General features: G+C 60.9%; 40 protein-coding genes and 1 tRNA gene (1 of these 41 running past the window's edge). 30 read left to right on the top strand and 11 right to left on the bottom strand.

Annotated elements, in window-relative coordinates; all coding sequences use genetic code 11:
- Together polA and rpsA are read left to right on the top strand one after the other, a co-directional pair.
- On the top strand, positions 1 to 2482 hold the 3' portion of the coding sequence (gene polA / locus JFX23_RS00205) for a DNA polymerase I (RefSeq protein WP_198774897.1). The gene continues 233 nt to the left of window position 1, outside the view; the window shows 2482 of its 2715 coding nt (coding positions 234–2715); its start codon lies off the left edge, out of view; it ends in the stop codon at positions 2480 to 2482.
- 324 nt (positions 2483 to 2806) lie between these two features.
- A complete protein-coding gene (gene rpsA / locus JFX23_RS00200) occupies positions 2807 to 4246 on the top strand; it encodes a 30S ribosomal protein S1 (protein WP_198774896.1) in 1440 nt (479 codons plus the stop codon).
- A 1046-nt stretch (positions 4247 to 5292) separates the two neighbouring features.
- Here the strand turns inward: rpsA and brnQ are convergent.
- Complete coding sequence (gene brnQ, locus JFX23_RS00195; RefSeq protein WP_198774895.1) at positions 5293 to 6636, bottom strand: branched-chain amino acid transport system II carrier protein; 1344 nt, start codon at positions 6634 to 6636, stop codon at positions 5293 to 5295.
- Between the two features lie 118 nt (positions 6637 to 6754).
- Between brnQ and coaE the strand changes: the two genes are divergently transcribed.
- The 6 genes from coaE (at position 6755) to JFX23_RS00165 (ending at position 17955) form a co-directional block, all read left to right on the top strand.
- Positions 6755 to 7417, top strand: a complete 663-nt coding sequence (gene coaE / locus JFX23_RS00190) for a dephospho-CoA kinase (protein WP_198774894.1) — start codon at positions 6755 to 6757, stop codon at positions 7415 to 7417.
- Positions 7418 to 7433: 16 nt separating this feature from the next.
- Positions 7434 to 10775, top strand: coding sequence for a tetratricopeptide repeat protein (locus tag JFX23_RS00185; RefSeq protein ID WP_198774893.1), 3342 nt, complete (start codon positions 7434 to 7436; stop codon positions 10773 to 10775).
- Positions 10776 to 10829: 54 nt separating this feature from the next.
- Positions 10830 to 12932, top strand: coding sequence for an excinuclease ABC subunit UvrB (gene uvrB, locus JFX23_RS00180; protein WP_233050408.1), 2103 nt, complete (start codon positions 10830 to 10832; stop codon positions 12930 to 12932).
- Between the two features lie 317 nt (positions 12933 to 13249).
- Entirely contained in the window at positions 13250 to 14350 is a 1101-nt protein-coding gene (locus JFX23_RS00175) for a TerC family protein (RefSeq protein WP_198774891.1), read from the top strand.
- Positions 14350 to 15348, top strand: a complete 999-nt coding sequence (locus JFX23_RS00170) for a TerC/Alx family metal homeostasis membrane protein (RefSeq protein ID WP_198774890.1) — start codon at positions 14350 to 14352, stop codon at positions 15346 to 15348. The genes JFX23_RS00175 and JFX23_RS00170 overlap by 1 nt, the downstream gene beginning before the upstream one ends.
- 9 nt (positions 15349 to 15357) lie before the next feature.
- Entirely contained in the window at positions 15358 to 17955 is a 2598-nt protein-coding gene (locus tag JFX23_RS00165) for an HAD-IC family P-type ATPase (RefSeq protein WP_198774889.1), read from the top strand.
- Between the two features lie 305 nt (positions 17956 to 18260).
- On the opposite strand, the gene JFX23_RS00160 is transcribed toward JFX23_RS00165, so the two are convergent.
- Entirely contained in the window at positions 18261 to 18542 is a 282-nt protein-coding gene (locus tag JFX23_RS00160; RefSeq protein ID WP_198774888.1) for a YciI family protein, read from the bottom strand.
- A gap of 784 nt (positions 18543 to 19326) precedes the next feature.
- On the opposite strand from JFX23_RS00160, the gene uvrA reads away from it, so the two are divergent.
- Positions 19327 to 22242: an excinuclease ABC subunit UvrA gene (uvrA, locus tag JFX23_RS00155; RefSeq protein WP_198774887.1), complete on the top strand. Its 2916-nt coding sequence runs from the start codon at positions 19327 to 19329 to the stop codon at positions 22240 to 22242.
- A gap of 97 nt (positions 22243 to 22339) precedes the next feature.
- Positions 22340 to 22549 carry a hypothetical protein gene (locus JFX23_RS00150; RefSeq protein ID WP_198774886.1) on the top strand — a complete coding sequence of 70 codons (210 nt, stop codon included), beginning with the start codon at positions 22340 to 22342 and terminating at the stop codon, positions 22547 to 22549.
- Between the two features lie 32 nt (positions 22550 to 22581).
- Here JFX23_RS00150 and JFX23_RS00145 read toward each other — a convergent pair whose 3' ends face one another.
- The 4 genes from JFX23_RS00145 to glnA form a co-directional block, all read right to left on the bottom strand.
- On the bottom strand, positions 22582 to 23286 hold the full coding sequence (locus JFX23_RS00145; RefSeq protein WP_198774885.1) for an SDR family oxidoreductase: 705 nt from the start codon (positions 23284 to 23286) through the stop codon (positions 22582 to 22584).
- A 2-nt stretch (positions 23287 to 23288) separates the two neighbouring features.
- A complete protein-coding gene (locus JFX23_RS00140) occupies positions 23289 to 25202 on the bottom strand; it encodes an AMP-dependent synthetase/ligase (protein ID WP_198774884.1) in 1914 nt (637 codons plus the stop codon).
- Positions 25199 to 27031 (bottom strand): AMP-dependent synthetase/ligase, encoded by a 1833-nt coding sequence (locus tag JFX23_RS00135; RefSeq protein WP_198774883.1) that lies wholly within the window; start codon positions 27029 to 27031, stop codon positions 25199 to 25201. The genes JFX23_RS00140 and JFX23_RS00135 overlap by 4 nt, the downstream gene beginning before the upstream one ends.
- Positions 27032 to 27270: 239 nt before the next feature.
- Positions 27271 to 28695 carry a type I glutamate--ammonia ligase gene (gene glnA, locus JFX23_RS00130; RefSeq protein ID WP_198774882.1) on the bottom strand — a complete coding sequence of 475 codons (1425 nt, stop codon included), beginning with the start codon at positions 28693 to 28695 and terminating at the stop codon, positions 27271 to 27273.
- 203 nt (positions 28696 to 28898) lie between these two features.
- Between glnA and uvrC the strand changes: the two genes are divergently transcribed.
- The 9 genes from uvrC (at position 28899) to secG (ending at position 38892) form a co-directional block, all read left to right on the top strand.
- Complete coding sequence (uvrC, locus tag JFX23_RS00125; RefSeq protein ID WP_198774881.1) at positions 28899 to 30911, top strand: excinuclease ABC subunit UvrC; 2013 nt, start codon at positions 28899 to 28901, stop codon at positions 30909 to 30911.
- Positions 30912 to 30983: 72 nt separating this feature from the next.
- Positions 30984 to 32207, top strand: a complete 1224-nt coding sequence (gene purT, locus JFX23_RS00120; protein WP_198774880.1) for a formate-dependent phosphoribosylglycinamide formyltransferase — start codon at positions 30984 to 30986, stop codon at positions 32205 to 32207.
- Positions 32204 to 33154: an RNase adapter RapZ gene (gene rapZ, locus JFX23_RS00115; RefSeq protein WP_198774879.1), complete on the top strand. Its 951-nt coding sequence runs from the start codon at positions 32204 to 32206 to the stop codon at positions 33152 to 33154. The genes purT and rapZ overlap by 4 nt, the downstream gene beginning before the upstream one ends.
- Positions 33154 to 34158, top strand: a complete 1005-nt coding sequence (locus JFX23_RS00110) for a gluconeogenesis factor YvcK family protein (RefSeq protein WP_198774878.1) — start codon at positions 33154 to 33156, stop codon at positions 34156 to 34158. The genes rapZ and JFX23_RS00110 overlap by 1 nt, the downstream gene beginning before the upstream one ends.
- A gap of 45 nt (positions 34159 to 34203) precedes the next feature.
- Positions 34204 to 35187 (top strand): DNA-binding protein WhiA, encoded by a 984-nt coding sequence (gene whiA / locus JFX23_RS00105; protein ID WP_198774877.1) that lies wholly within the window; start codon positions 34204 to 34206, stop codon positions 35185 to 35187.
- Positions 35188 to 35384: 197 nt separating this feature from the next.
- Positions 35385 to 36392: a type I glyceraldehyde-3-phosphate dehydrogenase gene (gene gap / locus JFX23_RS00100; protein WP_198774876.1), complete on the top strand. Its 1008-nt coding sequence runs from the start codon at positions 35385 to 35387 to the stop codon at positions 36390 to 36392.
- A gap of 117 nt (positions 36393 to 36509) precedes the next feature.
- Positions 36510 to 37700, top strand: a complete 1191-nt coding sequence (locus JFX23_RS00095) for a phosphoglycerate kinase (RefSeq protein ID WP_198774875.1) — start codon at positions 36510 to 36512, stop codon at positions 37698 to 37700.
- Between the two features lie 3 nt (positions 37701 to 37703).
- Entirely contained in the window at positions 37704 to 38480 is a 777-nt protein-coding gene (gene tpiA / locus JFX23_RS00090; RefSeq protein ID WP_005963762.1) for a triose-phosphate isomerase, read from the top strand.
- A gap of 166 nt (positions 38481 to 38646) precedes the next feature.
- Complete coding sequence (secG, locus tag JFX23_RS00085; RefSeq protein WP_005963759.1) at positions 38647 to 38892, top strand: preprotein translocase subunit SecG; 246 nt, start codon at positions 38647 to 38649, stop codon at positions 38890 to 38892.
- Positions 38893 to 39516: 624 nt separating this feature from the next.
- Here the strand turns inward: secG and pgl are convergent.
- The 4 genes from pgl to tkt all read right to left on the bottom strand — a co-directional run bounded on the left by pgl (position 39517) and on the right by tkt (position 45349).
- On the bottom strand, positions 39517 to 40407 hold the full coding sequence (pgl, locus tag JFX23_RS00080; RefSeq protein WP_198774874.1) for a 6-phosphogluconolactonase: 891 nt from the start codon (positions 40405 to 40407) through the stop codon (positions 39517 to 39519).
- Positions 40404 to 41351 (bottom strand): glucose-6-phosphate dehydrogenase assembly protein OpcA, encoded by a 948-nt coding sequence (locus JFX23_RS00075; RefSeq protein ID WP_198774873.1) that lies wholly within the window; start codon positions 41349 to 41351, stop codon positions 40404 to 40406. Before JFX23_RS00075 ends, pgl begins: the two co-directional genes overlap by 4 nt.
- On the bottom strand, positions 41348 to 42874 hold the full coding sequence (zwf, locus tag JFX23_RS00070; protein WP_198774872.1) for a glucose-6-phosphate dehydrogenase: 1527 nt from the start codon (positions 42872 to 42874) through the stop codon (positions 41348 to 41350). The genes JFX23_RS00075 and zwf overlap by 4 nt, the downstream gene beginning before the upstream one ends.
- Positions 42875 to 43240: 366 nt before the next feature.
- On the bottom strand, positions 43241 to 45349 hold the full coding sequence (gene tkt, locus JFX23_RS00065; RefSeq protein WP_233050405.1) for a transketolase: 2109 nt from the start codon (positions 45347 to 45349) through the stop codon (positions 43241 to 43243).
- Positions 45350 to 45484: 135 nt separating this feature from the next.
- On the opposite strand from tkt, the gene xerD reads away from it, so the two are divergent.
- From xerD to cmk, 7 genes are read left to right on the top strand one after another with little or no spacing between them, the layout of a single operon-like run.
- Positions 45485 to 46435 carry a site-specific tyrosine recombinase XerD gene (gene xerD / locus JFX23_RS00060; protein WP_198774870.1) on the top strand — a complete coding sequence of 317 codons (951 nt, stop codon included), beginning with the start codon at positions 45485 to 45487 and terminating at the stop codon, positions 46433 to 46435.
- A gap of 36 nt (positions 46436 to 46471) precedes the next feature.
- On the top strand, positions 46472 to 47335 hold the full coding sequence (locus tag JFX23_RS00055) for a ParA family protein (protein ID WP_005963739.1): 864 nt from the start codon (positions 46472 to 46474) through the stop codon (positions 47333 to 47335).
- Entirely contained in the window at positions 47319 to 48158 is an 840-nt protein-coding gene (locus tag JFX23_RS00050; protein ID WP_198774869.1) for a segregation and condensation protein A, read from the top strand. The genes JFX23_RS00055 and JFX23_RS00050 overlap by 17 nt, the downstream gene beginning before the upstream one ends.
- Positions 48148 to 48723 (top strand): SMC-Scp complex subunit ScpB, encoded by a 576-nt coding sequence (gene scpB, locus JFX23_RS00045; RefSeq protein WP_198774868.1) that lies wholly within the window; start codon positions 48148 to 48150, stop codon positions 48721 to 48723. The genes JFX23_RS00050 and scpB overlap by 11 nt, the downstream gene beginning before the upstream one ends.
- Positions 48720 to 49469 carry a pseudouridine synthase gene (locus tag JFX23_RS00040; protein WP_198774867.1) on the top strand — a complete coding sequence of 250 codons (750 nt, stop codon included), beginning with the start codon at positions 48720 to 48722 and terminating at the stop codon, positions 49467 to 49469. Before scpB ends, JFX23_RS00040 begins: the two co-directional genes overlap by 4 nt.
- A gap of 1 nt (position 49470) precedes the next feature.
- Entirely contained in the window at positions 49471 to 50610 is a 1140-nt protein-coding gene (locus JFX23_RS00035; protein ID WP_198774866.1) for a prephenate dehydrogenase, read from the top strand.
- A gap of 34 nt (positions 50611 to 50644) precedes the next feature.
- Entirely contained in the window at positions 50645 to 51376 is a 732-nt protein-coding gene (gene cmk / locus JFX23_RS00030) for a (d)CMP kinase (protein WP_198774865.1), read from the top strand.
- 144 nt (positions 51377 to 51520) lie between these two features.
- Here the strand turns inward: cmk and JFX23_RS00025 are convergent, their stop codons facing one another.
- Positions 51521 to 52693 carry an aminotransferase class I/II-fold pyridoxal phosphate-dependent enzyme gene (locus JFX23_RS00025; protein ID WP_198774864.1) on the bottom strand — a complete coding sequence of 391 codons (1173 nt, stop codon included), beginning with the start codon at positions 52691 to 52693 and terminating at the stop codon, positions 51521 to 51523.
- A 448-nt stretch (positions 52694 to 53141) separates the two neighbouring features.
- Between JFX23_RS00025 and JFX23_RS00020 the strand changes: the two genes are divergently transcribed.
- The 4 genes from JFX23_RS00020 (at position 53142) to JFX23_RS00005 (ending at position 57471) form a co-directional block, all read left to right on the top strand.
- Positions 53142 to 55817, top strand: coding sequence for a sialidase family protein (locus JFX23_RS00020; RefSeq protein ID WP_198774863.1), 2676 nt, complete (start codon positions 53142 to 53144; stop codon positions 55815 to 55817).
- A gap of 162 nt (positions 55818 to 55979) precedes the next feature.
- On the top strand, positions 55980 to 56618 hold the full coding sequence (locus JFX23_RS00015) for an alternate-type signal peptide domain-containing protein (protein WP_005963713.1): 639 nt from the start codon (positions 55980 to 55982) through the stop codon (positions 56616 to 56618).
- Between the two features lie 111 nt (positions 56619 to 56729).
- Positions 56730 to 57305 (top strand): signal peptidase I, encoded by a 576-nt coding sequence (locus tag JFX23_RS00010; RefSeq protein WP_198774862.1) that lies wholly within the window; start codon positions 56730 to 56732, stop codon positions 57303 to 57305.
- A gap of 92 nt (positions 57306 to 57397) precedes the next feature.
- Positions 57398 to 57471 (top strand) — tRNA-Pro (locus JFX23_RS00005).
- Positions 57472 to 57671 lie beyond the last annotated feature (200 nt).

Genomic DNA, 57671 nt, shown 5'->3' with positions numbered 1-57671 from the left:
TCGTGACGCGACCCCCGAGGAGTTCAAAGGCCAGGTCGAACTCATTTCCCAGGTGCTCGACACGATGGGGATCGTTTCGTTGCGCAAAGACGGCTACGAGGCCGACGATATTCTCGCAACCCTCGCCAAGCAGGGGTCTGAGAAGGGGATGCGTGTCCTCGTCGTGTCCGGGGATCGGGATTCCTTCCAGACAGTGACCGATTCGGTGACGGTCCTCTACCCGGGTATGTCCCCCGGTGATCTTCGGCGTATGACCCCCGAAGCGGTTGAAGCGAAGTACGGTGTGCCACCTGAGCGTTACCCGGAGATCGCAGCCCTCGTCGGCGAAACCAGCGACAACCTGCCGGGAGTTCCCGGGGTCGGCCCGAAGACTGCGGCTCAGTGGATCAATTCCTTCGACGGCCTCGACAATCTCCTGATTCGCGCCACCGAGGTCAAAGGCAAACGCGGTGAAGCGCTGCGCGAACACATGGAGGACGTGAAGAGGAACCGTCGCCTCAACCACCTGCTCACCGACCTCGAACTCGATGTACAGGTGGGGGATCTGAACCGGGGGGCGACGCGCAAGGCGGAGCTTTTCTCCCTTTTCGATTCCCTCGAGTTCGGGAACCTGCGGTCCCGGGTGATGGCCGTGTCGGGGATTGGCGCGGAGCCGGGTGAGGAGAACGAGGACGCGGGGCCGGGCGGATTCTCGTGGGATGCGGACATGGATGTGACCCTCGCAGGCGCGTCAAGCGACCTTGCTCGGTGGTTTCGCAGTGCGGGGCCCTTGCAGGCGGTTTTCATCCTCGGCTCGGGCGTTCCTGCCAGGGGACACATCGAGCGCTTCGCGATATGGGCCGAAGACAAGGCCCTCATCCTCGATCCTGCGATTCTCGATCCGAAGCAGGAGGCGGAACTTCTTAAACGCCTGGCAGGCGCGCAGCTGATCGTCCATGATGCGAAAGCCCTGAGTCACGCGCTTCGCGCGCAAGGATGGGACATGCCCTGGCCGAGTAAAGACGTGCAGCTCGCCGCCTACCTCGTCCGACCGGACTCGCGTTCGGTCTCAATTGACGATCTGCTCAACCGCTACCTCGACGTTCCCAAAGAGGAAGAAACCGCCTCGGATGCCCTCTTCGAAATGGGAGCAAGCGCGGAAGAGCTTTTGAGCCCCTCGGAGTTGCGGGCAGCCAGAACAGTGCGCGCTCTGCCGGTCTTGTGGGAGATCTTGGCGAAGAGCCTGGAAGAGTCGAAAGAGCTGTCACTTCTGGAGGATGTGGAGCTTCCTGTTTCCAAGGTCCTTGCGGACATGGAGGACACGGGCATCCGCGTGGACCTTGGGGTTCTCGAAGCCCAGTCGCGCGACTTCGGTGTCGAAGTTGAGGCGGCGCGCGCTGAAGCGATCGAGGTGATCGGCGAGGACGTGAACCTGTCGAGCCCGAAGCAGCTTCAACGCATCCTTTTCGAGGTCCTTGATCTGCCGAAGACGAAGAAGACGAAAACCGGATATACGACGAACGCTGAGGCTCTTCTTGACTTGCGGGAGCGGGCGCGTTTCCAAGGGGGCCCGGGTTTTGTGTTCCTCGACCGGCTCCTTGTGCATCGCGACCGGATCAAACTCAAACAGATGGTCGATACTCTCATTTCGACGGTCCTGCCTGATGGGCGTATTCACTCATCCTTCTCCCAGGTTGTCGCCGCGACTGGGCGTCTTGCCTCGGCGGATCCGAATTTGCAGAACATTCCTGCGCGCACTCCTGATGGGGTGAGGATCCGTTCTGCGTTTATCGCGGGTCAAGGCTACGAGTCTTTGATGAGCGCCGACTATTCGCAGATCGAAATGCGGATCATGGCGCACCTGTCGAAGGATGCGGGGTTGATTGAGGCTTTCGCCTCCGGGGAGGACTTGCATAAGACCATGGCCTCGATGGTGTTTGGAACCCCGGTGGAGCAGGTTACTCCTGAGCAGCGTTCACGCATTAAGGCGACTTCCTACGGCCTCGCTTATGGCCTGTCTTCTTATGGGCTTGCCCGTCAGCTCAAGATTCCCGTGCCCGAGGCCGCAGCGCTTCGCGACCGCTATTTCGAGCGTTTCGCGGGAGTGCGCGACTATCTTGAATCCCTTGTGGAACAGGCGAGGATCGACGGGTACACGGCAACGATGTTCGGGCGGCGACGGTATTTGCCGGACTTGGCGAGTTCGAACCGTCAGCGCCGTGAAATGGCGGAGCGTGCCGCTTTGAACGCGCCGATTCAGGGCAGTGCCGCGGACATTATCAAGATCGCGATGGTGAATGTGGCTGAGGCTTTGACGAAAGCGGAATTGAAGTCCAGGCTCCTGGTTCAGATCCACGATGAGCTTCTTGTGGAGATCGCTGAGGGTGAAGCGCAGCGGGTTGAGGAGATTGTGCGTCGGGAGATGGCAAGTCCGGTGGAGATGTCGGTTGCCTTGGATGTTGCGGTCGGGATCGGCCCGAATTGGATGGCGGCCGCGCACTAGGAGAGGTCCTCGGGCGGTGCGCGGGGCCTTGGGGTTCAAGGTTCTGCTTCGGTCCTGCGAAACTCCCGGATGCACTTGAGGCATGCGAGGTGCGACCCGGGGAGAAGACCTCCGCAGCGGAGACAAGCGGCTTGGAAGCGGGGAGAGTGCCCCGGATTTGAGGCGCGAGCCACGTTTTCGTGCCCGAAGCGGAGGTCACAGCAGCGGATCGTCCTGCTAGACTGACTCGCGGTGATCCGCGGGATCAGCGCGTCCGCACTCGAACCCGGAGGGGAAACCGCTTCTGTCCATCTACTATTCAGTCCGTTTCGGAGACACAACTACATGACCACCAACACGCCGCAGGTCGCGGTCAACGACATCGGCTCCACCGAGGACCTGCTCGCCGCCATCGACGAGACCATCAAATACTTCAACGATGGCGACATCGTCGAGGGCACTGTCGTCAAGGTCGACCACGATGAGGTCCTCCTCGACATCGGCTACAAGACTGAGGGCGTGATCCTCTCTCGCGAGCTCTCCATCAAGCACGACGTCAACCCCGACGATGTTGTCGCCGTGGGTGACAAGATCGAGGCCCTCGTCCTCCAGAAGGAAGACAAGGAAGGCCGCCTCCTCCTCTCCAAGAAGCGTGCGCAGTACGAGCGGGCTTGGGGCCAGATCGAGAAGGTCAAGGAAGAGGACGGCGTCGTCAACGGCACCGTCATCGAGGTCGTCAAGGGTGGTCTCATCCTCGACATCGGTCTGCGCGGCTTCCTGCCCGCCTCTCTCGTCGAAATGCGTCGCGTCCGCGACCTCGCCCCCTACATCGGCCGCGAGATCGAGGCGAAGATCATCGAGCTCGACAAGAACCGCAACAACGTGGTCCTTTCTCGCCGCGCCTGGCTCGAGCAGACCCAGTCCGAGGTCCGTTCGAACTTCCTCCACACCCTCGGTAAGGGCCAGGTCCGCACCGGTAACGTCTCCTCCATCGTCAACTTCGGCGCCTTCGTCGATCTTGGTGGCGTTGACGGCCTCGTGCACGTCTCCGAACTGTCCTGGAAGCACATCGATCACCCCTCCGAGGTCGTCGAGGTCGGTCAGGAAGTCACCGTCGAGGTTCTCGACGTCGACATGGATCGCGAGCGCGTCTCCCTGTCCCTCAAGGCCACCCAGGAAGATCCGTGGCAGGCCTTCGCCCGCACCCACGCCATCGGCCAGGTCGTGCCCGGCAAGGTCACGAAGCTCGTTCCCTTCGGCGCGTTCGTTCGCGTCGAGGATGGCATCGAGGGCCTTGTTCACATTTCCGAGCTTGCTCAGCGTCACGTCGAGCTGCCGGACCAGGTCGTCAAGGTTGGCGACGATTGCTTCGTGAAGGTCATCGACATTGATCTTGAGCGTCGCCGCATCTCCCTGTCGCTCAAGCAGGCGAACGAGGGCGTGGACCCGAGCTCTGAAGAGTTCGATCCTTCGCTCTACGGCATGGCCGCCGAGTACGACGAGAACGGCAACTACAAGTACCCCGAGGGCTTCGATCCTGAGACCCAGGAGTGGATGGAAGGCTTCGAGGCTCAGCGTGAGGCTTGGGAGGCTCAGTACGCTGAGGCCCAGGCTCGTTGGGAGGCCCACAAGGCTCAGGTCCTCAAGGCTCAGGAAGAGGACGCCGAGGCCACCCCGTCGGTCGAGGAGCAGGCTTCCTACTCCACCCCCGTGGACAACGCCGGCACCCTTGCTTCGGATGAGGCCCTTGCGGCCCTGCGTGAGAAGCTGACGAACAACAACTGATTCAGCCCGGCGATAGCCGGAGGATTCAGCTTTGGGCGTGCGCCCCGCGATTCGGGGGGGCGCACGCTTTCGTTATGAGTTGATGGAGCGGGGAGGAGCGCACCTGGCGTGGAAAGCAGGGGATTTGGCGCCCTTGCCTTGGAACCTGGATTTACTGCGAGTTAGTGCCTGCTGTCCGTGACGTGTGGCCACTTAGCGAGGACCCTAGGGGATCTTTGGCTAGTTGTCTTCCCTTCATGTTCGGAGAAGGGGCCCTCCAGGAAGGCAGCGAGTTCAGTGATCGCTTGCTTCTTCTTCATGTTCGGAGCAGTGGCTTACATGGAGGCGCTTCCTATCCGGAGATGATCGAGCGGTGTTTCTCAGTGCCCAGGGTGTTGGTGAAACGTACGGCGGTCTCGTTGTTTCCTATCAGCGGTAAAGCCACCTTGTTCTCGGTGAAAGAGATTCTGAGCCACCTATACGGATAAGACGGATAAGGCAGTTCCACTTAGAAACCAGGCAGGAAGAGTACTTTTCGTCTGATTCTTGTTTGAGCGGCGTAGGTATGAATGGACATCACCCAGGTGAGTCTGAATGGGGGCAACACCCAGGACCTGCATTTTGATGCGCCTTGGATAGTCCACATGGCTCAAGAGATCACAGGCGCTAGCAATTCTGCTTGCCCAAGAAGAGTCCTCGACCCCGAAAGCAGTCTCGGTGCTTCAACGTGGCTTGGACTAGCGTCGAGAGCATAATCGGGGTGCGCAGTAGCCCTGGCGGGGCTCACTTGTGAACCCCGCAAGCGATTTCGGTACTTCAGCAGCGTCCCGAATAGTGCCGAGATGATAATCGGGGTTTCTAGGAGCCCGGATGAGACTCACTTGCCAACCCCGAATATGATTTCGATACTCCGGCAGTGTCCGGTTCAGCTCCGAGATCATAATTGGGGTGCTCAGTAGCTCCGGCGGCGCTCACCTGTGAACCCCGAAAGCGATTTCGACACCGAAGCAGCGTCCGGTTCAGCTCCGAGATCATAATCGGGGAGGCAAGCGATGCCACAGCTCGCTTCAGTTGCCCGATCGCGCCACTCTGAAGTCAATCACCAGCCCAATGATCGCCATGAGGATTGTGGGGATCACCCACGCGACGGATTCGGCGTGGCCGGGCAGCCATCCGATGAAGCCTTCAATGCTTTCAGCGGCGATCCCCAGGTCCTTTAGGGTCGCCAGGATCGACAATGCGGATGCGGTCCACGCGGCGAGCTTGAATGCCAATTCACAACGGGTGATGTGGCGCAGCGGGTGGGTGAAGATCGTGATGAAAATGATCGTGATCGCGACCGGGTAAAGCAGCCCGATGATCGGACCAGCAACCGCGAGGACCTTGTTCAAACCAGCGGATGCGATGATGAAGGAAATGATCGCGAATCCGGCGAGCCACGTCTCATAGCGGATCTTGGGTATCAGGCGCGCGAAGAACTCCGAGGTCGCGACAAGCAGACCGACTGCGGTCGTCATGCAGGCCGTGACGACGATGAGGCCGAAGGCGATCTGACCGAAGGGGCCGAGCGCCAGGTTGGAAGCCTGCGACAGGAGCTCGGCGCCGTTGTCGAAGGCATGCGCCCCGGGCATCTTTAAGCCGATCAAGCCCAGGCTGAGGTAGACGAGCGCGAGGAGACCGCCGGCGATTGTCGCGGCGATGGAGGTGCGCTTGACGGTCTTCGCGCCGATTCCACCTCCGGTGCGCGTGAAGGAGGTGACGACGATGATCCCGAAGGCGAGGCCGCCGAGGGAGTCCATTGTGAGGTAGCCGGACAGGATGCCTGCGGTGAGCGGGTGTGATGCGTATTGTTCGCTAGGTGCGCCAGGTGTGCCGTCGAAGGTGAAGACGGAGACAAGCGCGAGGAGGGTCAGCAGGCCGAGAAGTAGCGGCGTGAGGATCTTCCCGAGGCGGTCGATAATTTCGCCGGGCTTCCACGACAGGTAGAAGGCGAGAGCGAAGAAGAGGGCGTTGAAGATGACGGAGACGCTTGTCGAGGTCCAACCGGTCAGGGGACTGACCGCTGTTGAGAAGCTGACCGCTCCGGTGCGGGGCAGGGCGTAGAAGGCCCCGATCGACAGATAAACGGCGCAGGAGAAAATGACGCCGAAGATACGCCCGCCCCTGTTCGACAGGTCGCGCAGGTCTGTGCCTGATAGGGCAATGACGATGATTGAAAGAACGGGGAGCGCAACGCCGCCGAGGAGGAATCCTGTGATGGCGGGAAGGAAGGATGTGCCTGCTTCGACGCCGATCATTGGCGGGAAAATGAGGTTACCCGCACCGAAGAACATGGAAAACAGGGTGAGGGAGGTTGCAATGAGGCGAACGCTTGACGTGCGCTTCTTTCCGGTTTCGACCGTCGTCGACACAATGGGTCCTTAAATGGGCGTATGTATTTCAGGCTTCGTGGTGAGTGGCCTTCGCTATCGTGCCATGCTCGTGGCTCCAAGGGAAAACGGGTGGTGTCGTTCGCATTAGGCTGAGCGTATGGACACTGTGATTCGTGTTGGCCAGGCGAAGGCTGAGCTTTTTCGCACCTGGAAGAAACCGGGCGATCGTGCTCTCTTCATTGCTCTGACTGGCGGGATCGGCGCTGGTAAGTCGACGGTTGCCCGCGCTTTTGAGGATTTGGGTGCGGTGGTTGCGGATGCGGATCAGATCGCCCGTGAGGTTGTCGCCCCAGGCACCCCCGGCCTTCACGCGATCGCAAGACGTTTCGGCGCTTTTCTCATTGACGAGGACGGGGCGCTCGATCGTTCACGGCTGGCACAGATTGTGTTTTCTGATCCGGTGGCGCGCGCTGATCTTGAGGCGATCACCCATCCTTTGATTGCTCAGCGAGCGGATGAGGTTCTGTCTTCTGCGCCGCCTGGGGGGCTCGCCGTATATGACGTGCCGCTTCTCGCCGAAGCGGGAACAGCATCAGGTTTCGACGTGGTCATTGTCGTTGACGCTCCACTGGAAATTCGATTGCAGCGCTTGGAGGCCCGTGGGATGAGCCGGGCGGATGCTCAAGCCCGGATCAGGATGCAGGCGACTGAGGACCAGAGACGTGCGCTTGCCTCAATTTGGATCACGAATACTGGCAGTGTTGAGGAATGCCAGGGCTTGATCGGAACTGTTGTTACTACGTGGCTGAAAGCGAGTTGAACGTAATATTGGCCACATGGTGAATGAACTCCTGGGTCCTCATGTTCAGATCGTCGATGATCTCTTGAAGCAATTGAGGAACCTACAGGAAGGGGACACGGCTTCGCCGCGTGTTGTTGTCCTTGAGGGCCCCTCTGGAGTGGGCAAGACTCGAATCATCCAAGAGCTTTACCAGAAGCTGAGAGAGAATGATCCGTACTGGCCACCGATGCAAGAACCCGTTCGTGTTGAGACTGCGGGCGCGGACCCGATGGCTGCGCGGAAACTCGTGGCTCCCAATCCGAAGGATTTCACCTGGCCAGCTGGAGCCTTGCCCTCTTTCGGATGGTGGGGCCTGAACTGTGAACGGCTGAGCAGGGGTAGTTATCTGGATGCAGTCGCCGAGTTACGCCCGCAGCTTGATGCTCACACGGTTCCGCTCATGCTCGCTTTGGAGGAGCGCCGCTCATCGTGGGAGAAGCTTGGTGCTTTCGCGGCGCCCTTGAAGACGACCCTTCAGGAACTGTGCACGGCCTATGGCGAAGAGGAGGCAGCGGGGGCACTAGATAGGGTCTTGGAGCTGCTTATTGAGGGAGCAACAGGGGCGAGCGTCAGTTTGGATTTCGTGGCACCGGGGTTGGCGACCCTTGTCAAGCTTGGGTGGCGAGGACTGAAGGCATCCAATGAGAGAGCCCTGAATCAGGATGACTTGCGCATGACGATCGATCAGGGCGAAAGGGTCCGGGGGCAGCATCAGTCCCGTTCAGTCGAACTTGCCGAGGCACTGGCGGATTTTACTCATTCGGGCTTGCCTGTTGTGGTGGCTGTGGAGGATATCCACCTCATGGGTGACGACTTCTCCAAGTTCTTGAGCACTCTCGTCGCCCGAAAAGAACGCAGCATCATGGTGGTCGCGACGACATGGCCCGAACGCAATGCGGAAGATCCCTTTTCACAATGGTTGGAGGATGCAGAAGAAGCGGATACTGCGGTACGTATTGCGGTGCCGAACCTTGACGAGGAAGACCTCGTTTTACTCGTTAAATCCCATGCACCGAACACCACCGATGATGTTGCTCGTGCAGTGGTGACTCAGCTGCCGAATCCTCACTATGTGAAGCTGTGGCTGACGGTCCCCTCTATTCAGCGGCAGATTCAGCTGCACGGTGACGCAGTTGTTCTGGGCGAATCAGGATTGACTGTTCCTCATGATATTCATGAGATCCTTCGACTCCGTTGGCGCAGCCTTGAAAGTCATATCCAGCAGGCTTTGTGCCTCGCTGTCGCTATCAATCCCATCGAAGATCCCCTCTGTTCCTTCGTGCCTGGCGTCTTGGAAGATCTCGCGGCGTCAAGCGCTTTTCTTAACTCGGAGGAGATATCCGAAGGTGCTGTAAGAGCGGTGGATCCTGCACAATGGTGCCGTTTATCTGAAGGGGTTGAAGCATTTACGGAGGCTCTGCTGGCAGAGCGTTGCCGTGATGAGATAGGTCAACAGTTTGCCACTGAAGAAGTAGAAGGGTTTAGAGCCCAACTACGGGGTATCACCTCGAGGCATATCAAGAACGAAGCAGGAGACGGGATCTCGATGCCTTTGGTGCCGAGGGCGTTGAATCTTGCGGAATGGCAGCGGCGGCTTCAGAAATCGGAAGATACGTCTCTGGAAGATGTCATCGCAATCAGTACCCTCGCCTTGTTTGCCCAGCAGCAGTATGACTACACGACGGCGATTGCACGCATTACTGCCGCAATCAACGCGGCCGAGCAATTCGGGGAGTTTGATCCGCCTCAGCTGCTCAAACTGCGTGAGTGGCACGCCAGATTCCTTGGAGAATCAGGGAAACCCTACGAAGCTGCAGAGATTCTTCAACAAATTCTGCCGGAGAAGTCCAAGACTCACGGGCCCGATCACTCCAATACTTTGGCGACAAGGGGTAATCTGAGCACGTGGTTGGGTGAGGCTGGTCGTGTGGATGAGGCGATCGGCCGGTTCGAGGCGCTGCTTGTCGACCGGCAGAGGATTTTAGGCGCCGACCACCCCGACACTTTGACAACAAGGAATAATCTGGCCAGGTGGGTGGGTGAGGCTGGTCGTGTGGATGAGGCGATCGGCCGGTTCGAGGCGCTGCTTGTCGACCTGCAGAGGATTTTAGGCGCCGACCACCCCGACACTTTGACAACAAGGAATAATCTGGCCAGGTGGGTGGGTGAGGCTGGTCGTGTGGATGAGGCGATCGGCCGGTTTGAGGCGCTGCTTGTCGACCGGCAGAGGGTTTTAGGCGCCGACCACCCCGACACTTTGGCGACGAGGAATAATCTGGCCAGGTGGGTGGGTGAGGCTGGTCGTGTGGATGAGGCGATCGGCCGGTTTGAGGCGCTGCTTGTCGACCGGCAGAGGGTTTTGGGCGCCGACCACCCCAATACTTTGGCGACGAGGAATAATCTGGCCAGGTGGGTGGGTGAGGCTGGTCGTGTGGATGAGGCGATCGGCCGGTTTGAGGCGCTGCTTGTCGACCGGCAGAGGGTTTTGGGCGCCGACCACCCCGACACTTTGGCGACGAGGAATAATCTGGCCAGGTGGGTGGGTGAGGCTGGTCGTGTGGATGAGGCGATCGGCCGGTTTGAGGCGCTGCTTGCAGACCGGCAGAGGGTTTTGGGCGCCGACCACCCCAATACTTTGGCGACGAGGAATAATCTGGCGTCGTTGTTGGCTAGGGCTGGTCGTGTGGATGAGGCGATCGGCCGGTTTGAGGCGCTGCTTGCAGACCGGCAGCGGGTTTTGGGCGCCGACCACCCCGACACTTTGACGACGAGGAATAATCTGGCGTCGTTTTTGGCTAGGGCTGGTCGTGTGGATGAGGCGATCGGCTTGTTTGAGGCGCTGCTGGAGGACCGGCAGAGGATTTTAGGCGTAGACCACCCCGACACTTTGACGACGAGGAATAATCTGGCGTCGTGCTTGGCTTGGGCTGGTCGTGTGGATGAGGCGATCGGCTTGTTTGAGGCGCTGCTGGAGGACCTGCAGAGGATTTTAGGCTCCGATCACCCCAATACTTTGGCGGCGAGGAATAATCTGGCGTCGTTCTTGGCTAGGGCTGGTCGTGTGGATGAGGCGATCGGCTTGTTTGAGGCGCTGCTGGAGGACCGGCAGAGGATTTTAGGCTCCGATCACCCCAATACTTTGGCGACGAGGGGCAATCTGGCGTCGTGCTTGGCTTGGGCTGGTCGTGTGGATGAGGCGATCGGCTTGTTTGAGGCGCTTCTCAACGATTGTCTTCGCGTCCTCGGCCCGAATCACCCGCTCACACAACACGTACGGGAAGCACTGCGATACCTCAAACGCGAAGATGGATCGGACGCATCGCCCAAGCAGCCCTGAGACCAGTCCACCGTCACCCCGACGACAACTTGCCAGTAGCCAGCCGGAACGAAGATGCACACGGCGTGCGCTAGCGTTGAGGCCGTGAGTGAGCGACCAGTCCTGCGCCAGGAGAACCCCTTCCAGGTCATCTCCGAATACACGCCGTCGGGCGACCAGCCGAAAGCCATTCAAGAGCTGGCCGCCAGGCTCCACGACGGCGAACAAGACATCGTCCTCATGGGCGCAACCGGCACCGGTAAATCCGCAACAACCGCCTGGCTCATCGAAGAAGTACAACGCCCCGCCCTCGTCATTGAACCCAACAAGACCCTCGCCGCCCAACTCGCCGCAGAGTTCAGAGAACTCCTACCGAACAACGCCGTCGAATACTTCGTCTCCTACTACGACTACTACCAGCCCGAGGCCTACATTCCCCAAACGGACACGTACATCGAGAAAGACTCCTCGATCAACGACGAAGTCGAACGCCTTCGCCACAGCGCAACGAACAACCTCCTCACCAGGCGTGACACCGTCGTCGTCGCCTCCGTGTCCTGCATCTACGGCCTCGGCACCCCCGAAGAATATGTCGCCCGAATGGTCGAACTCGAACGCGGAATGATCATCGACCGCGAAGACCTGCTGCGCGCCTTCGTCAACATGCAATACGTCCGCAACGACATTGCTTTCACACGCGGCACCTTCCGAGTCCGCGGAGACACAATCGAAATCATCCCCGTCTACGAAGAACTCGCGATCCGCATCGAAATGTTCGGAGATGAAATCGATGCCCTCGCAGTCCTCCACCCCCTCACAGGCGACGTCATCAGCGAAGTCGACCACGTCTACCTCTTCCCAGCGAGCCACTACGTCGCAGGTGAAGAACGCATGAAACGCGCACTCGCAACAATCGAAGAAGAACTCGCCGAACGCCTCACATGGTTCGAAAGCCAAGGCAAACTCCTCGAAGCTCAACGCCTACGCATGCGCACCACCTACGACCTCGAAATGCTCCGCGAAATCGGAATCTGCTCCGGAGTAGAGAACTACTCGCGACACATCGACGGACGCGGACCCGGAACACCCCCACACACGCTCCTCGACTACTTCGCCGACGACTTCCTCCTCATCATCGACGAATCACACGTCACCGTCCCACAGATCGGAGCCATGTTCGAAGGCGACATGTCCCGAAAGCGGACCCTCGTCGACCACGGATTCCGCCTCCCCTCAGCAATGGACAACCGCCCCCTCAAATGGGACGAATTCGTTGAGAGAATCGGCCAAACCGTCTACCTTTCAGCCACCCCAGGCGACTACGAACTCCAACGCTCCGACGGGGTCGTCGAACAGATCATCCGCCCAACAGGCCTCGTCGACCCGAAGATCGTCGTCAAACCCACGAAGGGACAAATCGACGACCTGCTCGAACAGGTGCGAGAAAGAGTCGACAAGGACGAGCGCGTCCTCGTCACCACTCTGACGAAGAAAATGGCCGAAGACCTTACAACCTACCTCGCCCAACGCGAAGTGAGAGTCGAATACCTGCACTCAGACGTCGACACGCTGCGCCGCGTCGAACTCCTGCGCGAACTGCGCCAAGGCAAATTCGACGTACTCGTCGGCATCAACCTGCTAAGAGAAGGCCTCGACCTGCCTGAAGTGTCCCTCGTGTCCATCCTCGACGCGGACAAAGAAGGCTTCCTGCGCTCCACCCGCTCCCTCATCCAGACAATCGGACGAGCCGCGCGCAATGTGTCCGGAGAAGTCCACATGTACGCCGACACGATCACCGACTCAATGCGCGCCGCAATCGACGAGACCGAACGCCGCCGCGAAATCCAAATCGCCTACAACACCGAACACGGGATCGACCCGAAACCCCTGCGCAAGAAGATCGCGGACGTCACCGACATGCTCGCCCGCGAACAAATCGACACTGAAGAACTCCTTGAAGGCGGATACCGGAAAGAAAAATCCGCCGCCGAACGCAAAGCCGCGAGAGGCAGCGCCCTCGGCAAAAGAGCCGAAACGGAGCTTGCGGAACTCATCGAAGATCTCTCCGCTCAGATGCTCGCCGCCGCGGAGAACCTCCAATTCGAGGTCGCGGCCCGCCTGCGCGATGAAGTGGCCGACTTGAAGAAAGAACTGCGCCAGATGAAGGCCGCGAACTGAAAGGAACTGCGCCTCATGAGGGTCGCGAACTGAAAGAGGAAGTGCAACATCAGTCACAGTGCGCCCACAGCAGGGGCAAGGACGTGCGGAAAAGCGGGGGAGACCTCCTCCACAGATTCGCCGCCCCCAGCCGGAGAAACCGGATCGGAAGCTAGAATGAGAAGGTCCAATCGGAGGGGAGTACTTCCACCAACAGCGACGTCGTCATCACGTTGAATCGGGCGAAAGCCCGACTCACCGGCGCCGCAGGCCAGAACGCGAAGCGGAGTGGCGGGAGGAGACCTCCGGTACCCGACCCGTACCGGAGGAACATCCACGTGGAGGTCCACGCACTCGGATGGGCTGCGCTCGCCGCTCTCATCCTCACCATGATCATCGTCGACATCGTCGGACACGTCCGAACCCCCCACGAACCCACCCTGAAAGAAGCGAGCTGGTGGTCAATCGCCTACATCGCGATGGCGATCCTGTTCGGGGGAATCGTCTGGGCAGTGTGGGGCGGAGAATACGGCCAGGAATACTTCGCCGGATACGTCACCGAAAAGGCCCTGTCCATTGACAACCTTTTCGTCTTCGTCATGATGATCGCCGCTTTCACGGTGCCCAGGATCCTCCAACAAGAAGTCCTCCTCTTCGGCATCGTCATCGCCCTCGTCCTGCGCCTCGTCTTCATTCTCCTCGGCGCCGCCCTCATCGAGAACTTCTCCTGGGTTTTCTACATCTTCGGCGCCTGGCTCATCTGGACTGCCCTCTCCCAAGTGCGCGAAGGCACAGAAGAACCGAGCGAACACGAAGCTGAAGACTACAAACCGGGCCTCTTCGTGCGCACGCTCGCCAAAGTGATCCCCGTGTCAGACGGTTTCTACGGGGCGAAGCTCCTCTACCGCCACGCCGGACGAACCACGATCACGCCCCTGCTCCTCGCGATCATCGCGATCGGCACCGCGGATGTCATGTTCGCCGTCGACTCGATCCCCGCGATCTACTCACTCACAGAGGAGCCCTACCTCGTTTTTGCGGCCAACGCCTTCTCCCTCCTCGGCCTGCGACAGCTCTACTTCCTCATCGACGGCCTCCTCGACCGCCTCATCTTCCTCCACTACGGGCTCGCCGCGATCCTCGGCTTCATTGGCTTCAAACTCGTCAATCACGCGCTGCACACGAACGAAGTGGCCTTCATCAATGACGGACACCCCGTTGAGCTGATCCCCGAGCCCTCCATCGGAGTTTCCTTCGCCTTCATCCTCACGGTCCTTCTCATCACGATCATCGCCTCCCTGACGGCCTCCGCCAGGAGAGACAACACCCAGTCCACACCAACCGCCAGGAAAGCAAACACCCGGTCCACACCCATCGCCGAGGACGATCCCATTCCCACGACCAGCCTCGACCCACTCGCAACAGGAGCACATCACTGATGTCCGTCGGCCCCATCTCATGGACAATCCTCGCGCTCATCGTCCTCTTCCTCATCGGATTGGACTTCGCCGGACACGTGCGCAACCCCCATCCACCATCCCTGAAAGAATCCCTGGCCTGGACCATCGGATACATCGGGCTCGCACTTGTCTTCGGGCTGATCGTCTGGGTGACGAACGGCGGTGTCTACGCCGCAGAGTTCTACGCGGGATGGGTGACCGAATGGTCCCTCTCAATCGACAACCTCTTCGTCTTCATCCTCATCCTCAAAGCCTTCAGAGTCCCCAGGGAACACCAACAAAAAGCCCTCCTCTTCGGCATCGTCATCGCCCTCGTCCTGCGCCTCGTGTTCATCCTTGCGGGAGCCGCACTCGTTGAACGATTCTCCTGGATCTTCTTCCTTTTCGGCCTCTGGCTCCTCTACACCGCATGGACCCAAGTGCGCGGAGACGACGAGGAAGAGGAGGAATACCACGACAATGCGGTGATCTCCGTCGTGCGGCGCGTCTTGCCCGTGACAGACGGCTTCATCGGGGGCCGTATGCTCTTCCGTCACGGTGGACGCACGCACTTCACGCCCCTGTTCCTCGTGGTTTTCGCACTCGGTACAGCGGATCTCATGTTCGCTTTCGACTCGATCCCCGCGATCTTTGGACTCACCCACGAGGCCTTCTTGGTCTTCGCTTGCAACGCCTTCGCCCTCATGGGACTGCGCCAGCTTTTCTTCCTCGTGGACGGACTCCTGTCAAAACTCGTCTACCTGTCCTACGGTTTGGCCGTGATCCTCGCCTTCATCGGCGCGAAACTGATCTTGCATGCGATGCACACGAACTCCCTGTTCTTCCTCAACGGTGGCGAGCCGATTCACTGGGGGCCGGAGATCGGGACCGCGACCTCCCTGATCGTCATCATCGGGGTCCTCACGATCACGATCCTCGCTTCCTTGTGGAAATCATCGAGGACGCCCCAGCGCGCCTCGAACGAGAAGAACGACTGAGCGGACGGATTGGTGCACGCTGAAGCCACGCAGATTCAAGGTTTAAGCGAGGCCGAGGTTCTCGCACGCGTCGAAGCGGGCCAGACGAACCACGTTCGGCAAAAGACCTCGCGTTCGCTGCGCTCCATCATTCGCGAAAACATCTTCACCCTGTTCAACGCGATCCTCGTTGGCGCGGCCACCCTCGTCCTCATCTTCGGGCATGCCCAAGACGTCGTGTTCGGGGCCGTCATGGTTTTCAACGCGATCATCGGGATTGTTTCCGAGGTTCGCGCCAAACGCACCCTCGACGCCCTCGCAATCCTCGATGCGCCACAGGCACTCGTCGTAAGGGAAGGAGAAGAGCGTGCGATCCCGACCGGTGATGTTGTCCTCGATGATGTGCTCGTGCTCAAACTCGGCGAGCAGGTGTGCGCAGATGGGATCGTGCTCGACTCCTCCGGGCTCGAAGTCAATGAATCAATCTTGACTGGTGAATCTGCTCCGGTTCGTAAACACGAGGGCGATGAGGTCCTCTCAGGAACCTCTGTCGTCGCTGGAAGCGCCCTCGTGCGCACCACCGCAGTGGGGTCAGCGACCTACGCGCAGGGGATCTCCCGCAAAGCCCGCGCCTACATCCGCACGGTGTCGCACATCCAAGTGAGCATTAACCGGGTGCTGCGCGTCATCTCTGCACTCCTCATTCCGGTGATCATCCTGACTCTCTGGTCGCAAACCCGGATCGCCGACTCTGACACCGGGTGGAATCATGCGATCGTCCTCGCGGTCGCCTCAGTGGTCGGGATGATTCCCCAGGGGCTCGTGCTCCTCACCTCCTTGAACTTCGCGATCGGATCGGCGACGCTCGCGCGCAGGGGAGTGCTCGTCCAAGAGCTTGCCGCCGTTGAGGTTTTGGCGCGCGTTGATGCGCTCTGCCTCGATAAGACTGGCACCCTGACCACGGGGGAGATTGTCGCGAAGGACATTGTTCTCACGGGGGATGAGGCCAGGGGCCTGGTAGCTTTGAGGACTCTCGTGCGGGACCGGACCAATGAGACGGCGCGGGCGATTGCCGACTACCTCGACAATGGGGGAGGCGGGGAAGCGGAGCGGCGCCTGGAAGACGCAGGACTCGGGGAACCCGGAAACGGCGGAGCACGCGGAGAACGTGAACAACACGGGGAACGCGGAAAAGACGGAGTGCATGAGGGACGCGAACAACACGGGGAAGGCGCGGAACTTAGAACTAACGGAGTGCACGAGGGACGCGGGGACCACGGACAACACGGAATAGACGTGGCTCGCGAAGAACGTGAGGAGGCCACGTGGGTGATGCCCTTCTCCTCAGCGCGCAAATGGTCGGCCTTCGGTAACGAGCAAGGGGCCTGGTACCTGGGCGCCCCCGAAATTCTCTCGCCCCATTCTCAAGACTCGTCTCAAGACTCTCCCTTCACAGAGCTCATCGCCGCTCGAACTCGTGAAGGCATGAGGGTCGTCGCCCTCGCCCACTCACCGGGCGCCGTGCAATCAGAGGAGTTGCCGAAGCAGCGCGATGTTGTGGGCATCGTCGTCCTCGCTGAAGAGCTGCGCCCCGATGCGAAAGACACGCTCGACTACTTCGCGCAGCAAAAGGTCCGGGTCCGCGTCATTTCGGGCGATAATCCAGCGACCGTGGGTGCGATCGCGACGAGGGCGGGGCTGGGGCGTCCCGATGGGGAACCGCTCGTCATCGCGGATGCCCGTGATCTGCCTGATGATCTTCTCTCCGACGAGTTCCAAAAGGCCGTCATCACCACTGATGTTTTCGGTCGAGTCACTCCCGAACAGAAAAGGGCAATGGTTCAGGCCCTCCAGGCGGACGGTCACTGCGTCGCCATGACCGGCGACGGCGTGAACGACGCTCTGGCCTTGAAGGATGCTGACCTTGGGATCGCCATGGGCAATGGCGCGCAGGCGACGAAAGCGGTCGCACAACTCGTCCTCGTCGACTCGAAATTCTCGGTGCTCCCCGGGGTTGTTGCCGAGGGGCGTCGGATCATTGCGAACATGGAACGAGTGTCCGCGCTCTTCCTCGCGAAGACCGTGTACGCGGCGGTCATTGTTTTCGCCTGTGCGATCCTCGCTTTGCAGTACCCCTTCTTGCCACGACATTTCACGTACATTGATGCTTTCACGATTGGGATTCCCGCTTTCTTCCTCGCGCTTGCACCGAACTCTCGGCGTTATGTGCCCGGGTTCCTGAAGCGGACCCTTGCCCTCGCTGTGCCTGCTGGAGTGATCCTCTCGGCTGCGGCTCTTAGCGCCTACCTGCTGATCGGGAGCGGCCGAGTCGAAGGGCAGACCGGCGCGACTTTGTCGCTGATGATCGGCGCGGTGTTCCTCCTTTCGGTGACGGCCCGGCCTTTTGTGTCCTGGAGGGTCGCGCTGCTCGCCGCCATGATCGCAGCATCGGTCTTGGGGGTTTTGATCCCTTTTACGAGGCACTTCTTCGCCTTGGAATGGCCGAGCAGCGTCGAATGGGGAATCATCATCGCCTGTGGTGTGCTTGCGGCGCTGTTAATTGAGATTTCGCACCGCGCGCACCATGGGAGGATTCACGCTCGAGCCGAGGCCGAGGGGCGCGCCTGAGTATTGTGCGGTGGGGAGGGGATTGCGCCTCGCCTATTCCAGGTTTCCGGGCATGCTTCGCCGCCTATTCCAGGTTTCCCAACATGCTTCGTCGCCTATTCCAGGTTTCCCGGCAGAAATGGGCGTCATAGGGCAGGAGGAGGACGGGAACCGTGGAATCCGATGGGGGCAGAGTGGTGGCGCTCCCCTCCGCCACTGGGGAGCAGCACTGCGGAATGCTGGAAGCGACCCTCTCAATAAGTCCCGCGAATGCACAAAGAATCCGCGCAGGCGATAGGGCGTGCGCGGATTCTGTGCAGAAAAGATCAGAATCGTGAGATCACGGGATTCCAAGGTCGGACGACGCGTTCGCTCACGACCTTCTCCTTCTTGAAGGGATCCTCATCGAGAAGAGCTTCGACTTCATCAAGATTTTCGGCCTCAATGATGAGAAGAGCCCCGGGGGTGTCGCCGCCGAGCGGGCCAGAGGCAACGTTGAGTCCCTTATCGCGCAAGTCAGAGAGGAACGCGCGGTGGGTCGGGCGAATCTCGTCGGCGAGTTCGCTGAGTTCGGGATCGTATGCGTAAGTCACTGCGAAGAAAGCCATGGCTCCACCGTAGGGGCATCACGGGCGTTGTGGTGTTCAAACGGAACGATGGGGATGAGGTTCTTTCAAAAAACTGCAGGGGACAAGGCTTTCCGACAACGCTGATCAAGTCCCATGGCGGCGTGAAAGGGATCGGCTTGGCGCATTGTTACGCGACAGCGAGGGGTTATGCGGTGAGCTGCAGTGCGTTGTACTTTTGGAGGTCATGGGGCGCTGGAGGTCATGGGGCGTGAGGCGCACGTGTGCCGCGCAATATGTTCCGAGGACGGTCCGAAAGGCCTCTTGAATCAAAGATATAGGAGACTCGCAAAACGATCACCCGCTCCCGCACCAAGGCCTGAGGTCAAGAACCACTCCGACACCAAAGCCTGAGGTCGAGAACCGCACCCGCACCACGGCCTGAGGTCGAGAACCGCACCCGCACCAAGGCCCGAGGTCGAGAACCGCACCCGCACCAAGACCTCAAGTTGAGGACAACAACCGCACTCGCACCAAGGCCTCAGGCAGAGAACAACGCCTGCGCCAGAGAACCAAGAGGGACCCGATGCGGAGTGCAATGACGGCATTGGCTGAAAAACCCATGCCCCCAAGACACCTCAAATGGCCTCAATCCAACCCAGGACCCTTAATCCACCCCACGCCCCTCAATCCACCCCAAGACCTTCACACCAATCACATGGTCTCAACAGACCCCAAGGCCCGATGAAGAATGCCAGTTCTCACACTCGCGCCAGGATGGAACACCTGTACGACACTGAGGGCCGGACACGGGTAGGATCCAAGGGTGCATGACTCTCTGATTATCTCGGGCGCCCGCGAACACAATCTCAAAGATGTTCACCTGGAGCTTCCTCGAGACGCGATGATCGTCTTCACCGGACTCTCGGGTTCAGGCAAGTCCTCCCTCGCCTTCGACACGATTTTCGCTGAAGGACAACGCCGCTACGTCGAATCCTTGTCCTCTTACGCGCGTCAATTCCTCGGGCAAATGGACAAGCCCGATGTGGACTTCATTGAAGGCCTTTCCCCAGCAGTGTCGATCGATCAGAAGTCGACTTCCCGCAACCCGCGCTCCACGGTCGGCACGATTACTGAAATCCACGACTACCTGCGTCTCCTCTTCGCTCGCGCGGGCACAGCGCACTGCCCGAGCTGCGGGGCGAAGATCCAGGCCCAAACACCCCAGCAGATCGTCGACAGGGTCCGCGCCATGGACGAGGGCACCCGCTTCCAAGTGCTCTCACCGGTCGTCAGGGGCCGCAAAGGCGAATACCAGGACCTCATCGAAGAGCTGCGCACTTCAGGTTTCACGCGCGCGATCATTGACGGGGAAATGCTCCGCCTCGAGAACGCTCCTGTCTTGGAGAAGAAACTCCGCCACACCATCGAGGTCGTCGTCGACCGTCTCGTTGTCCGTGAAGGAATGCGCCAACGGCTGACGGACTCGGTGGAGACCGCTCTCAGACTCTCCGAGGGCCTCGTCATCATTGATGCCGTCGACCTTCCCGAGGACGACCCGGAACGCAGGAGACGCTATTCAGAGAAGCGCTCCTGCCCGAACGACCACGTCCTCGCCCTCGAAGAGATCGAACCGCGCACTTTCTCATTCAACGCCCCCTACGGCGCTTGCCCTGAATGCACGGGCCTGGGGACGCGCCTCGAAGTCGACCCGGATCTTGTCGTCCCCGATGAGGAGCTGAGCCTTTCCGAGGGCGCAGTCATTGTGTGGAACTCGAACTTCAGCTACCACAAGCGTCTGCTCAGCTCACTCGCCAAAGAACTCGGCTTCTCCATGAAAACCCCATGGAAGGACCTGCCCTCCGAGGTGCGCGACGCGGTCCTCTTCGGCAAGGACTACGAGGTCCAAGTCAAGTTCCGCAACCGTTGGGGGCGTGAACGCTCCTACACGACGGGCTTTGAAGGGGCAGTGAACTTCATTGAGCGTAAGCTTTCCGAAACAGAGTCCGAATCCGTTTCCGAAAAGCTCGAAGCGTATATGCGCGAGATCCCCTGTCCCATCTGCAAGGGCGCGCGCCTGCGCCCGGAAGTCCTCGCCGTCACAGTGGGCGGACTCTCAATCGCCGAGCTGTCCGATTTGTCAATCGTCGACGCCCGCAAGCATCTCGAACACCTCGAATTGGACCAGCGTTCCCAGGCGATCTCCGCTCCGATCCTTCAAGAGATCCGCGCCCGCCTCGACTTCCTCGTGGACGTCGGCTTGACCTACCTGACGCTCTCTCGCGCGGCCGGCACCCTTTCAGGCGGGGAAGCACAAAGGATTCGTCTCGCCACGCAGATCGGTTCTGGCCTTGTGGGGGTTCTCTACGTTTTGGACGAACCTTCGATCGGCCTGCATCAGCGCGACAACCGTAAGCTCATCGACACCCTCAAACGGCTGCGCGACCTCGGCAATACTCTCATCGTCGTCGAACACGACGAGGAAACAATGGAGGCGGCCGACTGGATCGTCGATATTGGGCCGGGAGCTGGAGAAACGGGCGGCTGGGTTGTCCACTCCGGCACCCTCAAGGACTTGAAGAAGAACACGAGATCCATCACCGGCGACTACCTTTCGGGCCGCAGAGCGATCCTCGCGCCCGAGCAACGCCGCACCGTCGATCCCAAGAGGATCCTCACCGTCAAAGGGGCGAGGGAACACAACCTGAGCAATGTGACCGTGGATTTCCCGCTCGGCTGCTTCGTCGCCGTGACCGGAGTGTCAGGCTCGGGAAAGTCGACTCTTGTCAACTCGATCCTCTACCGTTCCCTCGCTTCTCGTCTCAACGGAGCGCGACTCGTCCCAGGTCGCCATCGCAGTATCGCCGGAACGGAGCACCTCGACAAGGTCGTGCACGTCGACCAGTCACCAATCGGGCGCACCCCGCGTTCAAACCCCGCGACCTACACGGGAGTGTGGGACCAGATCCGCAAGCTCTTCGCTGAGACTCCCGAAGCGAAGGTCCGAGGCTATGGGCCGGGTCGTTTCTCCTTCAATGTGAAGGGCGGACGCTGTGAGGCCTGCCGGGGTGATGGGACCTTGCGCATCGAAATGAACTTCCTGCCAGACGTGTACGTGCCCTGCGAGGTCTGCCACGGGGCGCGCTACAACCGTGAGACCCTCGAGATCCTCTACAAGGGCAAGTCAGTTGCGGATGTGCTCAACATGCCGGTTGCCGAGGCCGCCGAGTTCTTCGCACCGATCACGAGGATCGCCCGCCACCTCAACACTCTTGTCGAGGTCGGCTTGGGCTATGTGCGACTCGGACAGTCGGCGACGACCCTGTCGGGCGGCGAGGCGCAACGCGTCAAGCTCGCCTCTGAGCTTCAGCGGCGTTCAACGGGGCGCACCGTGTACGTCCTCGACGAACCGACCACGGGCCTGCATTCTGAGGATATCCGCAAGCTCCTCCTCGTTTTGCAGTCCCTTGTCGATAAGGGGAACACCGTCATCGTTATCGAACACAATCTCGATGTCATCAAGTCAGCGGATTGGCTGATCGACATGGGGCCCGAGGGCGGGGCCGGAGGCGGCAGTGTCGTCGCGGAGGGGACCCCCGAGCAGGTCGTCGAGGTCGAGGGCTCCTACACGGGGCTCTTCCTCAAGGATGTTCTGGTGAAGGATCGTGCCGCACATGAGCTCGCAGCCGCGAAGAAGAGCTCGAAGAAGAAAGACGTGAGCGCCACGAAGAAGGAGAAGTAGGCGGGGCTGGTGGCGGCAGGGTCGTCGCGGAGGGGATGCCCGAGCAGGTCGTTGAGCAAGCCGTAGAAGCGGTCGAGGGAGCCCTGGAAGCGGTCCCGTGGAGGCAGTAGAGGAAACCCTGGAAGCCGTCAAGCAAGCCGTGGAGGCAGTCGAGGAAACCCTGGAAGCCGTCAAGCAAGCCGTGGAGGCAGTCGAGGAAGCCCTGGAAGTGGTCGAGCAAGCCGTGGAAGCCGTCGAGCAAGCCGTGGAGGCAGTCGAGCAAGCCGTGGAGGCAGTCGAAAAAGCCCTCAGAGCGCTGAAGGGCTGAGCCCTCACAGTGCTGAAGAACTGAGCCTCGCCCTACTTCTTTTCCGTGGTGCGCAGGTGGATCTCGTCAATGTTCATTGAGGACGGAAGGTCCAGCGCGAGACGCACCGTGCGGGCCACGTCCTCGGGCCGCATATGCTCCTCGGGACGGTAAGGCCTACCCGCCTGTGCTTGCATCTCGACCTGCATATCCGTGTCGATCCTGCCCGGATGCAAAGAGACGACGCGTACGCGCCCCCTTTCTTGCTCCCGGAGGCACTCGGTGAAAGCCTTTAGCGCCCACTTCGAGACGCAATAGGCCGCGTCCGAAGGATAAATCCGAACTCCCGCCCCAGAGTTCGTCATGACGACGGTCCCTAAGCTCTCACGCAGGAACGGCAGGGCCATGCGGGTCAGATCCGCAACGGCGACGAGGTTCGTTTCAAGGACGCTGCGCCACTGAACACGATCGGTCTCGTCAATCGTGGCTTTCTTCCCGATGCCCGCATTGTTCACGAGCACATCGAGTCGGCCCGCTACCTCCATGGCCCGATCGAAAGCCGTGGCGAGGGCTTTTTCATCAGCAAGATCAGCGATCAGAGGAAGAGCATTGGGAAGGGCTTGAAGCGCAGGCATCACGGAATTGGCGCGCCGACCCCCAACAATGATGCGATGAGTGCTCGACAATTCCTTCGCTATCGCCGCCCCCAAGCCACGAGTCGCGCCCGTGATCAGAGCAACCGGAGCCTCTGGCGTCATCCTCAGGCTTCTTTCTGCGAAGCGTCGGCGTACAAGGCATCAACCTCGGAGGCGTAATCGCGCAAGACCGCACGGCGCTTGAGCTTCAAAGAAGGCGTAAGGTAGCCGTTCTCCACCGTGAAAGCCGCATTGACAATACGGTATCGGCGGATCGACTCCGCGCGGGAAACCCGCTTATTCGCCCGGGCGATCGCCCTGTCCAAGGACTCACGTACAAGCGGCAGTTCCGCGGCCGCCGCAGGATCCACCGTGTCCAGGCCTTTCGACTTCAACCAGACGGGCAGCATTTCCGTATCGAGGGCGATGAGCGCACCAATATAGGGGCGGTTATCACCAACAACGACAACACTGGAGATCAGCGGATGGGTCTGCAGGGAGTCTTCGAGGATCTCCGGGGACACGTTCTTCCCACCGGCTGTGACGATCAGGTCCTTCTTACGGCCGGTGATCCGCAGGTGCCCGGTGGAGTCGATCGCCCCGAGGTCACCGGATCTGAACCATCCATCCTGGAAAGCCTGGGCGGTCTCCTCGGGCAGGTTGTGGTAGCCCTTCGACACGCAGACCCCTTTGAGGAGGATCTCCCCGTCCTCGGCGATCCGGATCGAGTTGCCCGGCCAGGGGAAACCAACAGAGTCGGGCGGAAAATCACTGGGCCATTCGACTGCGATCGGGCCGGTCGTTTCCGTGAGGCCATAGCCCTGCAAAAGGGTGAGCCCAAGGCCCCGGTAGAAGTGCGCAAGATCAGCGGCAAGGGGCGCGCCGCCGCAGATGATCGTGTGCAGATTCGGCCCGAGGGCGGCTTTCACCTTCTTCAGGGCGAGCATGTCGGCGATCTTGATGCGGGTCGACAGGCCGAAAGACGGGCCGGGAGAGCCAGCAGCATTCGGATCCGTGATCTGCGAGGTGTCAGCGGTCGGCACACCCACACCGGGAGTCACTTCAATCTCGGGCGCAGGTGCATAGGCGGTCGAACGGGAGAAAGTTCGCGCCTGCTTCGTCGCCCAGGAGAAAACGGAACCCTTGAAGCCCTGACCTGCTTTAGCGGTCGCCGCATTGTAGACCTTCTCGAGGACGCGGGGAACGACCAGGAGCATCGTTGGTTTAAAGGTCGCAATGTCAGAGAGGAGGTTGCGCGTGTCGGGAGCGAAAGCGAGGCGCCCCTGACCAGCGAGCAGCGCATACATGACGAAGCGTGCAAGCGAGTGCGCGACGGGCAAGAACAGTAGGGAACGAGACTTCGGGGAGTTGATGAGCTCGGGCAGGAAATCGTAGGCCTGAATGAAGGACTCGATGAAGTTGCCGTGGGTGAGTTCAATGCCTTTCGGCATTCCCGTGGTGCCCGAGGAGTAGATGATCGTCGCGAGATCATGGAGTTCGACACCATCGCGACGCTCCTCAAGGACGCTCTGCTCAACCCCCAGTGAGGCTTCCGCGATTTCACGGTCAGCTCCCTGATCGAGAGCCATGATGCGCACACTCTCATCGGCAACGGAGCGCACCAATTCTGCCTGTTGGGAGGTGGCGGTGAAGACCAGGGAAATATCCGAATCGGCAAGGATGTGTGTGATCTGCGCGGCGGAATCCGTTTCGTAGATCGGCACCGTGACCGCTCCGCATGAAAGGCAGGCGAGGTCAATGAGGGCCCACTCATAGGAGGTCGGCGCGAGGATTGCGATACGGGAACCCGCTTCGACGCCCAATCCAATGAGTCCGCGTCCGAAATCGTCGATTCGTCGCGCGAAGTCATTGATTGTCATCGGCCTCCACACGCCCACAGCGTCACGTCGCTCGATTGCGACCTGTCCGGGATGTTCTTGGGCCCGCAGATGAATCATCTTCGGGAGGTTCCATGTGGCATCGGCCTGCCGGGTTGGAGTGTTCTCCCAGGTCGCGGCGTCGATGTGGCGCAGAGTCATGAGTTCTTCTTCCTTGAGTTCTCGCCTTCGGCGTAGAGGGCGTCGACCTCGTGGGCGAAATCGCGCAGGACGGCCGATCGTTTGAGCTTGAGGGAAGGCGTGAGGTAGCCGTTCTCCACTGTGAAAGCTGTGTCGATGATCCTGAAACGGCGAATCGATTCGGCCCGGGAGACGGCCTTATTCGCTTTCGCGACTGCCCTTTCCAGGGAGGCTTGAATTTCGGGGAGCTTCGCGGCGGCAGCCGGATCCACGACGGGCAGACCGTGATTCGTCAGCCAAGAGCCGAGCATGTCGTGGTCGAGGGTGAAGAGCGCGCCGATATAGGGGCGGGCGTCGCCGACGACGATCACGCTGGAAAGGAGTGGGTGGGTGATGAGCTGCTCTTCGAGGACCTCCGGGGAAACGTTCTTACCTCCGGCCGTCACAATGAGTTCCTTCTTACGTCCCGTGATCTGCAAGCCGTGCTTGCGGTCCATGGATCCGAGGTCGCCGGTGTGGAACCAGCCGTGCTCCATGACCTCCGCTGTCTCATCGGGCAGGTTGTAGTAGCCGCGCATGACGGACACGCCCTTGACGAGGATCTCCCCGTCTTTCGCGATCTTCACGAAGTTGCCCGGCAAGACGGGGCCCACATAGCCGGAGGGGTGATGGTCGAGGCTTTGCACGGCAAGGGGACCAGTCGTTTCAGAAAGGCCGTAGCCCTGGAGGAGGGTGAGTCCCATACCCGAGTAGAACTGGGACAGATCCGCCGCAAGTGGCGCGCCGCCGCTGATGACATAGCGAAGGTTCGGGCCGATGATCTGGCGGACCTTCTTCAAAACGAGGGAGTCGGCGAGGTGGTGGCGCATCCTCAGGAGGGGGGAGGGGCCCAGACGTGATTCTTGCGCACGGGCATAGGCCTTCGCCTGCTTCGCGGACCACGAGAAGATCGTCTTCTTCAATCCCTTGCCTGCTTTCGCCGAGGCCGCGTTGTAAATCTTTTCGAGGACACGAGGCACTACAAGGAGGACGGAGGGTTTGAAGGCTTTGAGGTCGGGCAAAAGGTTCTTGATATTCGGCGAGAATCCGATGACTCCTTGGCCCGAGAGGATGACGTGCATGACGAGGCGGGCAAGCACGTGGGCGAGGGGCAGGAAGAGGAGGATTCGGGTATCGGGAGAGTCGATGACGGAGCCGAGGAGCTGACGGGTCGAGTGGCAGGTTCCGACGAAATTCGCGTGCGTGAGGGCAACGCCCTTGGGAACGCCGGTCGTTCCCGAGGTGTAGATGATTGTCGCGAGATCCTCACTGCGCACTGCGGCCTTGCGCCGATCGAGTTCTTGAGCGTCGATGCGCTGGGCGGCGCTGGCAATCTCGCGCATGGCGCCAGTGTCAATCGCGGACACGCAGACGAGGGAATTGGGAAGGACCGAGGAAACGAGTTCGGCCTGTTGGGCGCTCTGTGTGAAGACCCGCGTCACTTTCGCGTCGGAAAGGATATGTGTGATCTGCGCGGCAGAATCAGATTCGTAGATCGGGACGGTCACGGCGCCGATTGACAGGATCGCGAAGTCGAGGAGCATCCACTCAAAAGATGTGGGGGAGAGGATCGCGACCGCGTCACCGTGGCGCACTCCGAGACCGATGAGGCCGCGAGCCGTGTCGTCGATTCTGCGTTGGAGCTCACCTGCTGTGATGGGGCGGGTCGTGCCGACAGGAGTACGTTCCTGGACGGCGACTTGCTGGGGGCGGGCTTTCGCCCGGGCAGCGAAGAGGGACGTGGCTGTGTCTGCCGGATCGATCGTGAATTTGGCTTTCACGGTGTACGAGCCATCACGCAGCTTCTTCATGGAGGGTCCTTTCGCTGCCGAATTGATTTAAGACTTTGAACAGCTTGCCGACTTCGAAGAGTAGTGGGGTCTTCACCACCCGGTGCTCGAACACGCCCAGGTCGAGCGCGAGATGCATCATGTTCGACAAACCGCCACGCCCATGATCACATGATCACATGAAAGCCGAGGTGGCGAAGCACATCGAGACGCGTGAAACGAAAACCGGAAGGGGCTGAGAAGGAAGGCTCAGGGAGCTTTCAGAGGTCGTAGTACATCTTGTACTCGAAAGGATGTGGGTAGACCCGCATCGGTGCGACTTCCTGAGTCTCCTTGTAGTCGAGCCACGTGTCGATGAGATCCTGGGTGAAGACATCTCCCTCGGTGAGGAACTCGTGGTCCTCACGAAGCGCCTCAAGCGCAGCCTCCAAAGAAGAAGGCAGTTTCGCAATGTCTAAGTATTCGGCGGGCGGAAGCTCGTAGAGATCCTTGTCGATCGGGGCGGCGGGTTCGATGCGGCGTTTGATGCCGTCGATTCCGGCCATGAGGCAGGCAGCGAAAGACAGGTACGGGTTCGCTGAAGGATCCGGGACCCGGTATTCGACTCGCTTAGCCTTCGGGGAGGTCCCGGTCACGGGGATGCGGATGCAGGCTGAGCGGTTGCGCGCCGAGTACACGAGGTTAATGGGCGCTTCGAAACCGGGGACGAGGCGGCGGAAGGAGTTCACTGAAGGATTCGTGAAGGCCAAGAGCGCGGGAGCATGCTCGAGCAGGCCCCCGATGAACCAGCGGGCAAGATCCGAGAGGGAACCATAGCCGCGCTCATCGTAGAAGAGAGGCTCGCCGTTCTTCCACAGTGACAAGTGCGTGTGCATTCCCGAGCCGTTGTCACCGAAAAGTGGCTTGGGCATGAAGGTCGCCGAATGCCCCAGTTCAAGGGCGGTGTTCTTAATGACGTACTTGAACTTCATCATGTCGTCGGCGGCTTTTTGCAGGGAAGCGAAGCGGTAGTTGATCTCCTGCTGGCCGCCCGATCCGACCTCGTGGTGGGCGCGTTCAATATCGAGGCCGACTGCCGCGAGCTTGCGGACCATCTCATCGCGAACATCGCAGTACTGGTCCTGGGGTGAAACCGGAAAGTAGCCTCCCTTGATCGGCACTTTGTAGCCGAGGTTGCCGCCCTCTTCCTTCGTGCCGGTATTCCAATAGGCCTCAGGGGAGTCAATCGAGAAGAAAGTCGAGTTCGGGGACACCTGGTAGCGGACATCACTGAAGAGGTAGAACTCGGCTTCAGCACCGATGAAGCAAGTGTCTGCAATGCCGGTGGAACGCAGATACGCTTCGGCCTTCGCTGCGACCTGGCGCGGATCACGTGAGAAAGGCTCATCCGTGAAGGGGTCGACGATGGAGAAGTTCACGATGAGGGTTGTCGCAGCACGGAAGGGGTCGAGGAAAGCGGAAGAGATATCGGGGATGAGCTTCATATCCGACTCGTGGATTGCGGTGAATCCTCTAATGGAGGAGCCGTCGAACATGAGGCCGTTCTCGAGGGCGTCGTCGACGAAAACGGCGGCGGGGATTGTGAAGTGCTGCTGAACTCCGGGCACGTCGCAGAAACGAACGTCGACGAATTCGACCTGCTCCTTCTCGATGAATTCTGCGATTTCGGCCGAACTCGTGAACATGTTTCGTCCTTCCTCACGCCCGAGCGCGAGCGAGTGAGTCTGAGCAGTAAAGGCATGGCAAAGCGTCAGCCACGTAAATGGTAATCCACGCTTGTGGCCCTGCCGCCTTCCTCGTCCAAATACCGGCAAAATCCACTCTCTTGGCGCACGCCGCCTGCCACTTCACGCCGGGCTCATCCCGCCTGCTCGCGTATCCTGAAGCAATGGCAGACCCCGCGACCTACCGGCCCCCCACAGGAGACATCCCCACCTCGCCGGGCGTCTACCGTTTCAGCGATGAACACGGTCGCGTCATCTACGTCGGCAAGGCGAAAAACCTGAGAAACCGCCTGACGAACTACTTCCAAGACCCCGCGAATCTGCACCCACGCACCCAGCAGATGGTCTTCACCGCGACCCGCGTCCAATGGACCGTCGTCCGCAGCGAAATCGAAGCCCTCACCCTCGAATTCACGTGGATCAAAGAATTCAATCCACGATTCAACGTCATCTTCAAAGACGACAAGACCTACCCCTATCTGGCGGTCACCATGGGGGAGCGCTTCCCCAGGGTCCAAGTCACCCGGCAGGCGAAACGAAAGGGCACCAACTACTACGGCCCCTACACGCAGATCTGGGCGATCAGGGAAACGATCGACCTCCTCTCACGTGTCTACCCGGTGAGGACCTGCGCCCCGGGAGTCTTTCAAAGGGCGAGGGCGCAGGGGCGGCCTTGTCTTCTCGCCGACATTGAGAAGTGCTCCGCGCCCTGCGTCGGAAGAATCAGCGAGGAAGAGCACCGGGCCCTGGCTGAATCACTGTGCGAGTTCATGGAGGGAAAGACCGGCCCCATTGTCCGTGACCTGCGTCAACGAATGAAAGAAGCGGCCGAGAAACTCGACTATGAAACAGCTGCTCACCTTCGAGACGATATTGCCGCGATTGAAACGGTCCTCGAGAAGAACGCGGTCGTCCTCGACGATGGGACCGACGCGGATGTCTTCGCCCTCGCCGCCGATGAACTCGACGCCGCCGTCCACGTTTTCCACGTCCGCGGAGGCAGGATCCGAGGTACTCGAGGCTGGGTGATCGACCGAGTTGACGAGGCCGATGAGGCGCAGCTCATGGAACGACTGCTTGAACAGGTCTACTCTCAGTTGCCTCCGGCGCCGCCCAAGCGACAACGCCGCGAACAAGAAGGGCCCTCCTCAGTTGACGATGTCGCACACACCCCGACCTCGGCGATACCGCGCGAGATCCTTTTGTCCCACATGCCCTCAGCCCCTGAGATCATCGCCGAGTGGCTTTCCGAGCGACGCGGATCGAAGGTCGTGGTGCACACCCCCAAGCGCGGTCCGAAAGCGCAACTCATGGCGACTGTCGTGGAGAATGCGCGTCAGGCGCTCGAATTGCACAGGACTCGTCGCGCCTCCGATTTGAGTGAACGCGCAAAAGCCCTGGAGGAACTCGCTGAAAACCTCGGATTGGACACCACTCCACTGAGGATCGAATGCTACGACGTGTCGCACACCATGGGCCAGGATCAGGTCGCCTCAATGGTTGTCTTCGAGGACGGTGCGCCCCGGAAGGACGCGTATCGCGCGTACAACATCCGTGGCAAGGACGGGCAGGGCACCCCCGATGACACGAGTGCCATGGATGAGGTACTCAAGCGCCGCTTCTCGCGCCTGCTCGCCGAGGAAGCGGGAATCACAGGCGAGGACGAGGAGGGAGTCGCCTACGAGTCGGGACCGATTGACGCCACCACCGGACGCCCCAGGCGCTTTTCCTACCGGCCCGACCTGGTGGTCGTTGACGGCGGGCTTCCCCAAGTGAACGCCGCTAGGCGCGCCCTTGATGAGATCGGGGTTGATATTCCCCTCGTTGGCTTGGCGAAGCGCCTCGAAGAGGTGTGGATCCCCGGAGACGAATTCCCGCTGATCCTGCCGCGCTCCTCGGCTGCACTGCACCTCCTGCAGTATCTGCGCGACGAGTCTCACCGTTTCGCGATTACGAAGCATCGTCAACGCAGAGGAAAAGCGGTGACCCGTTCCGTCCTCGATGCGATTCCGGGCGTCGGGCCTGCCCGTCAAAAGGCCCTCCTCAAAGCCTTCGGTTCCGTCAAACGCCTGCGTCTCGCCTCACTTGAGGAAGTGGCCGCAGTCCCCGGAATCGGGCCGTCCTTGGCCTCAACGATCCTCGAAGCCCTCGATCCGAAACACACTGACAGCCACTGAGAGCCCCTAAAGCGGGCTCGAATGGAGGAGCCTCGACTACCCTGGACGCATCCGTACTCGCTAAGGAGCCCCATGTCGACAAGCGATGATTTCCCGATGCCCCGTCGTATCGTCCTGCTCGGCTCTGGTGAGCTGGGCAAAGAAGTGACGATTGAACTCAAGCGTCTCGGGTGCCAGGTGATCGCCGTCGATTCTTACCCGGGTGCTCCGGCGATGCAGCTCGCGGACGACCACCGAGTGATTGACATGTCGGATGGGCCCGCCCTGCGTCGCCTCCTCGAGGAGACAAAACCCGATCTCGTCGTCCCTGAAGTTGAAGCGATCGCAACGGATGAGCTCGCCGACTTTGAAGAGCACTCCGACTCGCGCATTGTCCCCAATGCTTTCGCCGTTCAGGCAACGATGGACCGCCAAAGCATTCGCGCTCTTGCAGCCTCCCTCGAAGGGGTGCGGACTTCGAAGTTCCGTTTTGCCTCCTCCCTGGAGGAAGTGCGAGAAGCCCTCGAACACACGGGGTTACCGGCCTTCATCAAGCCGACTATGTCCTCTTCCGGTCACGGCCAATCCCGCATCGTCTCCGCCCAGGAGGCGGAGGCTGCGTGGACCTGTGCCCTCGAGGGGGCGCGCTCGGACACGGGACGCGTCATTGTCGAAGAGGAAGTGGACTTCGATTCGGAGATCACACTCTTGACGATCCGCTCCTGGGATCGTGAATCTGCCAGCGTCGTCACAAGCTTTTGCGCCCCCATCGGACACCGCCAAGAACACGGCGACTACGTCGAGTCCTGGCAGCCCGCCAAGATCAGCCCGCTCGCTCTCGAAGCTGCTCAACGCATGGCGAAGACCGTCACAGACGCCCTCGCCGAAAAGGGCGCCGCTCCTGCGCTCGGACTTTTCGGAGTGGAGTTCTTCGTCAAGGGCGAAGACGTGTGGTTCTCCGAATTGTCTCCGCGCCCTCACGACACGGGCATGACGACAATGGCCTCCCAAAGCCAATCCGAGTTCGAATTGCATGCGCGTGCGATCCTCGGGCTTCCCGTCAACCCCTCGCTTCGCACGCCCGGAGCTTCAGCGGTTGTGAAGTCGCAAGAGCGCATTGCCCACCCCGAGTACCGGGGCATTGCCGCCGCTTTGGAGGTGGCAGATGGTGTTCGGATTTTTGGAAAACCTGTGACGAGGGCGGGGCGTCGCCTCGGTGTTGTCCTCGCTACCGCTGCCACTGCTGAGGAGGCTCGTCGGCGCGCTTCGAATGGAGCCTCGTTAGTGTCCGTCGTCGAATCCCGGGAGGTCGAATGAACGATCAGATGAATCAGGAAGAACCTACGACCGTCCCCTCGGGCATTCCCCTGCTCGACGATCAGGCGACGGAAGAACCCACTGCTCCCGTCAATGAAGTCCTCATCATCACTGGCATGTCCGGAGCGGGACGCACGGGCGCCGCTCGTGCGCTCGAAGATCTCGATTGGTATGTCGTCGATAATTTGCCTCCGGCGATGATCCCCGCCCTCGTGGGAATGATGAGCCCCGATGGTGCGGGTGTTCACCGTCTCGCGGTCGTCGTTGACGCGCGATCACGAAGCTATTTCGCGGACCTGGCGAAGACCCTCGAGCAGCTCAAGGACACGGGCGCCCTCTACCGGGTGATTTTCCTTGAGGCGAGCGCAGAGGCTTTGGTGAAGCGCTACGAAAACAATCGGCGTCCCCACCCCATGCAGGCCGGAGGGACTCTGCTTGATGGCATTGCTGCGGAGAAGAGTCTTCTCGCACCATTGCGGCGCATCGCCGATGAGATCATCGACACCTCGAGGATGAACGTTCATGACTTGACGCGCCACATCCGCGATGTCGTCGCGGGGGAGGGGACTCGCGCTTTACGCGTCACCGTTGAGTCGTTCGGTTTCAAGAGGGGCATTCCGATTGATGCCGACCACGTCCTCGACGTGCGTTTCTTGAAGAACCCGTATTGGGTTGATGAGCTGCGTCATTTGACGGGGCGTGATCACGCGGTCGCAGAGTATGTGCTCGCCCAGCCTGGTGTTCGCGAGTTCGTCGAATCCTACGCGCAACTTCTCGCCCCGATGCTTCAGGGGTATTTGCAAGAACTTAAACCATTCACAACGATCGCTGTGGGCTGCACGGGCGGCAAACACCGTTCGGTCGCGTGCGCCGAGCTGATCGCGGCGACGCTACGCGATTACGGCTATTCTGTCCGAGTCCATCACCGTGATCTCGGGAGGGAATGATGACCTACCTCGATGCAGCCGGTTGGACCCAGCGAGGAGAGACCGGTGATTCCGTTGTCGCTCTGGGCGGTGGGCACGGCCTTTCAGCGACGCTTCGCGCACTGCGCCATATCACGCGCTCTTTGACGGCGGTCGTGACCGTCGCCGACGATGGGGGTTCATCGGGACGGATGCGCCAGGAGATGGAGATCCTTCCGCCGGGTGATTTGCGGATGGCTCTCGCTTCCCTGTGTGAAGAATCCGAATGGGGATTGACCTGGCGTGATGTTTTGCAGACTCGTTTGGAAACGACAGGGCCCCTCAATGGCCATGCGCTCGGCAACCTGTTGATTTCGGGCCTGTGGCAGCTCCTTGACGACCCGGTTGAGGGCTTGGACTGGGTGGCCCGCCTCCTCGGTGCGACGGGTCGGGTCCTGCCGATGGCGATCGACCCGATCGACATTGAAGCGGATATGGACGACGACGGACGCAAGTACACGGTGTCGGGCCAGTCGAAGGTTGCGGTCGCCCCCGGAACTGTTGAGGACATCCGTATTTATCCTGAGGAGCCGACAGTTCCCTCAGAGGTCATTCGTGCGATTTCCGAGGCCGAGTGGGTCGTCCTCGGACCGGGCTCCTGGTACACCTCTGTCATCCCGCATCTTCTCGTCCCTGATCTTCACCGTGCGCTCGTCACGACGAACGCGCATCGGGCGCTCATCTTGAATCTTTCTCGTCAAAGGGGCGAGACTGACACGATGACGACCGCAGACCATGTGCGGGTCATTCGCAAGTACGCTCCCGACTTCAAACTTGATGTCGTCATCGCCGATCCGACTGCCACTGATGACATCGACGAGTTGATCGTCGCGGCTGAGGAACTGGGGGCGCGCGTTCTTTTGCGTCAGGTCCGTACCGGCGATGGGCGTTCGCATCATGATCCGCTGCGCCTCGCCGCAGCCCTCCGGGACGCCTTCGATGGTTTCCTCGGGGAAGTGGGTCGCCCGGAGAATTGGCTCCCCTGAGCCCTTGAGGAGAACTGGCTCGCCTGAGCCTGAAGGAAGAGGACGATGTCTCTGACGACTGATCTGAAGGACGAGCTCGCGAGGATCCAACCGGCGACTCAGCAGGCGATGGCCGCGGAGGTCGCGACGATCCTGCGTTTCGCTGGGGGACTCCACCTCGTCTCGGGTCGGATCCTCATTGAGGCGGAGCTCGATTCCCCGGTTGCTGCTCGTCGGCTTCGGGCATTCCTTCAGCTGCTCTACAACGCGGAGTCAACGGTGGTCGTCGTATCGGGAGGGTCTCTCAAACGAGGCAAGCGTTATGTTGTGCGTGTTGTGCACAAGGCCGATGAACTTGCCCGGATGACTGGACTTGTTGATTCTTTACGTCGTCCGGTTCGTGGGTTGCCTGCAAGTCTTGTTGCCTCTGGACACGAGGATTCTGCGGCGATTTGGCGCGGAGCTTTCCTCGCGCGGGGTTCGCTCATGGAGCCGGGGCGCTCCACCTCCCTTGAGGTGACCTGTCCAGGGCCCGAGGTCGCCCTCGCAATGGTCGGATGTGCGAGAAGACTCGGCGCTGCTGCACGTTCGAAGGAGGTGCGGGGAACTGACCGGGTCTCTGTTCGTGATTCCGAGGCGATCGGACAGCTGATCGAAGCGATGGGTGCCAAGGAAACCTTCAAGACCTGGCAGGACCGCCGGGAGCGTCGCGAGGCGCGGGGGAGTGCGAATCGTCTGGCGAACTTCGATGACGCGAATCTTCGCCGCTCAGCAAGGGCAGCGGTCGCCGCCGGAGCGAGGGTTGAGAGAGCTTTTGAGATCCTCGGAGATGAGGTTCCCGCTCATCTTCTGGAGGCGGGGAAGCTGCGCTTGCAGTACAAACAGGCCTCCCTTGAAGAGCTCGGCAAGCACACGGATCCTCCTTTGACGAAGGATGCGGTCGCGGGTCGGATCCGTCGTCTTCTCGCCATGGCGGATAAGGCAGCGCATGAGCGGGGCATCCCCGATACGGAGGCCGCGCTCACACTGGAGATGCTCGAAGAAGACTGAGGACTAAGGTCCGGGATACTCCATATTCGTTATCTGCGTCACAGTCTCAATCCGAAACTACAGGTGTCCTCAACCGGTCTCGGGTGTAAATTAGAGGTGCTTGAACCGCAGTGATCTGCGGGCCGGGCTCGCAATCCGCGAGACCCCGGTTGCACCGAAAGAACGTGCCCGCAAAGGGCATGAGCAGGAGGACAACAGTGACCACCCGCGTTGGTATTAACGGCTTCGGCCGCATCGGCCGCAACTTCTTCCGCGCCGCCCTTGAGCAGGGCGCGGACATTGAGATCGTCGCCGTTAACGACCTCACCGACACCAAGACCCTCGCTCACCTTCTCAAGTACGACTCGATCCTCGGTCGCTTCGGCGGCGAGGTCTCCTACGACGAGTCCTCGATCGTCGTCAACGGCAAGGCCGTCAAGGTTCTCGCGCAGCGCAATCCTGCTGACCTCCCCTGGGGCGAGCTCGGCGTCGATGTCGTCGTCGAGTCCACCGGCTTCTTCACCGATGGTGAGAAGGCCAAGGCCCACCTTGAGGCCGGCGCCAAGAAGGTCGTCATCTCCGCTCCCGCGAAGAACGTCGACGGCACCTTCGTCATGGGCGTGAACGAGGGCGACTACGACGGTGAGACCATGAACATCGTCTCGAACGCCTCGTGCACCACCAACTGCCTCGCGCCCCTCGCCAAGGTTCTCCACGCGAACTTCGGCATCGTCCGCGGCATCATGACGACGATCCACTCCTACACCGGCGACCAGCGCGTCCTCGACGCCCCCCACTCGGACCTGCGTCGCGCCCGCGCCGCCGCCCTCAACATGATCCCGACGAAGACCGGCGCCGCCCAGGCTGTCGCCCTCGTCCTTCCCGAGCTCAAGGGCAAGTTCGACGGCCTCGCCGTCCGCGTCCCCACCCCGACTGGCTCCCTCACCGACCTCACCTTCCAGGCTGAGAAGGAGGTCAGCGTTGAGGCCGTCAACGCTGCCGTTAAGGCTGCCGCCGAGGGCGAGCTCAAGGGCATCCTCGAGTACACGGAGGATCCGATCGTCTCCACCGACATCGTCGGCGATCCGCACTCCTCGATCTTCGACGCCGGTGAGACCAAGGTCATCGGCGACCTCGTGAAGGTCCTCTCCTGGTACGACAACGAGTGGGGCTACTCCAACCGTCTCGTCCAGCTCGCTGTCCTCGTCGGCTCGAAGCTCGCCTGAGCCTTCCGCTACGCAGTGATCGGCTGATACGGCGCCCGCGCACCTCTTGCGGTGCGCGGGCGTCCGCGTTCACCCCCATTCCACGGGCTCGAAGCCCGAAGAGAAAGGCTGGTTCCCATGAGGACCATTGAGACCCTCGGGGATCTGCGCTCCAAGCGCGTCCTCGTCCGCTCCGACTTCAACGTTCCGCTCAAGGACGGCCAGATCACCGATGACGGCCGCATCCGCGCGGCACTGCCGACTCTCACCCGCCTCGTCGAGGCCGGTGCGAAGGTCGTCGTCATGGCGCACCTCGGCCGCCCGAAGGGCAAGGTCGACCCCGCGTTCTCCCTCGCCCCGGTCGCCAAACGTCTCGGCGAACTCATCGACGCGCCCGTCACCCTTGCGAAGGATGTTGTTGGCGAATCCGCGAAGGCCACCGTTGAGGCTTTGAAGGACGGCGAGATCGCCCTCCTCGAGAACGTCCGCTACGACGCGCGCGAAACCTCCAAGGTTGACGAGGAGCGCAGCGAACTCGCTGCCGCCTACGCCGAGCTCGGCGACGCTTTCGTTTCCGACGGTTTCGGTGTCGTGCACCGCAAGCAGGCTTCCGTTTACGACATTGCGAAGCTCCTGCCTTCCGCTTCGGGCCTCCTCGTCCTCAAGGAGATCGAGTCCCTGCGCAAGGCGACTGACAATCCGGAGCGCCCCTACGGCGTGGTGCTTGGCGGTTCGAAGGTCTCCGACAAGCTCGGCGTTATCGCAAACCTCCTGAAGAAGGCTGATCGCCTCTTCATCGGTGGTGGCATGGCCTTCACCTTCCTCGCAGCCCAGGGCCACTCAGTCGGCAAGTCCTTGCTCGAAGAGGAACAGATCGACACTGTTAAGGGCTACATTGCCGAGGCTGCCGAGCGTGGCGTCGAGCTGATCCTGCCCATCGATGTTGTCGTCGCCCCCGAGTTCGCAGCCGACGCGCCTGCGAGCGTCGTCACCGTCGACCAGATCCCCGCAGACCAGATGGGCCTCGATATTGGTCCCGAGTCCCGCAAGCTCTTCGCTGAGAAGATCTCCTCGGCGAAGACCGTCGCGTGGAACGGTCCGATGGGCGTCTTCGAGTTCCCGGCTTTCGCTGAGGGCACGAAGGCTGTTGCCAAGGCCCTGTCCGAGGGCGATATGTTCTCGGTCATTGGTGGCGGAGATTCCGCTGCCGCCGTTCGACTTCTCGGCTTCGACGAGTCCACCTTCTCCCATATCTCCACTGGTGGCGGCGCCTCCCTCGAACTCCTCGAGGGTAAGGTCCTGCCCGGTATCGCAGTTCTGGAGGACTGAAACATGGCACGCACCCCGTTGATGGCCGGCAACTGGAAAATGAACCTCGATCACCTCGAGGCGAACCACCTCGTCCAGGGCCTCGCCATGGAACTCAAGGATCACAACCACGACTACGCCCAGTGCGAGGTCCTCGTGATCCCCCCGTTCACCGATATTCGCACCGTCCAGACCATCGTTGACGCCGACGAACTCGGCATCAAGTACGGTGCCCAGGACGTCTCCATCCACGACAATGGCGCCTACACGGGCGAGATTTCGACCGCGATGCTCGACAAGCTTGGCTGCACCTACGTCGTGATGGGCCACTCGGAGCGCCGCGAATACCACAACGAGTCCGATGAGCTTGTCGGCCAGAAGGCTCGCAAGGTCCTGGATGCGGGCATGACCCCGATCCTGTGCTGCGGCGAAGCTCTCGAGGTCCGCAAGGCCGGCACTCACGTCGAGTTCGTGCTCGGCCAGATCCGCGCGGCTCTGGCTGGCTGGTCCGCTGAGGATGTCGCGAAGATCGTCATCGCCTACGAGCCGATCTGGGCGATTGGCACGGGTGAGACCGCGACCTCTGAGGATGCGCAGGAAGTGTGCGGTGCGATCCGCAAGGCCCTCGCAGAGGACTTCGGAACTGAAACCGCCGAGGCCACTCGTGTCCTTTACGGCGGCTCCGCGAAGCCGGGCAACATCAAGGAGCTCATGGCTCAGCCCGACATCGATGGTGCCCTCATCGGAGGTGCCTCGCTGAAGGCTGAGTCCTTCGCCGAGATGGCGCGCTTCTACGCCTGAGTCTGTTCGGGGTGAGGCGTGTTTCTACGCCTGAGCCTGAATGAGGCTGAGTGGGGGCCAAGCGGCATGCCGCTTGGCCCCCTTCATGCTGCTCCGTTAAACTCGAACAGGTTGACTATCGATTGAGCTTCACGCCGAGGCTCTCCACTGAAGAATCGGGAACACTGTGGCCGCTCTGAAGATCACCTTCCTCGTGCTCATCGTCCTGACGAGCATCCTGCTCGCCCTCACTGTGCTCATGCATAAGGGCAAGGGCGGTGGCGTCTCCGACATGTTCGGCGGAGGCATTTCTTCGAGCGCAGGCTCCTCCGGTGTCGCAGAGCGCAACCTCAATCGGATCACCCTGGGTGTGCTCATCGTGTGGGTCGTCGTCATCGTCGGCTACGGCCTCATGCAGAAGTGGGTCTTCTAAGACTCTTTGTGGAATCTTTCGGGTTTTGCAGGGCTTTGAGTCGGCTGAGCCCTTCCTTCGTTTGAAGGCTTTTACTTTCGTGAGAGGCCTGCGAGTGGGATTGTTCTGCTTGCAAGAATTGCTTGCCTGTAGTCGCATTTCGTCGTTGACAGCACCGGGATTCAACAAGATCAGCGGCATATCCCTCAAGTGATGCCGTCAAAAGTACGCCCCTCAAGAGGAGCAGTCACGGGCACGCCTCTCACAACATGTACGGGGGATTGAGGTTCCACTTTCGTTTATCGTCTGCCTCTGTGGAGCACGGCAGCCCCAGACTTTTCTGGCTACTCGTGCTCAGGCCAAACCATTCCGACTACCATCGCCTATTCCAGGTTTCCGGGCGGGCGGCCTCGCCTATTCCAGGTTTCCGGGCGGACGGCCTCGCCTATTCCAGGTTTCCCGGCAGAAATGAGCGTCATAGGGCAGGAATAGGACGGGAACCCTGGAATCCGCGCGAGCGTAAGAACGAAAGCCCCCTGCAGCCCGTGGTATCCAGACCAATGCCTTCGCGACGAGAGCTATCCAGACCAAGGCCCCAGCCACACAGGGGATCCGGGCCGACACCCCCATGCTGTGCGACTGAGCTCAGATGAGCGCCGCAGCCTCCGAATCTGCCCAGACGAGCGAAGAATCGCTGAGTACTCGCGCAGCAGGCAGGAGGGAATCCGCTGACGTGTTCTGATTGTGCTCGAGCTCTTCGTTCTCAGCGAGGACCCGGGCAAGCGCCTCCGCTTTCGCAGCTCCCGCCGCAATGAGATGAATCCGCTTCGACGCGCGAAGCACAGGAAGCGAGAACGTGATCCTACGAGCTGGAGGCTTAGGGGAGTCGTCAAGCGCGTAGAGGGGACGATCTTCATGGAGAGGACGCCCGGGGAAGAGGCTCGCAATATGCCCATCGGGCCCCATCCCAAGGATCACCAAGTCAAAGGCTGCACCACCAGTGATGTCTCTCCACTGGGAAGTTGCACGAGCAACCGCATCCTCCAGGGACTGGCCTTCGTCGCTTGGCATCGGGTGAAGGCGCACGCCTTCGCACTCGTTGAAAAGAGCCCGCATTGCCTCTGTATCATTACGATCCGGGTCTTCGGCTGCAACGAAGCGTTCATCCACCCAGAACACGTCGATTCTGTTCCAATCGATCCCTTCTGCGAAATCTCGAAAGCGGGGGAGGAGCTTGTGGGAGACGAAGCCTCCCGCAATCGCAATCGACACACGCTCAGTGCTCAGCGCCGCAGGCCCGGTGCTCTGCTCATGAACCTTGACCCCGGTACGTAGCTCTGCATGTCCGGCGCTCTGCTCATGAAGCACGGCCCTGGTATTCAGCTCCGCAGGACCGGCGCTCTTCTCAAGAGCCTCGGCCCCGGTGCTCAGCGCTGCAAGCTCGGCGCACATCGTGCGGGCCGCAGCCTCGACGAGGAGATCGGGAGAATCGAAGACGCGGAGCTCAGGGGAACAGGAGTCCGGCAGCTCGCTCATTGCGCGATCCGCTCTGCAGCCTCGGGAAGCAGATACAAGTCCCTGGTGAGCAGCTCCCCGTAGAGCACATCCGGGTCGAGTCGGCGCAGCTCCTCCATCAGGCAATCCTGCACGCTCCTCCTCGGAAGATTCACATCCGCTGTGGCCAGGCCACTGCGATGCAGATGCGCAACATTCGAACTCGCCCGACGCTGCAAGGACACTTCCGAACCATGAGCGAAATAAAAGTGCACCCCTGTGATGGTTGAGGCATGCGGATCCGTTTGGCGCGTTACGGGAACACCGAGCATCCGGTGAATCCAGGCAGCAACGAGGTAGGAGGAAGGATGAGTCTCGTGTCCTCTCACCAGCACGGAAACGGGCATCTGGTCGAACTCGGCGGCAATCGTCGCGAGAAGCGCACGCCACAAAGTCACTCCCGCCCACCCCAAGTCCGTATCTCCAGGCGTGTAATGCTGCGAAAGCCCAAGGAGGGTCTTCAAAGGGCATTCACTACCCCTCGAGTCCGTGATCCGGCGAATCGCGATCCGGCCGAGCGGATGCTCACCGGGGTTGTGTGGGGCGGCGACGGGCCAGTAGGTGACGACCGGGGTATCCGACAAGAGGAGCGGCATGACGAGGGTGTCGAGGGCGGAGGCAGCCTGGCCCTTCGGCTCAAGAACAATGACATCAGAGGGACCTGCCGCGTCTCCTACGCGGATCTGCGCGTTGAGTCGAGCCGCCCCTTCAGTAACTGGCGAGTCAACAACCACAATGACACGGCAGGGGTGTTCACGCGAAGCGGCGTCCGAGATCTCGATGGCACGATCAACGTCAATAAGGTCGGGTACGACAATGATGAGCGTGAGGACGCGCCCAAGAGTTGTCGCACCGCGATCCTCGCGAAGGCTCACGATCCGGGAGGCGATCTCGTGGCTGGTGGTGTCCTTGAGGGTGATGATCACGGGAGCCTCCAAGCTCGCCCGTCGCGGGCCATCATGTCGTGCGCCGAAGCAGGACCCCAAGAGCCGGGCCGATATTGTTCGAGAGCGCCTGTCCTCTCCCAATGGGCGAGGATCGGGTCGAGGATCTGCCAGGACAGTTCCACTTCCCTCTGGTGGGGGAACAGTGGCGCCGATCCGACGAGAGCGTCAAGGATGAGCCTTTCATAGGCTTCCGGTGAGTCCTCTGTGAAGGCATGGCCGTAGCCGAAGTCCATAGTCACATCACGGACCTGCATTTCAGTGCCGGGGACTTTCGCACCGAACTTCAAAGTCATGCCTTCATCGGGTTGGACTCGGATGACGAGAACATTTTGTCCGGACTCGGTGAGTTCGGAGTTTTCAAAAGGCACGTGAGCGGCTCTTTTGAAGACGACGGCGATTTCGGTGACGCGTTTACCCAGGCGTTTGCCTGCACGCAGGTAGAAGGGCACGTGGGCCCAACGCCTCGAGTCGATGAAGAGTTTGACGGCGGCAAAGGTCTCCGTCGTCGAGTCAGCTGGAATACCTTCCTCTTCGAGGAAGGCGGCGACCTGTGTGCCGCCTTGCCATCCAGCCGCGTACTGGCCTCTAGCGCTTGAAGCATCGAGATCCTCGGGAAGGCGGACAGCAGAGAGGATTTTCTCTTTCTCGACTCGCAGCGCTTCCTGGGTGAAACGCACGGGCTCTTCCATCGCGGTCAGGGCGAGGAGTTGCAGGAGGTGGTTTTGGATGACATCGCGTGCGGCACCGATCCCGTCGTAGTATCCGGCGCGGGTGCCGATTCCGATATCTTCCGCCATCGTGATCTGCACGTGGTCGACGTAGTTCGCATTCCACAGGGGTTCGAACATTGTGTTCGCGAAACGGATTGCGAGGATGTTTTGAACAGTCTCTTTGCCGAGGTAGTGGTCGATGCGGAAGACGTCTTTCTCGTCGAAGACCTGTGAGACCACATCGGAGAGGAGGCGTGCGGAAGCGAGATCGTGTCCGAAGGGCTTTTCAATGATGACTCGGCGAAACTCTTTGCCTTTGCGCTGGTTGAGGCCGGTTTCGGCAAGCCTTTGGGAAACGAGGGGGAAGGAGGACGGCGGGATTGACAGGTAGAAGGCGTGATTTCCGCCGGTGCCGCGTGTTTCATCGAGTTCGGCGACGGTGTCGGCGAGTCTGCGGTAGGCCTCTGGGTCGTTGAAGGTGCCTGAGACGAAGCGCAGGCCTGAACGGAGTTGGTTCCAGGTGCGCTCGTTGAAGCCTGTGCGTGTCCCTTTCTCGATGGCTTCTCGCACGTAGTTTTCAAAGTCGGCGCGACTCCAATCGCGCCGGGCGAAGCCGGTGAGTGCGAAAGCGGGGTTGAGCAGGCCCCGGTTCGCGAGGTCGTAGACCGCTGGAAGGAGTTTCTTGCGGGCGAGATCGCCCGTGATCCCGAAGATGACGAGCCCGCAGGGTGGGGAGATTCTCGGCAGGCGCCGGTCCTGTGGATCTCGCAGATCAACCGTGGGTGTGGGCACGGGTTTCCTTTCAGGTCACTGGGGGAGAGTCCTCCTGGTCTCCTCCGATTCCTCGATGGTATTCGCCGTGGCGTTTTTGTGCCTGACGTGGCCGGAGGGCGCTTCACGATTCATGGCCTGCGAGGAGGATTCGCAGATCGCCTCCGTGTCAGCATGCTGTGGGTCGAGAGCCTGAGAAAAGGGGGGAAGACGGGTGCCTCCTGCTGTGTCGATTGGCGCTCAGATCAATGCGAGTAGGCCCTTTGGCGAGAACAGGTGCAGACACGGGCTTTTGAATGCGGGAATGCCCCGAACGATTTCGCCCGAATACGGGGCGGCCCCGCCCTCGTGAAGAACGAGGACGGGGCCGAAAAGAGGGAAGGATCGTCACTTGGCTGCGGCGATGGACTCCTTCGCGGCGGCGACGACATGAGCGGCGTCGAAACCGTAGTCGGCGAAGAGCTTGTCGCCCGAAGCCGACTCACCGAAGTGCTCCAGGGAGATGCAACGACCCGCATCGCCGACGAGGCCGCGCCACGACAGGGCGATTCCTGCTTCGACGGACACTCGGGCACGAACCTCGGTGGGGAGGACCGATTCCTTGTATTCGTCGGGCTGAGCCTCGAACCATTCCATGCAGGGAACGGACACGACTCGCGCCTTGACGCCCTCAGCGCTAAGAAGCTCACGGGCCTCGAGCGCGTACTGAACCTCGGAGCCGGAGGCCATGAGGATCACGTCCGGGGTTCCTTCAACGTCGGCGAGCACATACGCGCCCTTCACGACACCTTCAACACCGGCCAGCCCGCTTTCGCCGCCACGAGCCGGGTTCGGCAGGTTCTGACGCGAAAGGACGAGGGCCGCGGGGTGACGCTGCTCAAGGACCGCCTTCCACGCGGCCACGGTCTCATTCGCATCGGAGGGGCGAATCACTGCGAGGTTCGGGATCGCACGATAAGCGGCGAGGTGCTCGATCGGCTGGTGGGTCGGACCGTCCTCACCGACCCCGATGGAGTCGTGGGTCCACACGTAGGTGACGGGCAGGTCCATGAGGGCGGCCAAACGCACCGCGCCTCGCATGAAGTCAGAGAACACGAAGAAGGTGCCACCGTAGGGGCGGGCCAGACCATCGGCGGCGATGCCGTTCATGATCGTGCCCATCGCGAACTCGCGCACACCGAAGTGCAGGTTGCGTCCGAAGGGGTTGCCCTGGAAGGCCTTGGTGTTGCGTTCTTCCGGGATGAAGGAGGGCTGGCCGGGCATGAGAGTGTTGTTCGAACCCGCCAGGTCGGCCGAACCGCCCCAGAGTTCAGGCAGAACATCAGCGAGGGCGCCGATGACCTTTCCGGATGCGGCGCGCGTCGCCACGGCTTTGCCGTCTTCGAAGCTCGGCAGAGACTCCTCCCAGCCTTCAGGAAGGGCGCCGGTCTGGATGCGCTCGAGAAGTTCGGCCTTCTCCGGGTTCGCGGCCTTCCACGCTTCAAAGCGGGGCTCCCATTCGGCCTTCGCAGCGGCAGCCCTTTCGGCTGCATTCTGGCGGGCGTATTCGACGGCTTCAAGATCAGCGTCGAACATGGCATCGGGGTTGGTGCCGAGGGCTTCCTTCAGGCCGCGCAGTGCCTCCGTGCCGAGCTTGGATCCGTGAATGCCGCCCGTGTTCTGCTTGCCGGGGGTCGGCCAGCCGATGATTGTGCGAAGAGCAATGATCGAGGGCTTGTCAGAGACGGCCTTCGCCTCGTTAATGGCCGCGTCGAGGGCGGCGATATCCTCGCTGTAGGAGCCGTCTTCGGACAGCCAATCCACGCGCTGAACATGCCAGCCGTAGGCCTCGTAGCGGGCGAGCACGTCCTCGGTGAAAGCGATGTCGGTGTCATCCTCGATGGAGATGTGGTTGTCGTCCCACAGGAGGATGAGGTTGCCGAGCTTCTGCGTGCCGGCAAGGGAGCAGGCCTCAGCGGAGACGCCCTCTTGGAGGCAGCCGTCACCGGACACGACGAAGACATTGTGGTCGAAAACGGATTCGCCCATCGGGGTTTCGGGGTCGAAAACGCCGTGCGCTCGACGCGCGGCCATCGCGAATCCGACGGCGGAAGCGATGCCGGTGCCCAGCGGGCCGGTCGTGATCTCGACGCCCTCGGTGTGGCCGTACTCGGGGTGCGCCGGGGTGAGGGAACCCTGGGAGCGCAGCGCCTTAATGTCCTCAAGCTCAAGGGTCTGACCGGCGAGGTACATCTGGCAGTACTGAGTCAGCGAGGAATGGCCTGCGGAGAGGATGAAACGGTCACGGCCCAGCCAACGCGGATCCTTGGGGTCGAAACGCAAGTGGCGCTGGAACAGCAGGTAGGCGGCGGGGGCGAGAGAGATCGCGGTGCCGGGATGGCCGGAACCCACATTCTCCACTGCGTCAGCTGAAAGAATCTTCGCGGTTTTTACCGCACGGTCGTCAAGTTCGTTCCACTTGAGTGTCACTTCGGCCTCCATGCCGTTAAAGCCCATCTTCGGGCATTTCCTATGCGCTGAAAAGTGTAGCGAAGAAATACGAGGTGGAAAGCACAGGAATTACACGAAGCAGGTTTATCGTTCACAGCTGGAAAACCATGAGGACACGCGAGACAGATTAGGCTCGAGCACATGCACTTCTTGAAGGATTCGGAAGAGGACTGGCTCGCGCATTTGAGGATTGAACGCGGAGCCTCTGCTCATACCCTCTCCAACTACCGGCGCGATGTTGACCGCTACCTCGACGCCCTTTGCGCCCAGGGCATCACCCGGACCGAGGAGGTGAGCGCTTCCCATATTGAACAGCACTTGGCTGCCCTGTCTGGCGGTGAGATTGCTGGAAAACCGGCCGCCGCATCCTCTATCGCAAGAGCGAGCGCATCCATCCGCTCATTCCACCGTTTCCTCCTCGCCGAGGGCCTGAGCTCGAAGGATCCTTCCGCGAAGATCACTTCCCCGAAGCTGGGCACGCGCCTGCCCAAAGCTCTTCCCGTCGACGAGGTCACAGCGCTTCTCGAGGCCGCGAAAACAGGAGGAGACGTGCTCGCATTGCGCGACTCTGCGCTGCTCGAACTCCTCTATGCGACGGGCGCGAGAGTGTCGGAGGCCGTGGGCCTAAGTGTTGATGACCTTGATCTTGACGAGGACCTGCCGGTCGTGCGCCTCTACGGTAAAGGCCGCAAGGAACGCATCGTGCCCCTTGGCTCTTTCGCGAAAGACGCGCTGGGAGCATATCTTGTGAGGAGCCGCCCGGGGCTCGCACACAAGGGCAAGGGGAATGCAGCTCTTTTCCTCAACACGCGCGGCGCCCCGCTTTCACGTCAAAGCGCCTGGGAGATCATCCAGCGCGCAGCCAAGCGCGCTGGCCTTGAAGGACACATTTCCCCGCACACTCTGCGTCATTCTTTTGCGACCCATCTGCTCGAGGGCGGGGCCTCGATCCGTGATGTGCAAGAGCTCCTCGGACACGCCTCCGTGCAGACGACGCAGATCTACACGAAAGTGACGCCGACGACCCTGCTGGAGGTTTATCGTTCGAGCCACCCGCGTGCCCTCGCGAAGGCCCCTGAGGAGGCTCACTAGGGCGCCTGAAGAGGCCTCATGACTTAGAATCGTCGTGTGACGAAAGACGTGCAGCCCACTTTGCCCGGTGACATTGGCCCTGACCCCAATGATTTCCCGATTCCCGTGCCCCTGAGCGGACACGGCCCGGCGCGCGTCATCGCCATGTGCAACCAAAAGGGCGGTGTCGGCAAGACGACGACCACCATCAATTTGGGGGCTGCTCTCGCCGAATACGGTCGCAGGGTTCTGATTGTCGACCTCGACCCTCAGGGCGCGGCCTCTGTCGGACTGGGCATCAACACCCTCGACATGGATCAAACGATCTACACCCTCCTCATGAACCCGAAAGCTCAGGTCGAGTCTTCGATCTGCCCCACCTGCGTTGAAGGCCTCGACATCATTCCGGCGAATATTGACCTTTCCGCTGCGGAAGTCCAGCTCGTCACCGAGGTCGCACGCGAATCCGCCCTCGCCCGTGTTTTACGCCACGTCGAAGACGACTACGACATCATCCTCATCGACTGCCAACCCTCCCTCGGCCTACTCGCGATCAATGCCCTGACCGCAGCTCATGGTGTGATCGTCCCCGTTGAAACGGAGTTCTTCGCGCTGCGAGGCGTAGCGCTCCTCGTGGAGACGATCGAGACGGTGCGTGACCGGATTAACCCGCGACTCAAGATCGACGGCATCGTCCCGACGATGGTCGATTCGCGGACCCTCCATTCACGTGAGGTCCTTGAACGTTTGGATGAAGCTTTCGGTGACCTGGTCTTCACGACGAGGATTGCGCGCACCGTGAAGTTCCCAGACGCTTCGGTTGCGACCGAGCCGATCACGACCTACGCGCCGACCCATCCGGGAGCCCAGGCCTACCGGCGCCTGGCACGTGAACTCATCGCCCGTGGCGACGCAGCCTGATTCCGATTCTGGCAGCCAGGGAGTCATTGATGACTTCACGGTCGTCCTCGATGTTTTCGAGGGGCCTTTCGATCTGCTCCTCCAACTCATCGCGCGCAAACGCCTCGACATCACCGAGGTCGCCCTTTCTGAGGTGACGGACGAGTTCCTCGCCCATATGAAGGTTTTTCCCGACTTGTCGCGCACCAGCGAGTTCCTCGTCGTTGCCGCGACCTTGCTTCATATGAAGTCGGTGAGTTTGCTGCCCAGGACCGAGGTCGACTCGGATATTTCAAGAGAGGACCTGGAGGCACGAGACCTTCTCTTTTCTAGGCTTTTGCAGTACCGGGCTTTCAAGGGCGCTTCTGAGAAGATCAAAGAAGCCCTGGACATGAACGCCGACTTTATCCCACGTCAAGCACCCCTCGAGAAGCACTTCGCGGCGCTTTTACCTGAACTCATCTGGACGCTCAGCCCCGAAGACCTCGCGATCACCGCAGCCCACGCTCTGTCCTCGAAAGACCCCGAGGTCGTCACCACTCACTTACATGATCCGGTCGTGCCCGTCAGAGACCAGGCGATCCTCGTTGCCGAGAGACTCAAAGCGGCGGAGGCTTTGACTTTCCATGAGCTCATTGCGGACGCCGAATCCGCTCGCGTCGTCGTTTCCCGTTTCCTCGCTGTCCTTGAGCTCTACCGTCGGCATGCTCTCGACGTGAACCAAGATGAGCCCCTGGCCGAGCTCGAGCTCGTGTGGACGGGAGATGAGGATACGGTGATCGATATTGACGAGGCCGACTACTCCGGGCTTGGATTCATCGAAGGAGAAGCAGATGACGAATGAGTGTCCACGCACTCGTGAACTTTTCGCGCCCCTTGAGGCGGTGCTCATGGTCGCCCCCGAACCCATCCCAGCGGCCCAGCTCGCCGAGGCTGTGAACGCGGAAGAGGTTTTCGTCCTCGAAGCCTTGGAGGATCTTGCGGCCTCGTACCGGGGTGAGGACGGGGGCCGGGCGCATGGTTTTGAACTCAGGCAGAGCGCAGGGGGCTGGAGGATCTACTCGGCGCGCCCCTGGGCTGATCTCGTGGGCCGTTTCATTGTGGGTTCTGCGACTTCACGCCTTTCCCAAGCTGCCCTGGAAACTCTTGCGGTCGTCGCGTACCGTCAGCCCGTGTCGAGGTCGCGCATCTCGCATATTCGTGGCGTGAACGTTGACGCCGTCGTGCGTACGCTAGTGGCGAGGGGACTCATCGAAGAAGTCGGAGAGTCCGTTTCCGGTGCCAGGCTCTATGGAACGACCCGCGAATTCCTTGAAAAAATGGGTTTCGCTTCCCTTGATGAGCTCGCGCCTCTCGCACCTTATCTACCGACCGGCGAGGAGCTGGACGAATTGGAGGAACTCCTATGAGGAAAGATGTGTACGTCGAAGGCGGGATCCGTCTGCAAAAGGCCCTCTCCCAGGCTGGAGTCGCCTCGCGTCGTGCCGCTGAAACACTGATCGCCGAGGGACGGGTCCAGGTCGATGGGCAGGTCGTCCGCTCCCAGGGGATCCGCATTGATCCTCACAAGCAAAGCGTCCACGTTGACGGGGAGCGGGTCTTCTTTGACGAGGCGAAGCATGTGGTCATCGCCGTCAACAAGCCGGTCGGCGTGGTGTCAACGATGAGCGACCCGGAGGGGCGTCCGACTTTGGCGGACCTCGTCGTCGACTACCCTGAGCGCCTCTACAACGTGGGCCGCCTCGACATCAACACCAGTGGTCTGCTTTTGCTCACGAATGATGGTGAGCTCGCGAATCGTCTCGCTCACCCGTCTTATGAGGTCCCGAAGACCTATGTGGCCCGCGTTCACGGCGAGGTCAAGCCTTTCGTCAAGCGCAGACTCATGGAGGGAATTGAGCTTGAAGACGGCCCGATCAAGGCCGATGCTTTCCGGGTGATCGACACTTATGGGGATATTACGAGCGTCGAGATCGTCGTCCACGAGGGACGTAATCGCCTGGTGCGCCGCATGATGGACCAGGTCGGATACCCGGTACGTGAACTCGTGCGCACCGCTTTCGGGCCGATCCACTTGGACCGCCTCCAGCCGGGCAATTCGCGTCGTGTGAAGGGCAATGCCCTCAAGGCCCTCTACTCGTGCGTGGGGCTCTGAGATGTCTTCCCGCCCCGTCGCGACCAGTGGACCCGTCCTCATTGTCGGTTCGGGGCTCCTCGGCGCTTCCCTTGGGCTCGCCCTGAGGGGCGCGGGCGTTGACGTGTATTTGCATGACACTTCGCCGACGGCTCTGCGTCTCGCCCAAGACATTGGCGCGGGAGTGCCCCTGTCGGATATCACGGATCCTTCCCCGAGTCTCGTTGTTGTCGCAGCGCCCCCGGATGTCGCCGACTTGTGCATCCTTGATGCACTTCGCAATTTCCCTTCAGCGATTGTCACCGATGTTGCATCCGTGAAGTCAGCGGTTGTCGATAGGGTTCTCACTACTCTTGCCACAGCGCAGCAGGAGGGGCTCGCCGCCCGTTATGTGGGCAGTCACCCGATGGCGGGGCGTGAAAGCTCAGGGGCCGGCGCAGCGGACGCGGATCTTTTCTACGGTCGCCCGTGGGTGGTGGTCGCCCATGAGCATTCGGCCCCGCAGGCGGTGCTCGCGGTGCGCATGCTCGCCGGAGACGTGGGTGCGGTGCCTTTGGAGATGGATGCGAGAACCCATGATGATTCGGTTGCCCTCGTGTCGCATGTGCCCCAACTTGTGTCCTCTTTACTTGCGGCGAGGCTCGCTGAAGCTCGCAGTGAGTCTTTGGGCCTTGCAGGTCAAGGAGTGCGCGATACGACCCGGATCGCGGCCTCGGATCCGAGGTTGTGGACGGCGATCCTCGCGGGCAATGCCGGCCCGGTCGTTGAGGTTCTTGAGCCCTTGCGCGCCGACCTTGATGATCTGCTCACTCATTTGAAGGCTGCTGCCCAGCGCGGGCCTTTGAGGGGTGGAAGCGTGGGCGCGGTGAACAAGGTGATGGAGGCCGGGAATCGTGGAGTATCTCGCCTGCCCGGTAAGCACGGTGGTGCTCCCAGGCGCTATGCGCTCCTCGAAGTCCTCATCCCTGACAAGCCCGGCGAACTGGGCAGGCTCTTCACTGAACTCGGTGAGATCGGCATCAACATTGAAGATCTGTCTCTCGAGCATTCTGCGGGCCAGGCCGTCGGTTTGGCGAGAATCATGGTGGACCCGGGGCGCCTCAGTGAGGCGGAGCATGAACTGGAACGCCGCGGCTGGCGGCTCATCACGAATGCTTTGTGAGCAGTGGGCACGGGCCTGAAAGGACAATCGGAAAATGAATGACGAAGAGCGCCGGGAAGCGATTGACCGATGCGGCATCACTATCGCCATTGACGGCCCCGCAGGTTCGGGCAAGTCGACGATTTCGAAGCTGCTCGCCACGAGGCTCGGCATTGGCTACTTGGACACGGGCGCAATGTACCGCTCCCTGACCTGGTATGCGCTCGAACAGGGCTTGAACCTTGACGATCACGAGTCCGTCGTTGAAGCGGCGAAGCGCATGCCTTTGGTGATGAACCCGGATCCGGTGTCGCCCTCGTACTTCGTGGATGGGGTGGAGATCACCCGGGCGATCCGTGAGCCGCGCATCGCTTTGGCGATTCCTGCGGTGTCGACGAACCTGCTGGTGCGCAAGTGGATGTCCTTTGAGCAGCGCCGAAGGATGATGGAGGCCCGTGAATCTGGCTCTGGGATGATCGCGGAGGGGCGCGATATCACGACGGTGGTGTGCCCTGACGCGGATGTGCGTGTCCTTTTACTCGCCGATGAGGAGGAGCGTTTGAGGCGCCGCACTCTGGAGCTGCACGGGGAGGCGACGCCGGAGCTCATGGAGTCGGTGCGCGAGCAGATCACGAAGCGCGACACGGCAGATGCGACGGTCTCAGAGTTCATGACTCCCGCCGAGGGCGTGGATGTCGTTGACTCTTCTGGTCTGGGGATTGAGGGCGTCGCAGAGGAGATCCTTACCCTTGTGGACCGCAATCTTCAGTCGCGCGCTGTGATCTGAGCTTCGCGCCTTCGACCGCTGGTTCTTTCCAGCTTCCTTCTTTCCAGCTTCCTCGGGTGCGGCTCAGCCTTTCTGCTCACCCCACCTAGCGCGTACGAGACCCCAGGCGAGTGCTGCGCCCTTTCTCGAGGCTGTGGATGTGATTCACTGGCCGAGCAGGGGAGCGAGCCGGGAGATCCCTTCGCGGATCGCTTCCAGGGAAGCCGCGCAGGACAAACGAACGTGGGTCGTGGCGGTGAGCGGCCCGAAGTCGCGTCCGGGTGTGAGCGCCACGAAATGCTCGTGGAGGGCTCGATCGCAGAACTCGTCGGCGCTCATCCCGGTTTGTGAGACGTCGAAGTACACGTAGAACGCGCCATCTGGTTCGACGCTGATTGGAAGTCCGAGTTCAGCCAGGCCCTCGATAGCTGCTTGGCGACGCTCGTGGAAGAGTTCGCGCCGCTGTTCGCACCAGGCGATCGACTCGGGGTGGAAGCATTCAAGTGCGGCGATCTGCGCGGGAGTCGGCGCACAGATGAAGAGGTTTTGGGAGAGGCGTTCCATGGGTTCGATCATGTCTTCGGGGATGATCGCCCAGCCCAGCCGCCAACCGGTCATGCCAAAGTACTTCGAGAAGCTCGAAATGATGATTGCATCCGGGTCAACACTCAGCGCACTTCGAGGCCGTGAACCATCGGGGAGTTCATCGGCGAGGTCGAGGTAGATCTCATCAATGACGCGCCAGCCGCCTTTGGATTGGACGAAGTTTCCGATTTTCTCCAGTTCTTCCAGGGGTGCGCTGGTGCCCGTCGGGTTGGAGGGGGAGGCGATGAGGACTCCGCATGTTTTCTCATTCCAATTCGCTTCGACGAGCTTAGAGTCGAGTTGGAAACGCGATTCGGGAGTCGTGTCAATGAGTCGGACTTTCGCGCCGAATGTGGAGAGGATCTGCCGGTTGCACGGGTAGGAGGGGTCGCCGAGGAGGACCTCGTCTCCTGGGTTCACGAGGGCGGCTGAGGCGAGGAGAAGGGCTGCGGATGCTCCTGAGGTGACGCAGACCCGTTCGGGCGTGATGTTAAGGCCGTGCAGCTCTTTGTAGCGTGTGGCGATCGCTTGACGCAGTTCAGGTGCGCCGAGGGCATCCGTGTAGGGCAGTGGGCGCCCATCGCTAAGTTCTTTAAGTGCTGCGAGGACGCGCGGCGGCGCACCGGAGTCGGGTTCGCCGAGGCTGAGTTTGATGACATCGTGGCCCTCTGCTGCGAGGCATCCGGCCTCGGTGGCGACGCTCATCGCGTAGAAGGGTTGGAAATCGCGGGCGCGCTGGGAGAGTCGAGTCATGCCGCTATTGTGCCCACGCCCTCGTCTTTCGTGTCTTTGCGTTCCACTTCTGCGCTCAAAGGTGAGGTGGGGGCGGCGTTTTCGTGGGGAGGAGTGCGGGAGCGCGGGAAGAATCGAAGCAGAGAGATGTGCCGCGCCGTGGTGGGGGAGAGGCAGGCGAATATCGGCTCCTCGTTATTCGAGAAGCGGAGAACTCGCGTTCAAAGCTGAGCACCGCTCGTCTTCGGGTGAGCGAAACAGGCGGTGAACAAACGTGCAGAAAACTGGGTCGATGCTTGGGTGAGTTGCTGAGATGCCCTATGACCTGGAAGAAGCTTCACCTTCTCGAACGATATGACACAGGGTCAGGTTTTTCGCGTATTGATTCACGCGCATTCCTTCATATCATTTGTCAGACAACAAAGTCTGGGACATGAAGACGTGTCCTGCCCCCGACACAGGAGTCACGATGAGGACGAAGTTGCCCTCTCGCGTTCGCCGTCTGCCAGCAATCCTGGCCATCGGCGTACTCGCGATCACAGGGATGAGTACAGCACCCGCGTATGCCGAAGACAACGCGGAAGAAACCATCGACGTGAAGATCCAGGCCGAACCGGAGTGGAGCCCCAAGGACTCCTACCGCGTCGGCGATGTTCTTCAGTTCCAACTCATCATCACGAACACGGCGAGCGCAGACCGCGCAGTTTCCATCACGGATTCAAACCTCGAAAGGTACGCGCCGTGCAAGTGGTGGAGAATCGGCGGCAACACCACCGGCGCGGACTCTATTCGCTCCGACTGCCGCTCTTCCAAGGGATTCATCACCCACACCATCACAGCCGAGGACATCGCCCAAGGCTCCTTCACCCCCTGGGTTCAGGTCCACACGAATGAAGTGAGGAACCCGAGCAAGGTCTACATCGACGCCCTGCGCGTCGAAGGCGACCCCGTTGAGATCCCCTCGGGCCTGTTCACGATCGAATCCCTCACTCTTGACGAGCAGGGGGCTCAAGAGGTCTACAAGGCCGGAGACCGCGTGAACTACACGGTGAAACTCGCCGACACCTCTGCCACTCAAAGCTACGCCGTCACCGAATCCACCTTCGAAGAGGGCAGCTTCGAGTGCCACCCAGGAGAGACGGAGGACACGCAGCTGTGCGGCCCGCTCAGCCACGTCTTCACCAGCGAGGAAGCGAACTCCCAGTCCTGGACGCCCTTCGTGAAGATCAGCGCCTCAGCCAATGGCGAGGTCGTCCGCACCCAGTCGATGAGTGGCGAGCCCCTCACCCTCCAGGGCGTCTATCCCGATGCCGTGGGAGGGCCGCGCCACGATGCTGACGCCACCCTCGAAGGGGAGATGACGAACCCGATCGAACTCATCCACAGGGCGGGCTCGAACCGGTACCGCATCCCCGCGATCACCGTTGCAACGAATGGTGACCTGCTCGCCTCCTATGATGAGCGCCCCACCGTTGCGACCTGCCAGGGGAACCCCAATGGTGACTCGCCGAACCCGAACTCCATTGTCCAGCAGCGCTCCACGGACGGAGGAGTGACCTGGGGCCCGAAGACCTACATCCACAAGGGCATCCCGAGCATGGACTGCGACGAACAGGAAGGCTACTCCGATCCTTCCTACATTGTCGATCATGAGACGGGCACGATCTTCAACTTCCACGTGAAGAGCTTCCGCGTGGGCCTTCCCAACGCCCGCAAGTACGGCAATGACGTCAATGACCATGATGTGATGCAGGCGGAGGTCTCCATTTCCAAGGACAACGGCTACACCTGGGAGCACAAGGTCATCACCCCGGTCGTGAACCCGGAGTCGGAGGACCTGTGGAACTTCGCAGCTTCCGGCCAGGGCATTCAGACGGTCTCCGGGCCGCACCCGGGACGCCTCATCCAGCAGTACACCGTGAAGAACTGGCGCGGCACTCAGGCCGTGTCCGTGTACTCCGATGACCACGGCGCCACGTGGCATCGTGGAACCCCTGTCGGCTCACATATGGACGAGAACAAGGTCGTCGAGCTTTCCGATGGGACGCTCATGTTGAACTCGCGCGACATCCGCTCCTCAGGAAAACGCATCATCGCCCTGTCCCACGATGCCGGGGAAACCTGGGTCGAAGAGCACATGGACCCGAACCTCATTGACTCTCGGAACAATGCACAAATCATCCGCGCCTTCCCGAATGCCACGGCCGATGACCCGAGGGCGAAGGTTCTTCTCTTCTCGAACGCTCAAGGCTCGGACTACAACCGCTGGGACCGCACTCACGGCACGATCTGGATGTCCTGTGACGATGGGCAGACCTGGCCTTTCAAGAAGGTTTTCCGCGAGGAGAACACCTCCTACTCGACGATCACCGTCCTACCCGATGGGCGGATCGGCCTGCTCAGCGAAGACAACAACAATTCCGAGGGCATTTACTACCGTTCCTTCCCGATCGGCTGGGTCGAGGGCGCATGCCAGACCATGTCCGCTCAGGCGCTGAGTGCCGAGGCAGGAACGAAGACCCTTGAGGTCCCTGTTTCCGTGACGAACTATGTCGCCCCCGGAGCCAAGGGTGGGACGCTCAACGCCACGCAGCTGCCTGAAGGGTGGAGCGCCACACCTGCTGAAGTCGCTGACACTGCATCGGGTCCCGCTGAGGGAACCTTCACCCTGAACATTCCCGTGAACGCCCAGGCCGACACCTACACCTTCAACGCTGAACTCCGCAGCGCCGACGGCCAGGTCCTCGCCTCAACTCCCGTCACACTCACGCTGAACGGGCCGGTCAAGCCTGATTACGTGCAGCGTTCGATCGGGCAGAAGAACACGAAGATCTTGCGGGGCGACTGGGACGGCGACGGAGTCCCGACCTTCGGTGTGCGTTCCTTCTCTCGCTTTGTGACCTTCGATGCGAATGCGATCGATGCGAAGCCCGCGTCGATCGTGCAGTTCGGTCGCGTCACCGACACCGTGTACGTCGGCGATTGGGACGGCGATGGGGCTGATAGCCTCGCCCTCGTCCGAGGCACGACCGCTTACCTGCAGGTGAATGCGGCCTCGCCCAAGACCACGAAGATCAGCGTGCCCAAGGGGCCGCTGAAGGTTGATCGGGTCGAAGGCCGGGACGTTCTCGTCGCAGCCCAGTGACCTTAGGCTGCGGGGCCCGACTTTTCACCGGGCCGGGCCCCGCAGCCTCGGGCTTCTATCCCACAACCTCACGTTCCATGTGGAGCCCGCACACTCCCTGCGGGCTCCGGTGGAGCGAAATCCCCAACACGAATCATCATCCGAATAGACAAAGGACTCTTCATGTCACGTAACACTCGTGCAGCCCTTGCCATTACCGCAGCTGTCGCTCTCCTCGCAGGTTCGGGCGCGAGCTTCGCCCGCTGGTACGACGAGAAAGCCCTAAGCGACGCGAATGTCACCACCGGTGTTCTTTCCATCGAGCAGACGCCCGGCTCTGAATCCTGGCTCATCAACACCCCCGATTCTGATGACACCGCCGATGCGACGGTCCCTTTCGACCCGGCGAACGACAAGATCGTCCCCGGTGACGTCGTCACCTACTCCACGACCTTCACCCTCCACCTTGAGGGCAAGAACCTTCGGGCTTCCGCTGCTCTCCTGCCCGAGGGCCTTGACACTTCCGTCGACGGGCTGAGCGTCAGCTCGGAGTTCGATTGCGGCAGCGCGAACCTTGCGGCCCTCACCCAGGCGGACAATGGCGCGACCTGCACCGCGAAGGCCACGATCGTCTACGAGCAGGGCTCGAAGGACAACTCGACTTCGGCATTCCCCGAGCTTCGCGGCAATTCCACGAAGGAACCCCATTCGGAAGGCTGGGCGAAAGCTCCTGCTGAGCAGAGTGTTGCTGTTGAGATCACCGGTTTCAAGGTTGTTCTCGAGCAGAACCTACGTCCCGCTCAGGTTCCTTTCGGGGGCTGATCGGCGCTGAACAGCACCAAGTCCGTAGCTTCCGCCTCCTCGCCCCATGAGCTTGGCGAGGAGGCGGGGGTTTCGCGCGCTAGCAAGAAGCGGGAGGGGAAACGCTTTGGGGTGTTTCAGGCGGCTCAGTATGTCGCGCTGGTCGTCCTTGGGCTGCTCATCACCCTGGTGTCCGTCATCCCAGCGGTCATGGGGTGGGTACCCTTGACGATCCTCAGCGGCTCCATGGCGCCCTCAATGCCTGCTGGGAGCCTCGCCGTGGTCGCCCCCATTGACGTTGATAAGCGGGAGAACATTCCGATCGGGACAGTGATCACCTACATGCCTCACCCGGATTCGGATGAGCTGGTCACTCACCGTGTCATCGTGCGCAACACTGCGAGCAATGGGAGTGTCTCCTACATCCTCAAGGGCGACGCCAATGACACTGCCGATCCTGCGCCGGTTCTGCCGAAACAGATTCGTGCGGAGAAGAAGTATTCGATCCCCTTCGCTGGGCGGATGCTGATGCTCCTCACTCCGGATGTGAAGTTCATCGGGAGGATCCTCCTGGCTTCGGTGTTGCTCGTGTATGCGCTCTGGCAGATCAGGATGAGCTTTAAGGAGCGTTCGCAGCGCTCGAAGACCCAGGGCTGGGGTGGGTCTGCGAGTGGTGGGGGAGTGGATTCCTCTGAGGATTCGCCCTGATTCACGCCGATTGGCGTTCCAGGATCGAAGTGGGCTATCATCGTGCAGTCGCCTCGAGCGGCCAGCCGCTGTGAGCGGCGAAGAATTGAATACGGGCTGTGGCGCAGTTTGGTAGCGCACTTGACTGGGGGTCAAGGGGTCGTGGGTTCAAATCCCGCCAGCCCGACGCATGAAAGTCCCAGAACCCTGCTGAGCAGGGTTCTGGGACTTCTTCATTAGTGCGTGCGATCCGTGTTTGGGGGTTACCGGCAGGAAAGTGTGGCATCGCTCGGGCGTGTCGTGGGGGTTATGTGCGTCCGGCCCAGCCTTTTCGGGTGTGGAAGCCGGTGTCGGGGCTGTAGGCGTTGTCGTAGTGTGTGGGCCCGT

It is taken from the genome of Schaalia cardiffensis, from assembly GCF_016405145.1.
In the GTDB taxonomy this organism is placed as follows: domain Bacteria; phylum Actinomycetota; class Actinomycetes; order Actinomycetales; family Actinomycetaceae; genus Pauljensenia; species Pauljensenia cardiffensis.
This window is presented reverse-complemented; position numbering and strand designations above follow the sequence as displayed.

What these genes read in the sequence shown, in the direction of transcription:
- tkt (WP_233050405.1), bottom strand. Translation starts at nt 45,349, where the DNA reads ATGGGCTTTAACGGCATGGAGGCCGAAGTGACACTCAAGTGGAACGAA.
- JFX23_RS00040 (WP_198774867.1), top strand. Translation starts at nt 48,720, where the DNA reads ATGAGGAAAGATGTGTACGTCGAAGGCGGGATCCGTCTGCAAAAGGCC.
- rpsA (WP_198774896.1), top strand. Translation starts at nt 2,807, where the DNA reads ATGACCACCAACACGCCGCAGGTCGCGGTCAACGACATCGGCTCCACC.
- JFX23_RS00140 (WP_198774884.1), bottom strand. Translation starts at nt 25,202, where the DNA reads ATGACTCTGCGCCACATCGACGCCGCGACCTGGGAGAACACTCCAACC.
- JFX23_RS00020 (WP_198774863.1), top strand. Translation starts at nt 53,142, where the DNA reads ATGAGGACGAAGTTGCCCTCTCGCGTTCGCCGTCTGCCAGCAATCCTG.
- coaE (WP_198774894.1), top strand. Translation starts at nt 6,755, where the DNA reads ATGGACACTGTGATTCGTGTTGGCCAGGCGAAGGCTGAGCTTTTTCGC.
- purT (WP_198774880.1), top strand. Translation starts at nt 30,984, where the DNA reads ATGTCGACAAGCGATGATTTCCCGATGCCCCGTCGTATCGTCCTGCTC.
- JFX23_RS00035 (WP_198774866.1), top strand. Translation starts at nt 49,471, where the DNA reads ATGTCTTCCCGCCCCGTCGCGACCAGTGGACCCGTCCTCATTGTCGGT.
- xerD (WP_198774870.1), top strand. Translation starts at nt 45,485, where the DNA reads ATGCACTTCTTGAAGGATTCGGAAGAGGACTGGCTCGCGCATTTGAGG.
- JFX23_RS00185 (WP_198774893.1), top strand. Translation starts at nt 7,434, where the DNA reads ATGGTGAATGAACTCCTGGGTCCTCATGTTCAGATCGTCGATGATCTC.
- JFX23_RS00110 (WP_198774878.1), top strand. Translation starts at nt 33,154, where the DNA reads ATGACCTACCTCGATGCAGCCGGTTGGACCCAGCGAGGAGAGACCGGT.
- JFX23_RS00160 (WP_198774888.1), bottom strand. Translation starts at nt 18,542, where the DNA reads ATGGCTTTCTTCGCAGTGACTTACGCATACGATCCCGAACTCAGCGAA.
- JFX23_RS00145 (WP_198774885.1), bottom strand. Translation starts at nt 23,286, where the DNA reads ATGACGCCAGAGGCTCCGGTTGCTCTGATCACGGGCGCGACTCGTGGC.
- uvrC (WP_198774881.1), top strand. Translation starts at nt 28,899, where the DNA reads ATGGCAGACCCCGCGACCTACCGGCCCCCCACAGGAGACATCCCCACC.
- glnA (WP_198774882.1), bottom strand. Translation starts at nt 28,695, where the DNA reads ATGTTCACGAGTTCGGCCGAAATCGCAGAATTCATCGAGAAGGAGCAG.
- JFX23_RS00015 (WP_005963713.1), top strand. Translation starts at nt 55,980, where the DNA reads ATGTCACGTAACACTCGTGCAGCCCTTGCCATTACCGCAGCTGTCGCT.
- JFX23_RS00170 (WP_198774890.1), top strand. Translation starts at nt 14,350, where the DNA reads ATGTCCGTCGGCCCCATCTCATGGACAATCCTCGCGCTCATCGTCCTC.
- pgl (WP_198774874.1), bottom strand. Translation starts at nt 40,407, where the DNA reads ATGAGCGAGCTGCCGGACTCCTGTTCCCCTGAGCTCCGCGTCTTCGAT.
- cmk (WP_198774865.1), top strand. Translation starts at nt 50,645, where the DNA reads ATGAATGACGAAGAGCGCCGGGAAGCGATTGACCGATGCGGCATCACT.
- rapZ (WP_198774879.1), top strand. Translation starts at nt 32,204, where the DNA reads ATGAACGATCAGATGAATCAGGAAGAACCTACGACCGTCCCCTCGGGC.
- JFX23_RS00095 (WP_198774875.1), top strand. Translation starts at nt 36,510, where the DNA reads ATGAGGACCATTGAGACCCTCGGGGATCTGCGCTCCAAGCGCGTCCTC.
- JFX23_RS00135 (WP_198774883.1), bottom strand. Translation starts at nt 27,031, where the DNA reads ATGAAGAAGCTGCGTGATGGCTCGTACACCGTGAAAGCCAAATTCACG.
- JFX23_RS00025 (WP_198774864.1), bottom strand. Translation starts at nt 52,693, where the DNA reads ATGACTCGACTCTCCCAGCGCGCCCGCGATTTCCAACCCTTCTACGCG.
- uvrB (WP_233050408.1), top strand. Translation starts at nt 10,830, where the DNA reads ATGCACACGGCGTGCGCTAGCGTTGAGGCCGTGAGTGAGCGACCAGTC.
- tpiA (WP_005963762.1), top strand. Translation starts at nt 37,704, where the DNA reads ATGGCACGCACCCCGTTGATGGCCGGCAACTGGAAAATGAACCTCGAT.
- scpB (WP_198774868.1), top strand. Translation starts at nt 48,148, where the DNA reads ATGACGAATGAGTGTCCACGCACTCGTGAACTTTTCGCGCCCCTTGAG.
- whiA (WP_198774877.1), top strand. Translation starts at nt 34,204, where the DNA reads ATGTCTCTGACGACTGATCTGAAGGACGAGCTCGCGAGGATCCAACCG.